Raw genomic sequence first — 53,934 nt, forward strand, 5'->3', positions numbered from 1 at the left:
CTTGCCCCCGCCCGTCGTTGGACGGAATCGTTGAACAAGTGCGAACGTCCGGGCGGGGGCAAGCCCCGCCCCTACTCAGTTCTGGAATAATTTTGAATAAATATCCTCGTGCAGCACCTGCGCCGCATCCAGCAAAAACGCCGAACGGGTAGCTTCGCCGTACTCCTTTCCCGCCTGCACCGCCAGAATATGCTCGAACACCGCGTAAAAATCGTGCTGTAGCTGGTGCCCCTCCAGCGGCCCCAGAAACCCGAGGCGAATGGCAGCGCTGAGTTGGTCGCGGAGGAGCATATGCAGGTACATGGCCTGCAATTCCTTTAATTCGAAGCCAACCCGCTGCAAGGCCAGCGTGAAAACCAGCGTGAAATGCGGCGGAATATTTTGACTTGTAAACCACTGGATAATGGTTTCCAAAGCAGCTTCCGGGTAGAAAGTGGCCAGCAGTTTCAGCCAGTTGCGGCCCTGCACAGCGCTGGCTTTGTAGAGGCTGGGGACGAGCAATTGCGCGTCGTATTCTTCGGCGACGATTTGAAAATTGGAGCTTTTTTCAGTGAGGTGGAATGTGGAAGTGATGAAGGGTAATTCGGCGCTGCCGGCTTGCTGCAAATAGGAATACAGGTAATTCCGCAGCGCAAATGGCGTATTTATGAGGCCGAAGGTGATGCTGCTTTCCAGACCGTAGGAATAGGCGAATGAGCCAGTGGGGATGGCCGAATCGACGAGGTGCAGGAGGCGGGCGAATTGCATGAGATGTAGCGCGGACTTTGTAGTCCGCGAGTGGATTTGTTTAACTCGCGGACTACAAAGTCCGCGCTACATCTTAAAACAAGTTATAAAGCTGCGCCAGCGGCAGCACCTCCGCCGGCTCACACGTCAAATGCACCCCATCCACCATCACGCGGTACGTCTCGGGGTCGACGGAAATATTGGGCAAGTAGTCATTCAACGCCATGTCCTTTTTGCCAATATTTCGGCAGTTCTTCACCGCTACCACCTGCTTGGTGAGGCCATAATCGGCCCGCACTCTTTCAACAGAAGCATCCGACACAAACACCATCGAAGACTTCCCGATGGCCCCGCCCAGCGCGCCGAACATGGGGCGCGAGAATGACGGCTGCGGCGTGGGAATGGAGGCGTTGGCGTCGCCCATCTGGGATTGGGCGATGATGCCGCCTTTGAGTATCATCTCGGGTCGGGCGCCGAAAAAGGCGGGTTTCCAGAGCACAAGGTCGGCCAGCTTGCCGATTTCGACGGAGCCGACTTCGTGCGAGATGCCGTGGGCGCGGGCCGGGTTGATGGTGTACTTGGCCACGTAGCGGCGCACGCGGAAGTTGTCGGCGGCGCCGGTGGCAGCGTCTTCGGGCAGGGGGCCGCGCTGCTGCTTCATTTTGTGGGCCGTTTGCCAGGTGCGGGTGATGACCTCGCCCACCCGGCCCATGGCCTGCGAATCGGAGCTGATGATGCTGAGGGCGCCCAGGTCGTGCAGGATGTCCTCGGCGGCGATGGTTTCGCCCCGGATGCGGCTTTCGGCGAAGGCGACGTCTTCGGGAATGTTGCGGTCGAGGTGGTGGCAGACCATGAGCATGTCGAGGTGCTCGTCGATGGTGTTCACCGTGAAGGGCCGCGTGGGGTTGGTGCTGGAGGGGATGACGTTCGGCTCGCCGCAGATTTTGATGATGTCGGGCGCGTGGCCGCCGCCCGCGCCTTCGGTGTGGTAGGAATGGATGGTGCGGCCCTTAAACGCGGCCGTGCTGGTTTCCACGAAGCCGCTCTCGTTCAGCGTATCGGTGTGGATGCAGACCTGCACGTCGTATTCCTCGGCAATGCTCAGGCACATGTCGATGGCCGCCGGGGTGGTGCCCCAGTCCTCGTGCAGCTTGAAGCCCAGCGCCCCGGCCTCGGCCTGCTCGCGCAGCCCCTCCGGCTTGGAGGCGTTGCCCTTGCCCAGGAAGCCGAAGTTGAGCGGGTAGGCCTCGGTGGCCTTCAGCATGGTTTCGAGGTAGAACGCGCCGGGCGTGCAGGTGGTGGCGTTGGTGCCGGCCGCCGGCCCGGTGCCGCCCCCAATCATGGTCGTCACGCCCGAAGCCAGCGCTTCGGGAATCTGCTGGGGGCTGATGAAATGGATGTGGCAGTCGATGCCGCCGGCGGTGAGCAGCTGGCCTTCGCCGGCAATGACTTCGGTGGTGACGCCCACCACCATGCCGGGCGTCACGCCGGGCATGATGTGCGGGTTGCCGGCCTTGCCGATGCCCACGATGCGCCCGCCCTTGATGCCAATGTCGGCCTTGAAAATGCCGGTGTAATCGACCACCAGCGCGTTGGTGATGACCAAATCCAGCGCATCGGCCGGCCCGATTCCGGCCGCCTGGCCCATGCCGTCGCGCAGCACCTTGCCGCCGCCGAACTTGCATTCCTCGCCGTACACGCAGTAGTCGCGTTCAACTTCAATCAGCAGGCCGGTATCGCCGAGGCGCACCCGGTCGCCGGTGGTGGGGCCGTACATGTCGGCATACGCGCGACGGGAGATGGGGAGGGACATGGTGGTTTTGAATTAATGCTTGGGCAATGGAAATTCTTTTTCAACTACATTAGTCACTCAAAACAAAAAGCCGTTCACCATGAGCATCTTATCCATTATTGGTCTTGTCGCAGTTGTGATATTCGGAAAATTTATTTGGGATACATACATCACTGGAAAAACTGAAAATGATGCAAAAGCAAATGAAAAGCGTAATCCAGAAGAGGCTACCAGAATGGAGCTTAATGTGAAGAGAGGGCAGCACTTGAACTTTGATTATTCACCTAAAAGGAATGCTGACAATCGCAAAAAGTCACTAAATATTTTGGTTGAGTTAATAGGATGCGAAGCATCTGATATAGAAAAAATTTACAAAGCCACGTTGGCTAAAGAGATAATCGATATCCATGCAAATCCAATATCTTTTTTGAAGACAAGAATTGAAGACTTAAGAAAGCTTAAAACAAGAGATGCGTTGAGCATGAATTTTGACCCGGATGATACTCCTGCCGCATTCATGTGCGAATGGGCAGTTGAGATGCTTGAGTCAACAATTCGTCAGAAGGAGAAAATTGAATTAGAAATTTTTGTTGATGACGAAAGAGAGAGAATACGGCAAGAAATGCGTCGTATATCCATAGCGACTATCGCTGAGAATCTAGATTGCGAGGAAAAATATGCAGAACTCTGCTTTAAACAGCAGATTAAAAATGATGCGACAGTTGGCATGATTGAGAATGGAATTGATATTCTTGATTTCTTGAATCACGCAAAGAGCACATTTGAAGAAACGAAAGAAAGTCAAGCTATTGAATTAGGAATCAGTGAGGATGTTACGCCCGCAGGCATTGCTTGCCTTTGGTTAAATGATTTAATTATAGAACGACAAAATAGAACTCCATATGATGACTATGTTGAAAACATGGGTGTGTAACCGTCTTGCATCATAGTTTCTCCAGCGCCTGCTGCTTCTTTCCAGCCTCATCCAGCTTCCCATCAATGAGCCCATTGCCGCCGTACACGATGCGCTCGCCGGCCAGGGCCACCAGGCGCACGCGCTTGCGCTCGCCGGGCTCGAAGCGCACCGCCGTGCCGGCCGGGATGTTGAGGCGGAAACCGTAGGCGGCGGCGCGGTCGAAGTGCAGCGCCGCGTTGGTTTCGAAGAAGGGATAGTGTGAGCCGACCTGCACGGGCCGGTCGCCCATGTTCACAACGTCCACGTCCACCGTGGCGCGGCTTTCGTTGAGGACGATGTCGGCCGGGTGCAGCTGGTATTCGCCGGGCTGGGGGTGGCTGGCGTTGGCGGGCGCGGCGCCGGGGGCCGGGGTGCGGCTCAGGCCGGAGCCGTAGAGGGCCAGGGCGGCATCGCCGGTTTCGCGGCAGATGGGGTGGTGCACGGTCACGAGCTTGGTGCCGTCGGGGAAGGTGCCTTCGATTTGGACTTCGTGGAGCATGTCGGCCACGCCGGGCAGCACGTCGGCCAGGCCCAGCAACTGCTTGCCCTTGTCCATGAGCACGGCCACCCGCTCGCCGTCGCGGATGAACTCGAGCAGCTGCGTGGCGATGAGGGCCAGGGCTTCGGGGTAGTTCAGGAGCAGGCCGCGGGCGTAGCGCTTCTGCGCCACGAAACCGGCCTGGTGGAGAACGAGCTTGTCGAGGTCTTTGGGGGAGAGGTGCATCTGGGAGAACTGTGTAGAGACGCAATATTTTGCGTCTCGTCGTTGCTGATGTTGTTATGACTGTGCGGCTTTGTGTGGTTTGGCGCGGTTCCGGTCGTTCAACGACGAGACGCAAAATATTGCGTCTCTACATCGTTCTGGCGGCTTACCATCGCACGTTCCCATAAATCATCCACCCACCGTATCCAATGCACAGCAGCGACGACAAGGTAACGGTACTAAACTTCAACGTCCGACTGATTTTCATGCGCTTGGTGAACGGCACGCTGCACAGCCCGGCCACGATGAACATGCCCAGAATGGAGCCGATACCGAACACCGCGAAATAGCCCATGCTCAGCCACGGGTCGCGGATTTCGCTCATCACCAGCAGTACCAGCGCGCCGCTGCCGGCCAGGCCGTGCAGCAGGCCCACGGCGTAGGCCGCCCGCGAGGGCGACGCGCCGGGCCGCACCTTGGCGGGCGGGCGGCGCTGGTCGAGCAGGCGGCTGATGCCCATTATGATGAGCATCAGGCCCACGGCCGCTTCGAAATAACCGGAAGTGAGAAAGGTGACGCGGCCCAGCAGAATAATAGCGCCCACGACCACCAGCGTGGTGGTGTGGCCCAGGCCCCAATAGATGCCGTCGCGCAGGGCTTCGGCAAGTGTGTCACGGCGGGAAATGAGGTTGCCCACGGCCAGCAGATGGTCGGGTTCGAAAGCATGGCCCATTCCGGCCACGGAAGCGAATAAAATGGGCAACAGGCCTTGCATTTGGCAGGGTATTATGGGATAAAAAGCGCTGAAAACGTTTGTTGTCTTCTGATTTCCGGGCATTTTGGAATTTACCGAAAAAGTAACCTAAACTTCTTGGATTAGCTGCTGAATCTGGAAAAAGCTCCCGTAACTTTCAATTTCGGGCCGCCTGACGGAGGCGTGGAAACGTTCATTTAGCGGCTGTGCAACGTGCTAACAACTGGTTTTGGCATTGTATAAACACCGTATACAAAATACTATCCATCAATAGTTTACCATCAAAACCAACGAGCTGAAAATAGTAAATCAGCAGATAACGCCACTTTGGCTCCCGGCAAGGGTCCGTTACTTGTAAATGACTGTGTGCAGTTGGCTGATTTTACGTCTGCCCGAGCTGACATTCCCGCCGAGCGGCGGCACCCTTTTTTCCTGAATTTCTAGAATCCCGATGCAATCCACTGACACTCCTCAGGGCCTGTACCGCCCCGAATTTGAGCACGATGCCTGCGGGACTGGTTTCATCACCTACCTCAACGGCCGCAAAACCCACCAGGCCGTCATCGACGCGCTAACCATGCTCGAAAACATGGAGCACCGCGGGGCCTGCGGCTGCGATACCGACTCCGGCGACGGGGCCGGCCTGCTCATTCAAATTCCGCACTGGTTTCTGCTGGAAGAATGCACCGCCCTCAGCATCCGCCTGCCAGAGCCGGGCAGCTACGGCGTGGGCACGGCCTTTTTGCCGAAGGACGATAAGCTGCGCGCCGCCTGCCACGACGTGATAAACGGAGCGGCGGCGCGGCTGGGCTTTCCGCTGCTGGGCTACCGGCCGGTGCCGGTGAACCCGGCCGGCATCGGCCCCACCGCGCTGGCCGCCGAGCCGGTGATGGAACAGGTGTTTTTCGGCCGCCCGGCCGGAATTGTCACCGCGGAGGATTTTGAGCGCAAGCTTTACGTGCTGCGCCGCCTGATTTTCAAGACGGTGCGCGAAACCGTGCCGGCCGCGATGGACGTGTTTTACCTCGCCTCGCTCTCCTGCAAAACCATCGTGTACAAGGGCCAACTGACTACCTACCAGGTGCGCGGCTACTTCCCCGACCTCAGCGACGAGCGGGTGGTGTCGGCCTTTGGGCTGGTGCATTCGCGGTTTTCGACCAACACCTTCCCGAGTTGGAAGCTGGCCCAGCCCTTCCGCTTCCTGGCGCATAATGGCGAAATCAACACGCTGCGCGGGAATCTGAACTGGTTTTACGCGGGCCTGCGCAACTACGTGTCGCCCTATTTCTCGGCCGAGGAAATGGACATGCTGCTGCCGGTAGTCGATGCCGGGCAGTCGGACTCGGCCTGCCTCGATAACGTGGTGGAAATTCTGCTGCACTCGGGCCGCCCGCTGCCGCACGTGATGATGATGCTGGTGCCCGAAGCCTGGGACGGCAACACCCAGATGGACCCGCTCAAAAAGGCCTTCTACGAGTTTCACGCCACGTTTATGGAGCCCTGGGACGGTCCGGCCGCCCTCATTTTCACCGACGGCCAGCAGATTGGGGCCATGCTCGACCGCAACGGCCTGCGCCCCCTGCGCTACCTCGAAACCACCGACGGCCGCGTGCTCGTCGCCTCCGAGGCCGGCGTGCTCCATATCGACCCCGCCACCGTGGTGCAGAAAGGCCGCCTGCAGCCCGGCAAGATGCTGCTGGTGGATACCGTGGCCGGCCGCATCGTCACCGACGAGGAATTGAAGGCCCAGGCCGCCGGCCGCCAGCCCTACGGCGCGTGGCTGAACGAGTACCAGATTCGCCTCGAAGAGCTGCCCGAGCCGCGCCAGATGTTCACAGATTTGGCGGCGGATGCGGTGTTCAAGTACCACCAGGTGTTCGGCTACACCCGCGAGGACATCGACGTGCTCATCACGCCCATGGCCGTGGAGGGCAAGGAGCCCATCGGCTCGATGGGCGTGGACGTGCCCCTGGCGGTGCTGTCGGACCAGCCCCAGCACCTGAGCAGCTACTTCAAGCAGTTTTTCGCGCAGGTCACTAACCCGCCCATCGACCCCATTCGGGAGCGGCTGGTGATGAGCCTGGCCACCTTCCTGGGCAACAACGGCAACATCCTCGATGAGGACAAGCACCACTGCCACTGCGTGGCCCTGCGCCAGCCCATCCTCAGCAACCACGAGCTGGAAAAGCTCCGCAGCATCGACACCGGCATGTTCAATGCCAAGACGCTGCAAACCTATTTCAAGGCCGACGGGCTGCCCGGCGCGCTGGAGCGCGGCCTCGCCCGCCTCTGCCGCTACGCCGAGGACGCGGTGAACGACGGCTTCGAAGTGCTGATTCTGTCGGACCGCGCCGTGGATTCGGAGCACGCGCCGATACCCTCGCTGCTGGCCGTGTCGGCCGTGCATCACCACCTCATCAAGCTCGGTTTCCGGGGCTCGGTGGGGCTGGTGGTAGAGGCCGGCGATGTGTGGGAGGTGCACCATTTCGCCTGCCTGCTCTCGTTCGGAGCCACGGCCATCAACCCCTACCTGGCGCTCTCCACGGTGCGGACCATGCGCGAAGCCGGGCATTTGAACACCTCCCTCGACCAGTCGCAGCTCACTTACAACTACATCAAGGCCGTGTGCGACGGGCTGCTGAAGATTTTCTCGAAGATGGGAATTTCGACCTTGCAGTCATATCACGGCGCGCAGGTGTTCGAGATTCTGGGTTTGAATCAAGCGGTAGTCGATTCTTATTTCTGCGGCGCGGTCACTCGAATTGGCGGACTGGGACTGGATGAAATTGCCCGCGAAACGCTCTACAAGCACTTCCAGGGCTTCAAAACCACCACGCCCGAGGAGCAGACCCTGCTGCCTGACGGCGGCCTCTACCACTGGCGGCGGCGCGGCGAGGCGCACATGTTCAACCCCGAAACCGTGCACCTGCTGCAACTGGCGACGCGGACGAATAACTACGCGACTTATCAGCGTTACGCGAAGCTGATTAACGAGCAGCCGGAGCGCATGTTTACGCTGCGCGGGCTGCTGGATTTTGCGCATCACCGCGAGGCTATTTCGATTGAGGAAGTGGAGCCGGCGGAAGTCATCATGAAGCGTTTCGCCACGGGTGCCATGTCGTTTGGCTCGATTTCGCACGAGGCGCACAGCACCCTGGCCATTGCCATGAACCGCATCGGCGGCAAGAGCAACACCGGCGAGGGCGGCGAGGACCCGATGCGCTACGAAGTGATGGAAAACGGCGACTCCATGCGCTCGGCCATCAAGCAGGTAGCCTCGGCGCGCTTCGGCGTTACGGCGCACTACCTCACCAACGCCGACGAGCTGCAAATCAAGATGGCCCAGGGGGCTAAGCCCGGCGAGGGCGGCCAGCTTCCCGGCCACAAGGTGGACGAGTGGATTGCGAAAGTGCGCCACGCCACCCCCGGCGTCGGCCTGATTTCGCCCCCGCCTCACCACGACATCTACTCCATCGAAGACCTGGCCCAACTCATCTTCGACTTGAAAAACGCCAACCGCGCCGCCCGCATCAACGTGAAGCTGGTGAGCAAAGCAGGCGTGGGCACCATCGCCGCCGGCGTGGCCAAGGCCCACGCCGATGTCATCCTCATCGCCGGCTACGATGGCGGTACGGGGGCCTCGCCCATCAGCTCCATCAAGCACGCTGGCCTGCCCTGGGAGCTGGGCTTGGCCGAAGCCCACCAAACGCTGGTGCAGAACCAGCTCCGCAGCCGCGTGGTGCTGCAGGCCGACGGCCAGCTGAAAACCGGCCGTGACCTGGCCGTGGCCGCCCTGCTCGGGGCCGAAGAATGGGGCGTGGCCACCGCCGCGCTGGTAGCCGGGGGCTGCGTGATGATGCGCAAATGCCACCTCAACACCTGCCCCGTGGGCGTGGCCACCCAAGACCCGGAGTTGCGCAAGCTCTTCACCGGCCAGCCCGAACACATCGTCAACCTGTTCCGTTTCCTGGCCGAGGAGCTGCGCGAAATCATGGCCGAGTTGGGTTTCCGAACGATAAATGAGATGGTGGGCCGGCCCGAATTCCTGAAAGTGCGCGAAGGCATCACCCACTGGAAAGCCCGCCACCTCGACCTCTCCGGTATGCTACACCCGGCCGCCAACATCTCCGGTGGCACCTTGTACCAGAGCGAAGCGCAGGACCACGGCCTCGGTAACATTCTGGATTGGCAGCTGCTGGAACACGCCCAGCCGGCCCTGAATGAGCAGACGCCGGTGTACGGTGAGTTTGAGGTGCACAACACCGACCGCACCATCGGCACGCTGCTCTCGAATGAGATTGCCAAGCGCTACCACGCCGCCGGCCTGCCGCCCAACACCATCAACTACCGCTTCCACGGCTCGGCGGGGCAGAGTTTCGGCGCGTTCAGCGTAACGGGTTTATCATTCACGCTGGAGGGCGAGGCCAACGACTACGTGGGCAAAGGGCTGAGCGGAGCGCAGCTGGCCATTTTTCCATCGGCCGAAGCCCGGTTTGTGCCCGAGCAGAACATCATCATCGGCAACGTGGCGCTGTACGGTGCCACCTCCGGCGCGCTGTTCGTGCGCGGACAGGCCGGTGAGCGGTTCGCGGTGCGCAACTCCGGGGCTACGGCCGTGGTGGAAGGCGTGGGCGACCACGGCTGCGAGTACATGACCGGCGGCCGAGCCCTCATCCTAGGCCAGACGGGCCGCAACTTCGCCGCCGGCATGAGCGGCGGCATCGCCTGGATTTACGACCCCAACGGCACATTCCCCACCAACTGCAACCCCGAAATGGTAGAGCTCGACCCGCTCGACGCCGATGACGAGGACCAGATTCAGGCGCTGCTCCGGCAGCACGCGGAGCTAACAGGCAGCCAGGTGGCGGCCTTCCTGCTGGGGAATTGGGGCGAGGAAGTCGGGAAGTTTGTGAAGGTGTTTCCGAGTGAGTATAAGAAGGTGCTGCAGAAGGCGCGGTATGCGGAGGTGGGGTGAACGAAGTAGAGACGCAACATTTTGTGTCTCGTCGTTGTACGACCGGAACCGCTCATAACCGTGCAGTTATAACAACATCAGCAACGACAAGACGCAAAATATTGCGTCTCTACTTCGTTCCAATTATCCGCAACGATTGAGACGCAAATGGGCGTCTCTACATAGTTCTAGAAGATGGCCAACCCCACCGGTTTCAAAGAATTTTCCCGCGAGTTGCCGCCCAAAGCCGCACCGCAGGAGCGCGTGGCCCACAACCGCGAATTCGTGGGCGCTTACGCCGAAAGCCAGCTCACGCAGCAGGCCGCCCGTTGCATGGATTGCGGCATTCCGTTCTGCCATTCGGGCTGCCCGCTGGGCAATATCATCCCCGAATTCAACGACGCCGTGCGGGAGCAGGATTGGGGAAATGCTTACCAGATTCTCTCCGCCACCAATAATTTCCCGGAGTTCACCGGCCGCATCTGTCCCGCGCCGTGCGAGGCGGCCTGTGTGCTCAGCATCCACAGTAGCCCGGTGGCGATTGAGGAAATCGAGAAGCACATCATCGAAATCGCCTTCTCGAAAGGCTACGTGCAGCCCACTTCGCCGGTGCTGAAATCGGGCAAGACGGTGGCCGTGGTGGGTTCCGGCCCAGCCGGACTGGCAGCGGCGGCGCAGCTGGCGCGGGCCGGCCACACCGTCACGGTGTTCGAGCGCGACGACCGGCCCGGCGGCCTGCTCCGCTACGGCATCCCCGATTTCAAGCTCGATAAATGGGTGATTGACCGCCGCATCAAGCTGCTGGAAGACGACGGTATCAGCTTCCGCTGCAACACCGAAATCGGCCGCGATATTTCTGGTGCCGAGCTTACCGCGAGCTTCGATGCCGTGGTGCTGGCCGGCGGGGCCAGCGTGCCGCGCGACCTATACATTCCCGGCCGCGAATTGCCAGGCATCTACTTCGCCATGGACTACCTCACCCAGCACAACCGCCGGGTGAGCGAGCTGGGCATTGAGGACGATGAAATCTGGGTTGAGGGCCAGGACGTGGTGGTTATCGGCAGCGGCGACACGGGCTCCGACTGCGTGGGCACGGCCAACCGCCAGCGGGCACGCTCCGTCACGCAGTTTGCCCTGATGCAGCAGCCCGGCACCGAGCGCCCCGCCCACACGCCCTGGCCACAGGAGCCGCACATTTTCCGCAGCAGCACCTCCCATGAAGAAGGCTGCCAGCGCTACTGGGGCATCAATACCAAAGCGTTTCTGGCCGATGAGTACGGCCAGCTCCGCGCCCTGCGCGTGAGCGACGTGACCTGGGAAACTGACGTCATGGGCCGCCGCATCCGCTTCGAAGAGGTGCCCGATTCTGACCGTGAAATTCCCTGCCAGCGCGTGCTGCTGGCCCTGGGCTTCACCGGCCCCCGCGTAGACGGCCTACTCACCGAGTTGGGCGTGGCCCTCGATGAGCGCGGCAACGTGCACGCCGATGAAAAAGCTTACCTCACCTCCCGCCCCAACGTGTTCGTGGCCGGCGACATGCGCCGCGGCCAGTCGCTGGTCGTCTGGGCCATCTCGGAGGGCCGCGAGGCGGCGCGGGAAGTCGACGTGTTTCTGACGGGCAAGACGGCCCTGCCGAGCAAAAATGCGGTGGGCATGTTTGCATAGCTTGCCGCATTGCGCGTCGCATATTCTAAACACCTGGCGGAATATGTTACGCGCAGCAAACAAAGGATAGCATCGCGAATGCTTCCTCACCCGGCGAATAGGCGGATACTATAAACAGCCCCGGCATTTGGGAATGCCGGGGCTGTTTGCGTTTACGGAAGCCGCCACGCTAGCCGGCGCATATCGGTTCAAGTCGGGTGGGCTTTCTGTCGTCGGCCAGCAATGCGGGGCTGCACTTGCGCCTGCCGGGCCGAGCCAACATAGGTCGCTCCAGCGGGGCATCTGAAAACGAATGGACCACCGGTGAGCCGGACCGCTGGCGTGCGGCTCCACCCTGGCAATTGATAGCCGGCCCGTAGTGGGCCACCGCCGGAATTGATTGCAAAACGCCGTTTCATACTATATTAGAGAAACGGCTAGTCACGACAAAATACAAGTCAATCAAGCGGCTTACACTTACATCACACGTTCACCGCGCCTGCCAAACGCCGCCAAAACACTTTTTACAGGCAATTATCTGCACTCATTCGCTTATCAGCTCCGACACAAGATTATACGCCACACGCACAATAAATTAGAATAATCATAAAACAAAATACTTCCCATCGGAGCCTCTGCCACACCGTTCATGGCAACCTGCTCAAGTGTTTTTTTCCAATCTCCGCTCATTTTTTTTTCAGTTTCTCATCTCTTTTTTCCCACCCACAATTGCTGATGAATTTATTCCATTACCCTCTTGGCGCTTCACGCACTGCCGGCCGGTGGCTGCTGCTCCTGCTGCTATGCCTCGGCAGCCGGGCCGTTTCGGCCCAAACCCTCGTCTGGGAAGAGAACTTCAACGGCACGACCATCGACCCCGATACGTGGACGTTTGACTTCGGCGATGGCTGTGAGCGTAACCTCTGTGGCTGGGGCAACCAGGAGCTGGAGTATTACACCAGCCGGCCCGACAACGCTCGCATCGATAACGGCAACCTACGCATCGAGGCCAAGCGCGAAGCCTTTCAGGGCAAGGACTTTACCTCGGCCCGCCTGAAAACGCTGGGCCGCGTGCACTTCAAATACGGCACCCTGGAAGCCCGCATTAAGGTGACGAACCTGCAAAACGGGCTGTGGCCAGCCTTCTGGATGCTGGGCGCGACCGGCAACTGGCCTGCCAGCGGCGAAATCGACATGATGGAGATGGGCAGCGCAGCTTCCTACCCCAGCAACGTGAACAACTGGGCCGGCGCTGCCCTACACTGGCAGAACAACGGCGCGCACGATTTCGTGAGCCAGCTGCACCAGAGCACTACCCCACTCACCGATGTCTACCATGTATACAAGCTGCAGTGGACGGCCACCGAAATCAAGGTATTCATTGATAACGTGCAGTATTTCAGCCAGAACATCACCGACCCCGACATGGAGGAGTTTCACCGGCCCGAGTTCATCCTGCTGAACCTGGCCGTGGGCGGCGTGTACACGGGCAAGATGAGCCCTGGCGACATCACGGCCCCGCTGCCTTCGGCCATGCTGGTCGACTACCTGCGCCTGTACCAGAACCCCGGCGACGAGCTATATATCGGTAAGAACCATGCCTTTGCCGGCGACTACGGCGTGCTGTCGGAGCGCACCACCATTACCGATAAGCTGGCCTTCGACGGCGTGGATGCCAACCTCTACTACTGGAACAACCTGACCAATATCACCACGCCCGCACCGGTGCCCTTCGAGGGGCAGGACGTGCTGGCGGTGCACGCCAACGCCGGCAACTGGTTCGGCATGGGGGTCGACAACGTGGTGAAAAATCTGGGCAATTTCGCCAACGGCTCGTTGAAGTTTCAGTTCAAGACGACTTATACCGGGCAGTTTAAGGTGGGCGTGAAAAGCGGCCACGGCGAGAGCTGGGTGAATTTCCCGGCCGGCTCGACCCAGTACGGCCTGGTGCGCGACGGCAGCTGGCACGAGGTCACGATTCCGCTCAGCACCTTCAATCAGCCTAGCATGGGCATGCACATCGACCTGGTGTCGATGAACGGGCTGTTTATGTTTGCCGGCGACCCGGCCACCGGCCCGGCCGATTTCTACTTCGACGACGTGCGCTACACCGGCGGCGTGGCGGCCAACCCGCCCCCCACGGTGAGCCTGACCGCCCCGGCCCCGAACGCCATTATCACCCTGCCGGCCAGCATATCTCTCACCGCCACGGCGGCCGATGCCAACGGCACGGTGAGTAAAGTGGAGTTCTTCGAGGGCACCACCAAGCTGGGCGAAGACCTCACCGCACCCTATGTATATACCTGGACGGGGGCACCGGCCGGGGTGTACGTCATCACGGCTAAAGCTACTGACGACGAGGGCGCGACCACCACGTCGAGCCCCGTGACGGTGTACGTGGCGGCGGCCGGCAACACGGCCCCGACCGTCAGCCTGACTGCGCCCGCAGCCAATGCCAATTTCCTCACACCCGCCAGCATCACGCTCAGCGCCGATGCTACCGATACCGGCGGGGGTATTTATAAGGTGGAGTTTTTCCAGGGCACCACGCTGCTGGCCACCGACTTCACCGCGCCCTACAGCTACACCTGGGCCGGCGCGCCAGTGGGCAGCTACAGCATCACGGCCCGCACCACCGATACCGGCGGCCTCACCGCCACTTCGGCGGCCGTGAGCATTACCGTGGCCGACCCCATTGTACCCACGGTGAGCATCACGGCCCCGGCCAGTGGCACCAGCCTGACGGCCCCGGCCAGCGTGACCATTACGGCCGACGCGGCCGACACCAACAGCCCCATTGCCAAGGTGGAGTTCTTCCAGGGCAGCACCAAGCTGGGCGAAGACCTCACCGCCCCTTACTCCTACGCCTGGACCGGCATCGGGCCGGGCGCGTACTCGCTCACGGCCAAAGCCACGGCGGTTGATGGCTACGCCACCACTTCGGCGGCGGTAGCACTGACCGTGCGGGCCATTCCGTGCGTGAACACGGCCGCCAACGGCGAATACCGCTACGAGGTATTTACCAGCGGCCCCGACGTGACCTACACCTTCCATCCGCTGGGCGCCACGGCGGGCGGTAACCTGGCCATCATCTTCATCCGCGAGGGCAGCGTGGGGGCCTTCCCCGGCTATACCATGGTGCGCAACGCGGCCGGCGACTTTACCTTCACCCGTCCCATTGCCACCGGCGTGGTCACCACCTTCTACTTCACTTATGAGGTGGGCGCAGGCGGCCCGCAGCACAACACGCAAAGCACCCCGCATAGCTACACCGTGGGCACGCTGTGCACCGGCGGCGGCCCCAACAACGCCCCGCCTACCGTGAGCCTGACCGCACCCACGGCCACGGCCACCTTTACCTCACCGGCCACCGTGAACCTGGCTGCCACGGCGGCAGATGCCGACGGCACGGTGAGCAAAGTCGAATTCTACCAGGGCAGCACCAAGCTGGGCGAAGACCTCACCGCGCCCTACACATACGCCTGGACGGGCGTGGTGACCGGCACCTACATTCTGACGGCCGTGGCCACCGACAACAGTGGCACCACCGCCACCTCGGCCGCCGTGACCATCATGGTGCGCAGCACCGACGGCTCGTGCGCCACCACCGCCGACTACAGCTTCCGCGCCGAAACCATTGGCCCCGACGTGACTTACACCTTCCACCCCATTGGGGCCACGGCAGGCGGCAACCTGGCCCTGATTTACATCCGGGAAGGCAGCGTAGGGGCTTACCCCGGCTACCCCATGACGCGCAATGCCGCCGGCGACTTTACCTTCACCAAGGCCATTGCCACCGGCGTGGTCACGAGCGTGTACTTCACTTACCAAGTGGGCGCTAATGGGCCGCAGAACAACTCGGCTGCCACCCCGCACACCTACATCGTGGGCACCAGCTGCGGCAGCATCGCCACGGCCACGACGGCCGCCACGGCGCTGGCCACGGGCACCCTGCACCCCAACCCGCTGGGCCAGGGCAGCGCAGTGCTGGCCTTCAGCATGGCGCAAACCAGCGCCTACACGGTTGCGCTGTACGATATGAAAGGCTCCCGGATTAGCACCCTGAGCACCGGCCGTGCCGCCAGCGGCCAGCCCGTATCGGTCGACATTGCGGCCGGCACCCTGGCCAATGGCATCTACCTGGTGAAGGTAACCACGGACAATACCGTACTAACCAAGCGCTTGGTAATAAGCCGCTAGGCTTTTCAGGCAGACCAGTCACGGTTCAGGGCTTGTCTGGAATCGGCGGGTTCTTGCCCAAATTTGAAGAACCCGATGAGCGGGTGGCTACTAAGCCACCCGCTCATTTGCTGTTAGCCACGGCCATTCTTGCAACAGGAATATGGTCCGGCGCACAATATGGGCCATTTCGAGAGGCCGGTCGTGCGATAACCATTATTGCGAGTGGAACGCAACCCGTCAGACTGAATTTCAGCGCGGGTCTAAGCGACTCCGCTGAACAGCCCTACCAACTGCGCCAACGCTCCCGGCGAATGCAGGGCCTCCGTTTGCTCCAACGTCTCGGCGGCGACGGTGGCGGCGCGCTCACGCATGTGTTGTTCGTAGTGGCCGATGGCGGCTTGCAGGTCCGGGAACTGGTTGCTGGTGAGGCACTGGCTTAGTTCGAGGGCGTCGAGCATGGCCATATTCACGCCTTCGCCGGCGTAGGGCGGCATGAGGTGGGCGGCGTCGCCGAGCAGGGTGAGGTTGGGCTGGGCGGGCCAGGTTTGGTCCAGCGGCATGCAGTATTGGGGGCGGGGCACGCAATACGTAGCCTCACTGGCAAATAGCTCCTGCCAGATGGCATCCCAACCGGCAAACTCCTGCCGGAACCAGGCCAGCATTTCGGCCGCGCTTGTGAAGTCGATGCCGCTGTTGCGAGCCCAGGTTTCGGTCGTTTTGCAGCCGGTATAAAAAGCCAGGCTGCCATCGCCCTTTGCACTGATAATGAGGGTTTTTACATCGCCCATTGCAAAGACTTTTCCACCCCGTACCAGCTCGTGCAGGCGGGGCGCGTGCTGCGCCGAGTTGGGCAGGCTACCCTCCACCACCGTCACACCCGAGTAGAAAGGCCGGATGGGTGTCAGCACCGGACGAATTTTCGAATTGGCGCCATCGGCTCCCACAACGAGGTCGGCCACCGCCGTGGTGCCGTCCTGAAAAGTCATTTCCCAACCCGCACCCAGCCGCTGCATGGCTACCAGCTGGCGGTTCCAAACCACCGTATCGGGTTGCAGCGAGTCGAGCAGCAGCTCGCGCAGCGGCCCCCGGTCGATTTCGGGCCGGAAATGGGCGTCGCCAAACGTGGCGGCTTGCGCTTCGGCGTGGTCGTCGAGCACGATGGTGGCGTGCTGGTCGGTGAGGCGCAGGCGGTCGGCTCCCGGCCGGTAATGGGCCCGGAAGGCGTCGAGCAGGCCGGCGGCGCGCAGGGCGGCCAGGCCCGATTCGTGGTGCAGGTCGAGGGTGGCGCCCTGCACCCGGCCGTGGCGGCTGAGGTCGCGCTCGTACACTTTTACTGAGGCGCCGCTTTGCTCGAGCAGGCGGGCCAGGGTGAGGCCGCCGGGGCCACCGCCCACGATTGCAACTTGCTTATTACGAAGTAACATGGCTGAATTATCTGGTTGATTTCAGGCCAAAATTATTTCTTCGGCAAAGCGGATAATTGAATAAATCGGTCGTTTTTGTTCCGCGCTAACTCCTTCGGCGCCACGCCCGTGTATTTCCGGATTTCGCGGATGAAATGCGCCTGGTCAGCAAAGTTTTCCTCCGGAAACAGCCGGCCCTCCCGCAGCTGCGGCAGCGAAGCCCGGAAGCGCAGAATGTTGCCGTAAGCCTTCAGCGAAAGGCCGAACTGGCGGGTGAAGTAGCGGTTGATTTGCCGGCTGCTCCAGCCCGCCGCCGTGGCCAGCGCCTCCACGGTGAGGCCGCCGTCGGAAGCGTAGAGCAGGTCGAATAGCCGGCGGTGGCGCGGGTCGATTTTGGCGGGCAGCAGGGGCGTAATCCGGGCCGCCACCCTGGCGCAGAAGCCATCGAAATCCCTCAGGTCCTCGGCGCTCATGCCCAAGAAATCCGGCGGCAGGTGGCAACCGCCGTCCAGCAAGTCGGCCACCGGCACGGGCAGCAGGCAATCGGCCGCCAGCAGCCGCCAGCTAATGGCAAACATGGTGGTACGCGGCAGAATGGTTTGGGCATCGGGCCGGTTTTGCAGGCCCAGCAGCGTAACGTGGTAGGGCTCGGTGGCCGACAAGGCAAAAAACACATCAATGCGCCCGTCGGGCACGATAACCACCGGCTGCGCGTCATCCGAATGATTGATGAGCATCCAGAAGCTCTCCACAAATTCCGCCAGCGCTGGCGGCGGCGGTACCGCCCGGTACTCAATATCACTGAAGGCCATTGGGGCGCGTTGGGGTTGAAGAGGTTTGCCAGGTACCGACGAATAGCCCGGCCAGATACTTCATTTTCGGCCCGTTGCCGCGGCCTCCTACCCTATCGCCCGCTGCACCCACGGCTTCAGCCCCGGCACGCGGGCCAGGCGCACAGCCGTGTCCACCAGCCACGCCTTGTTGCTGAGAAAGCGCATGAGGCGGTAGCTTTTGGCCAGCTTGCGGCCGATTTTGTGGGCTACCTGGGCATCGTATTCCTGCATAAATCCGGCGCTGAAATCCTGCTTTGCAAAGCACGCCGCCGCCTGCGCCCCAGCCAGGATGCCACTCTGAATAGCCGTGTCGATGCCGTGGCCCTGCAAGGGGTCAATCAGGGAAGCCGCGTCGCCACACAGTATGAACCGCGTACCACTGATGGGCCGCGTGCGTCCGCCACCTAGCGGCAAACCAAACCCCACAATGGGCCCCAACTGCCGCGCCTCCGCAAAGCGGCCGGCCAGTTCGGGGTGCGTGGCCAGCATTTTCGTCATCACTTCCTTGAGGTCGACTTTGTGCTTCGCCACCACTTCAGACAGCATGCCCAGGCCTACATTATAGCGGCCCACGCCCACGGGAAACAGCCAGACGTAGCCCGCCAGGTAGTCGCTGCTGAGGAAAAACTCGGTGGTGCCGCTGCTGGCGCCGGCCACGTTTTCGTAGTAGGCCCGCACGCCGGCGCAGTGGTGGGCGCGGTCGAGCGGTGCGGGCAGCAGCTTGCGGCCCACGGCAGAATTGGCTCCATCGCAGCCTATAACTAGCTGGGCGGTGATTTCGCGACCATCGGTGGTGGTGAGGCGGGCGTGGTCGGGCTCAATCTGCAGGGTTTTGAGGCCGGTGTTTTCGAGAATTTCGGTGGTCGAATTCTTTCGTACTAATTCGAGTAATGCCGCGTCAAACGTTTCGCGGGGGCTGTTGAAGCTGGGCAGCTTCCATTGCAGCGTGAGGCTGGCCCCGCTGGGCGCTACCAAGCGGGAGTCGCGCACATCATCGCGCGGCTGGAGCTGCCAGAGCGCCTCCACAAACGCCGGGTCGAGCTGGCGCAGGGCCTTGAAGGCGTGGCCGGGAATGGCGTCGCCGCACACTTTATCACGGGGAAATTGGGCTTTGTCCAGCAGGGCCACGCGCAGGCCGCTTTGGCGCAAGGCCAGGGCGCAAGCGGTACCGGCCGGACCGGCTCCGACAATGGCCACGTCGTAATCAAATGGGGAAGAAACAGGCACGGGGCCAAAGGTAGCAGCCACGCTTGGGCGGCTCCTGCTGCCCCACCACATTTCCGGCGATTTTGCGTACATTCATTCACACTTCAGCTCCCGGCCTTGACTGCTCTACCGAACATTCTGCTTCCGGCCGATGACGCGGCCCGCCTCCAGGCCCTCAGCCGTTACCAGCTGCTGGACGCGCACCGCGAACAAATCCTCGACGATGTGGTGGCCGCCACCGCCCATCTGTTCCGGGTTTCCAACGCCATGCTGACCATGGTGGAGGGCACCACGGTACTGCTCAAGGCTCCTTACAACCTGCCGGTGCCCCTCGAACGCCTGCCGCGCGAGCAAAGCCTGTGCTCGGCCACCATCCTGCAAAATGAGACGGCTGTATTCGAAGACCTCACCCAAAGAAGTGCGCCGGGCGTCGATATTTCCCTGATTCTGCAGCTGGGACTGCATTTCTACGCCGGCCACAACCTGCGCACGTCCGAGGGCCACAACATCGGCACGCTCTGCCTCTTCGATGGCCCGCCCCGGCACTTCCCGCCCACCGAGCGCCACCTGCTGAGCCAGCTGGCCGCTCTGGTAATGCACCTGTTGGAGCTACGACGCATTATGGGGCCGCATTCCGGCCTCACGGCGCTGCTGTGGGGTCCCATCTACCGCAGCATGAGCGAGCAGCTGGCGGTACTCAATGACCTGGCCCGGCACACGGTACCGCCCGATGGCCCGCTCGCCCCGGCCGTGGCGCAAGAGGCCGGCAGCATCGTGGCCAACCTCGACCAGCTGGTGGCCGGCACCCTGCGCCGCAAGTAGCGCCCGGTTTGCCGCTCCCCGCCGAATTATCCCGGGCTGGTTGGGGTTAGGGCTGAAAACCCCTACATCTTCACGGCACAATCGCGCAACCCTGGCCCCCTGCCAGCGGTACAAGCAGTACCTGACAGCTCGGCGGTACGCACCTGCCTACCGGCCCACCAGAACCATTTGCTTCTTACTGGCCGCGCCCTTTTACCTATTCTATTTTGGTTGATAATTCTATTTCCCTGATACCGGCCAACGACGCAGCCCGCCTCCACGCCCTCGAAGGCTACCATTTGCTGGATGCACGCAGCGAAAAAGTTCTGGATGATGTGGTAGCCGCCACCGCCCGGCTCTTCGGCGTTTCCAACGCCATGCTGTCCATTGTGGAGAAAGATGAGGTGCTGGTGAAAGCACCCTACAACCTGCCGGTAGCCATTGAGCGCGTGCCGCGCGGGCAAAGCATGTGCTCGGCCACCATTTTGCAGGATGACACGGCGGTGTATGAAAACATGAACCTGGCCAGCGCCCCCGGCGTCGATATTTCCCTGCTTCAGCAATTGGGCCTGAGCTTTTACGCCGGCCACAACCTGCGCACGCCCGAGGGCTACAACCTCGGCTCGCTGTGCGTGTACGACGGCCCGCCCCGGCAGTTTTCGCCCGTCGAGCGCGCCCTGCTGGCCACGCTGGCCGGCCTAGTGATGCGCCTACTGGAGCTGCGCCGCATCCTGGGTGCCCACGCCGACAGCACCGCCGTGCTCTGGAACCCCGTGTACCAGGCCATCGGCGGGCAGCTTTCCCGCCTCACCGCCCTGGCCGAGCGCACCACGCCTCCCGGCGGCACCGCCCAGCTCACCGAGCCCGTGGTAGCCGAGGTGAAGGCCATTGCGGGCATTGTCGACCAGTTTGTGACGGCCACGCTCAAACGAGTGTAGGCCAGTGAGCGCGGGGGCGGCGTACTTTTGCGCCGTTTCCGTGTTTCATCATTATGCTTGAAGAAAAGAAGGTAAAAACGCTGGCGCTGCTCGGCGCGACGGGTTCCATTGGCACGCAGGCGCTGGAAGTGGTGCGGCAGCAGTCGGGCCGGTTCCGGGTGGCGGTGCTGAGTGCGCAGCGGCAGTGGGAGTTGCTAGCGCAGCAGGCCCGCGAGTTTCTGCCTGCCGCCGTGGTTATCGGCGATGAAAGCTGCTACCAATCCCTGAAGGCCGCCCTGGCCGACCAGCCCGAAACCGAAGTCCTGGCCGGCACCGCCGCCCTGGCCGAAGTGGTGACGCGACCCGAAATCGACATCGTGCTCACCGCCCTCATGGGCTACGCCGGGCTGCTGCCCACGGTGGCCGCCATCCGGGCCGGCAAGGACATTGCCCTCGCCAACAAGGAAACGCTGGTGGTAGCCGGCGAGCTGATTACCAGCCTCATCAAGCAGCACAACGTGCGCCTGCTGCCCGTCGATTCGGAGCACTCCGCCATCTTCCAGTGCCTGGTGGGCGAGGATGCCAACCCCATCGAGAAAATCATTCTCACGGCCTCGGGTGGCCCGTTCCGGGGCCGCACCGCCCAGCAAATGGAGGCCGTGACCAAGGCCCAGGCCCTGAAACACCCTAACTGGGACATGGGCGCCAAAATCACCATCGATTCGGCTTCGCTCATGAACAAGGGCCTCGAAGTTATCGAAGCCAAGTGGCTATTTGGGCTGACCAATGAGCAGATTGACGTGGTGGTGCATCCCCAAAGCATCGTGCATTCGCTGGTGCAGTTCGAGGACGGCTCGCTGAAAGCCCAGCTCGGCCTGCCCGATATGAAGCTGCCCATTCAGTACGCGCTGGGTTACCCGCAGCGGCTGGCCAACACCTTCCCGCGCTTCTCCTTTCTCGACTACCCCACGCTCACCTTTGAAGCGCCCGACCGGGCCGCGTTTCCCAACCTGGAGCTGGCCTTCGGGGCCATGCGGCGGGGTGGCAACGCGCCCTGCGTCCTCAACGCCGCCAACGAAGTGGCCGTGGCCGCATTTTTGCGGGAGCAGGTCGGCTTCCGTCAAATGTCGGACCTCGTGGCCGAGTGCCTGGCGCGGGTATCGTACCTTGCAGAGCCGATATTGGCCGACCTGGTGGCTACCGACGCGGAAACGCGGCGGATTGCTGCGCAATTAATTATGAATTAGAAATTATGAATTATGAGTTTGCGCTTAGCTGCTCCAGGCAGCTTATGGCTTCTCAATTCGATTCGTATTTCCCAATTCATAATTCATAATTTCTAATTCATAATTCAATTTCCCCCTTGGCTATCCTCACCATGATTGGCCAGCTTGTGCTGGCCCTTTCTATCCTCGTTGGCTTGCACGAATTCGGCCATTTCGCCTTCGCCAAGCTCTTTAAAATCCGGGTCGATAAGTTCTACATCTTCTTCGACTTTCTGTTTCCGATGCCCAACGTGGCCAACTTCGCGCTTCTGAAAAAGAAGATTGGCGAGACGGAATATGGCATTGGCTGGTTTCCGCTGGGCGGCTACGTGCAGATTCACGGCATGATTGACGAGACGCAGGACGCCTCGGCCCTGGCCGGCCCGCCGCAGCCCGACGAATTCCGGGGCAAGCCCGCCTGGCAGCGCCTGCTGGTGATGCTCGGCGGCATCATCATGAACGTGATTCTGGGCATCATCATTTTCGGGGCAATGACGTTTCACTATGGCGACACGTTTCTGCCGGCTTCGGAGGCCCGCTACGGCATCTTGCCCAACGGCCTGGGCCGCGAAATCGGCTTCCGCACCGGCGATAAAATCGTAAAAATCAACGGCCGGCCGTTCGATGAATTTGATGACGTGTACAAGCCCGAGGTCATCATGGGCGACAACTCCTACTACACCGTGGAGCGCAACGGCCAGTTGGCCGACATCAAAATCCCGAAAAACTTCCTCGACAAATTTGGCAAGCAAAGCGCCGACAGCCTGCTGGTGCGCCCCCGCGAAACCTTCGCCGTGGACCGCGTGACGCCGGGCGGCAACGCTGCCAAAGCCGGCCTGCAAGTGGGCGACGTCATCACGAACGTGGCCGGCCAGCCGGTGCAGTTTTTCGACGAGCTCCAGGCCGTGTTGCTGGCCAACAAGGACAAAACCGTGCCCGTAATGGTGCAGCGCGGCGGCCAGCCCCTCACGCTGAATATTACCGTCACCAGCTCGGGCCGCATCGGGTTTGAGCGCAAATCGACTTTGCAGCTCGGCACCCGCAAGTACACGCTGGCCGAGTCCATTCCGCAGGGCGTGAGCAAGGCGTTTGGGGTGATTGGCTTGCAGGCGCGCGCCTTCGGCAAGATTTTCAAGGGCGAAGCTTCGGCTTCGGAAAGCCTGGGCGGGCCGGTTGAAATCGCACAGCAGTTCGGTGGCATCTGGGATTGGCAGCATTTCTGGGGCCTGGCCGGTGGCCTGAGCATGGTGCTGGCTTTCATGAACCTGCTGCCCATTCCGGCCCTCGATGGCGGCCACGTGGTGTTCCTTCTCTACGAAATGATTCTGCGCCGCAAGCCGTCGGATAAGTTTCTGGAAGGTGCCCAGCGCGTGGGCACGGTCCTGATTCTGGCTCTGATGGCGTATGTCATCGTGTTCAAGCAGGTGATGAAGCTGTTCCACTAAACGGAACCGATAGGTTATCCAGAACGTCATGCTGCGCGAAGTCGAAGCATGACGTTCTTTTTTTCACTCAATCAGTTTCTTTCCCATGCGCCTGCTCACCCTTCTCGCCGCTGCGCTGCTGCTGTTTCCGCTGGCCGGGGCCGCGCCGGCGCTCCACGCCTACCACTCCACCATCACGGAGCTGCGCTACAACGCGGCCAAAAAGCAGTTGGAGATTTCGGTCAAAGTCTTCGTTGATGACTTCGAAAAGGCGATTTCGCAGGGCCAGCCCACCCGTGTGAACCTCACCGATGCGGGGCCGCGCCCGCTGGTGCTGGCCACGGCGTACTTCCAGCGCACTTTGCAGGTGAGCGTGACGAGCGGCAAGCCCCTGCTGCTGCAAGTGCTGGGCATGCAAGCCGAAAACGACGGCTGCTGGTTCTATTGCAAAGTCCCCCTGCCGGGCCCGGTCACGGCCGTGAAGCTGCGTCAGGCCATGCTGCTCGACACCTTTGCCGACCAGATGAACATCGTAAACATCGAGGCCAACGGCAAGAAGCAAAGCGCGCTGTTCCGCGCCGGCCACGAGGAGGAAACCATCGGCTGGTGATGTAGCGCGGACTTTTAGTCCGCGAATGGAATCGTTGAATTCGCGGACTAAAAGTCCGCGCTACGCCTCAATCGCGCCGCGCAGGAACTGGCAGAAGGGGACCATCGCTGCAAATACATTCACCACGTGGGCACGAAAGTCGGCGTGGCTTAGCACTTCCGCATCGGTCATCAGGTGAGTAGCGGTGAAGCTTTTGTGCTTCAATAGCTCGATTTCGGGATGGTCGACGGAATAGGCGGCGGGGGATTTTTTGAGCCTATCGCCGCTCATGGAGCCGAAGTAGCGCTGGAAATCGGGCGCGGCCAGAATGGCTTTCAGCTTGTCGGCGTTGTAGTCAATTTCCTGGCGAATGGCGGCCAGCTGCGTTTTATCGGGCATATAAAAACCGCCGCCGATGAGCGTGTTACCATTTGGACCAATCTGCACGTAGTAGCCGGGCGTTTCAATATCCTTGCCGCTGGCGGTGAAGTAGGCCGAAAAATGCGTCTTGTACGGGTCTTTGTTGTTGCTGAACCGCACGTCGCGGTAGATGCGGAAGATGCTTTTGCGGCCGGCGGGGCCGGCGATGCCCGGGTCTAGCTTAGCCAGTTCCTGATACCAGAATTCGGCATCTTCCTCGAATTGCTTGCGGAGCTGGTCGTAGGTGGCTTTGCGCTCCTGAAACCAGGGCCGGTCGTTGTTTTTGGTGAGGGCGGTGAGGAAGGTGAAGAGGGGTTTGAGCTGCATGGGCGGGGGGAAGTTGGCGGTAAACTCCCCTCCTTACCAAGGAGGGGATGTTTCAGCGAAGCTGAAACGGGGGTGGTTGTGGCGTTGAACAGCTTCGCCCAGGTTTCGTTCGGACGTATTCCAGCTACCATTCAACGCCTACAACCACCCCAGCTGCCGCTTCGCGGCAGCGTCCCCTCCTTGGTAAAGAGGGGAGTTTTCGCTCAGTCATCATCGCCTTCCTCTTCTTCTCCATGTTCCGCCTTCGCCTCGCGCAGAAAAGCGGCGCGACGCGGGGCGGGCATGTGACTGTTTTCGCCCCGAATGGCCTGCCAGATATTCTCGTTGAAAGCCAGGTCGGGGGCGGCGTCTTCGCGGCTCATGTCGAACTTGAGGGAGCGGCGGGCGGGGGCGTTGAAGGCGGTATTGCGCACGTCCTGCGGGGTGGTGGCGGGGCGCAGGGCGTAGGGTTTGAAGTTGGGTTTTGGGGTGAAGCAGGCCCAGAGGGGCAGGGCGGCGGCATCGTACTGGCTCATGGGCGGCAGGCCGAGGATGAGCTCCAGCGTGCGCAGCATCCCGGAGGTGGTGTAGGCGGTGTGCACCACGGCGTGGCGGCGGATATACGGCCCCACGAGGTAGGCCGTGGAGCGGTGCGCGTCGATGTGGTCGGGGCCGTTCTGGGCGTCGTCTTCCACTACCATCACCACCGATTCTTTCCAGACGGGGCTTTTGGAGAGGTGCTCGATGAGGCGGCCGAGGGCGAGGTCATTGTCGGCGGCGTAGCTCAGAGGGCTGAATTCACCCTTGCGCGCGCCGAAAGTGTGGTCGTTGGGCAGGCGGATGATGCTGAGGTCGGGCAGCTGGTTGGCGGCCACCAACTGGTCGAAATCCTGCTCCCATACTTTCTCCCGGTCTACGTCGCGCACATGCAGGTCGAAGCCGGCATAGGCTTCGCAAAAGTGGCCTGCGATGGCCGGCAGGCTGGCTTTGCCCTTGTACACAAACTCGCCGTAGTTGCGGAAGCTGCGGCCGGCGCGGCGGCAGTAGTCCCACAGGAAGCCGTCTTTGGGCTCGGCTACTTCGCCGCGGTTGCCCTCGAAATCGTACTCGCCTCCCCGGCCGCTGTAGTTGCCGGGCCAGCTTTTTTCCACGAAATCAGTCGCGTAGGCGGCGGTACTCCAGTTGTGGCCGTCGGCGCTCACCTCGGCATCCACATAGAAATTATCGAGCAGCACAAACTCCCGCGTCAGGGCGTGGTGGTTGGGCGTCACCTTTTCGGGGAAGAGGCAGAGGCTGGCGTCACCGTTGCCAGCCGGTAAATCGCCCAGCACTTGGTCGTAGGTGCGGTTTTCCTTGATGATGTAGAACACGTGCTTGATGGGCGAAGCCTCCCCCACGCGCTGCGGCACGGGGCTGCCGGCGGGTACATCGGGCGCGGTTTCGCGGGTTTTGGTGAAGGGCGTGTTGGCGTAAACCTGGGCTGAGAAGGCGGCCAGGGCTTTTTCATCGGGCACAGGCAGGCGCGAGAGCGAGCCGAGCAGCAGCCCGCCGATGTAGCCTTTGCCTTTTTCGCCATCGTCGCGCACCGGGTTGGGGCCGTCGGGGTTGGGTTTCGAGGTGCTGCCTTTGCCGTTGGCAATCAGGAGCTGATTGCCAACCACGCGCACCGCCGTGGGGTACCAGCCCGTGGGGATGAAGCCCAGCGGCCGGCTGGCGCGGGGCTCGCGCACGTCGAACACAGCCAGGCAGTTGTTGTCGGCGTTGGCAATAAATAGCTGGGAGTCATCGGCGCTCAGGGTCAGGCCATCGGGCGTACTGCCGGCGGGCGAGGCAGGAAACAGGGCGGTATTCAGCGTTTCGATGACGAGGCCAACTCGGGTATCGATGACGGAAACCGAGTTGCTGTTGGCATTGGCCACGAACAAGCGGCGGCCGTCGCGGGTCAGGGCGAGGTCGTTGGGGTGGCTTTCGACGGGAATCGAAGCCAGTAATTGCTGCTTTTCGGTATCGTAAACCGCCACCGCGTGGCCGCCCCAGAGGGTGATGTAGAGCCTGGTGCCGTCGGGGCTGAGCAGGGTGCCGTAGGCTTCGGCGGGCAGCTTGAGGGTGCGCAGGATGCGGCGCGTTTTCAGGTCGAAGGTGTACAGAGAATTGTCCTCCCGGGTCACGGCGTAGAGCACGTTGTGGCGGCCATCGACGGCGAGGCCGGCTACGCCGATTTTCTGTTTCGGCCATTTCTGGCCCAGCACAAAGGCACTATCGGGCTGTAGTTTCTGGCCTTCGATGCGGAAGCAGTGAATGCGGTTGTGCTGCCCGCCAGAGGCGTAGAGCGTGCGGCCATCGGGCGCGAAGGCGAGGCCGGCCCAGGCGGCGGGCACCACTTTGGTATCGAGCACCTGGCCGGTGGCGGCATCCAGAAGCTGCACTGAGTTTTCGCCCCAACCGGCGTTGGTTACGGCGGCCAGGCGGCCGTCGGGGCTGATTTGCAGGCTCAGGGGGAGGTCGCCGAGGGGCGTGGTGGTGCCGGCGGGGCTGAGTTTCCAGCCGTTGGAAAGCTGGGTCTGGCTGGTGCCGGCAATGGGGCCGGGCAGCACGCCGGGGGCTTCGGGTGCAGCTTTGGTACTGGGGTTGCCGGAGCAACCGAGCAGCGCCAAAAGCGGCAGTATGGGGATAAAACGGCGGTATTTGGTTGAAATATGCATAAGCGGGCAGCCGGGCGGAGAAACCACCGCACCAGCCACCACGAAGGTAGCGGACGGGCCGCGCCGTACCCATTACGCGGGCGTTACCGATGCTGCAGTCGAACTTTTATGGTTAGGCTAAAATAGAAACTCCTGAATGCCGTTGTAGCCGCATCCCTCTTCATTCCGGTTTGTTTCTATGCTGCGTCGACTTTCGTGCTGCGTGCTGTTGGTATTGCCCGTTTTTCAGCTGCTGGCCCAGTCCTGTACCCCGCCTGCGGAGGGCTTGCCGGGCGCGAATTCGGCAGATTTCTGGCGGCAGCAACGGCAGTTCCCGCGCGTGCGGGCGGCCGAAGCGGCTACCGGCCCGGCCGTGGCCCACCTGCTGCGCACGCACTACCTCGACCCGCGCCGGCTGGAAATCATGTTCCGCCTCGTGAAAACCCGCATGGAGTTGGAAGTGTGGGCCCGCAACCAGGGCGGCGGGCCCTTTGAGCTGCTCCACGCCTACCCGCTGGCGGCTACCTCGGGCGCGCTCGGCCCCAAGCGCCGGGCCGGCGACTACCAGGTGCCGGAGGGCTTCTACGAAATCGACCGCTTTAATCCCAAGAGCAATTACCACCTCTCGCTGGGCCTCAACTACCCCAACGCCGCCGATTTGGCTTTGGGCGAGCCCAACCCCGGCGGCGACATTTTCATCCACGGCGGCGAGGCCAGCATCGGCTGCCTGCCCATCACCGATGCCGGCATTGAGGAAGTGTACTTGCTGGCCGTGACGGCCCGGGCGGCCGGGCAGGCAGTGATTCCGGTGCACATTTTCCCGTTTCCACTCACAGAGGTTGAGCTGGCGAAACACGCCGCGAGCCCGCACCTGGCCTTCTGGCGCGGGCTGCTGCCGGGCTACGCTTATTTTGAAAAGCACCACGAGCCGGCAGAGCCGATGCAGCTGGCGGTAGCCGGTAAGTAGCGGCCGGCCGGGCGTAAGTTTGACCGGCCGCACCATTCAGCGGCGCTTTTTGCATGAATCCTTCCGTTACTCACAGGGCCGGGCGGGCGGCGCGGCGCTGGTTTACCCTGCCGCCGGGGCTGGTGCTGGTGCTCGCCCTAGTGGCCGCGGCCAACCTCACCAAGCTCAGCAGCGTGCACTTCGGCCCCGACCGGCCGGTGGATTTCCGCCCGGCCTACGTGGGCCAGTGGGCCCTGCGCCACGGCCTCGACCCTTACCAGGACCGCGACATTCGGGAAAGCTGGCGGCGCATTGTGGCCGACGAAAACCTGGTTTCGCACAGCACGCCCGGTCTGCCCGACCAAGCGTTTATCTACCCGCCCTGGGCAGCGGCCTGGCTGGGCATACTGCTTGGTGCCCTGCCCTACAGCCTGGCTTGGCCGCTGTGGTACGGCGTGGTGCTCCTGGCCCTGCTAGCGGCCTGCTACGCCACTCAGCGCGCCCTGGCGCGCCTCAACGCCCCGCCGCTCACCACCGCCGACCTGCTCCTCACGGCTCTGGCCCTGAAAGCTACCGTGGTGGCCCTCATCAACGGGCAGAATACTTTTATGGCCTTGGCGCTGGCCACCGGGGCTTGGTGGGCCGCTGGTGCGGGACGCCGCACGCTGGCCGGGGTGCTGCTAGGGCTGGCCGCATTCAAAATCACCGTGGCGCTGCCTTTCATTGGGTTATTTCTGTTGGAGAAGCGCTGGCGCAGCATCGTGTTGGGCGGGGCCGTGGGCGCGGTAATGCTGGCGTTGTTTTGGTTTTGGGCGGCTGACCCGGCATCTAGCCTGGCCAGCTACCGCCACCTGCTCGATTTCGTGCAGGCCGACGTGGTGCGCCCCACGCAGCCCGGCTACCCGCTGGGCCGGGGCATGATTCTGCAATTTGAACTGCGCAACCTGCTGGAGTTTCTGCGGCCCGGCGGGCACCGTTGGGCCGGACTGGCGGGGCTGGGGCTGGCGGGACTGGTGCTGGTCCGGCTCTGGGGCCTGCGGCGGGCTGGCCACTCGCTGGATGGGCTCTACGCGCTGCTGCTGCTGCATTTGCTGGGCCTGCTTTTCACCTACCATGTAGTATATGATGCCCTGCTGCTGCTGCCGCTGCTGGCCTATGGACGGGCCTTTCCGGGGCGGGTGCAGGCGGGACTGCTAGCGCTGACGGTGCCGTTTTTTCTGCCCATTAATGGCCTATTGGACCGGCTGGGGCAGCCTATGGCGTTGCATCTACTCTACTTCACGCTGCCGCTGGCCACGCTGGGCCTACTGCTGTACCTGCTGGTGCTGGGGCCGCGCCCGCTGGGGCCGGTACGCGCATAATCGGGCACCGCTCATCGGCCCGGGCAGTTAGGTAGACCAATTGGCCCGATTTTTTCGTTAACCCCGCGAACTACTTATCAAACAAATGCGCTCAAAACGCCTTTTTCTCGCCCTGCTGCCGCTGCTGCTCACCCTCACGGCCCGCGCCCAGCGCCCCACCGACATCTGGTATTTCGGCCAGCAGGCCGGCCTCACCTTTGCCGATGGCAACACGCCCAAACCGCTGAACGACGGCAAGATGAGCACCTACGAGGGCTGCGCCGTGGCCACCACCGCCAAGGGCGAACTGCTCTTCTACACCAATGGCGAAACCGTGTGGAACCGCAAGCACCAGCCCATGCCCAACGGCCACAAGCTGATGGGCAGCGGCAGCAGCACCCAGTCGGCCCTCATCGTGCCCGACCCCGGCTCGGGCAACATCTTCTACATCTTCACGGTAGCGCCGCAGGGCACGCCCAACGGCCTGCGCTACTCGATAGTGGACATGACCCGTGCCGACGGCTTCGGCGACCTGCCCCGGGTGAATCTGCTGCTAATCCAGCCGGTAGCCGAAAAGCTGGCCGCCGTGCGCCACGCCAACGGCCGCGATACCTGGGTAGTGGCCCACCGCTGGAATTCCAACGCCTTCGTGAGCTACCTCGTCACGGCCGATGGCGTATCGGCCAAGCCGCTGATGAGCAACGTGGGCAGCATGAACGCCGGCCCCGGCCGCAACGCCATCGGCGCGCTCAAGTTTTCGCCCGATGGCAAGCATCTGGCCGCCGCACTGTGGAAGGAAACCAACAAATTCGAGATTTACGATTTCGACCGCAATACGGGCAAGGTCAGCAACCCGCGCGGTTTTGGGCCTTATGCCGAGGCGTATGGGGTTGAGTTTTCGCCCGATGGCAAGTTCTTATATGGCACCTGCAACGGCCTGGGCGGCGGCGAAACCCAGATTTGGCAGTTTGATTTGGCGAAGAAAGCCAGCCCGCCGGTGCTGGTGGGCAAGTCGGCCAACCGCAAAATCGGCGCGCTCCAGCTCGGGCCGGATGGCCGCATCTACGTGGCCCGCGAGGACAACCCCAACCTCGGCGTTATCGAGCAGCCCAACGTGGCCGGCAAGGACTGCAAGTACGTGGACGAAGGCCTGAAACTCGGCGGCCGCCGCAGCAAGCTGGGTTTGCCGGCGTTTGTAGTGGTGCCGAATTAGAGATTTTGTCATTGCGAGGAGGCACGACGAAGCAATCCGTCCTGTACAATATGATAAGCCCTAATAATGTGAAAAGCCCCGGCACTGTGCAGTGCCGGGGCTTTCTGGTATAAGAAAGAGTCTGGTTTTGACAGGACGGATTGCGTCGTCGTGCCTCCTCGCAATGACAGGCGGCCTACTCCGAACCGCCAATCTTGAAGCGCAGTAAGCCGAAGGCCACCGAGCTATACGGCGAGTCTTCGCTGAGCAGGCCCACCACGTCGCGGGTGCTGATGCCGGCTTCCCAGAGGGGCGACACGAAGGTGAGACCCAGTGGCAGGCTCTTGCCATAGCCCGCGCCGGTGGTGAAGCCGCTGCTCAGTTTCAGCCAGTTTAGGGGCTTGTAATCGACGCCGAGGCCCATGAAGGTGGTGGTGAGGTTGCCGGCCACTTTGTTGAGGGGCGCAGTTACGTCGAGGCCGGCTTCGAAGAACTTGTTGATGCGGATGCCGCCACCCAGGCGCAGCTTGGCGGGCAGGGCGGCCGTGCGCTCTTTGGCCGTGGTGTAGGTGAACAGGTTTTGCTTGTCGGTATCGAACTGCGAGCTGATTTCCTTGAGCACGTTGTAGGTCTGCACGCCGGTAGAGGCGGTTTGCTGGAGCTTCTGGTCGGAGGCTTCGAGCACGTTGCCGGTCCAGGTCATCGAGCCCATATCAGTCACCGAAGCGCCGAAGCGGAAGATTTTGCCGATTTCAGCCGATACGCCGGCGTCGAAGCCGTTGCCGTGGCCCACGGGTTTCAGGCCCGAGCCCGACTCGTAGTTGAAGTTAGAAGCATTGGTGGCCAGCGCGCCGTAGTTCACATCGAACACTGGCGAAAGCGACGTGTAGGCCGTCAAACTCCCGCCGCTCACCCGGATATCGGCGATGCCGATGCCCTGAATGTAGCGGTAGCCCGCGCCTAATGACAGTTTCAGACCGTCATTATGGTACACCTGAATGCCGTAGGCCACATTAAACTCGTTGGTCACGGCCGCCTGGATGCTGGTGCCATCCAGCACGGTGGAGATGAGGGGCGCGTTGGCGGCCGTGGGCGTGGGCGTGCCGCTGGTGTTGGGCGTGGGGTAATACTTTTTCACCACATCGGCGTTCTGGCCGTTGATGATGATATCGGCGGCGTTGCGGTTGAGGGCGAGGTGGCCGCCCACGCGCTGCCGGCTGCTGAAGGCCAAGCCGCCCAGGCCGTTGGGCAGCGTCACGGCAAAGCCGAAGAGGTTGGTGTCGACGTTAAAGTTCAGCACGTTGTCGCCGCTGAGCTGGGTGACCAGCGTGGCTTTTTCGGCGGCCCCGATGCTCTGCTTGCCGTCGTAGAGGATGTGCTTGAAGGTGGTTTTGCTCAGCGACTGCGAGCCGATGCCCGCCCCCACTTCGCCGATGGTGAAGGCCACGCGGAAGTTGGTGTTGCGGCCTAGGTTGGCGGGGTTGATGCCGATGGCCTGGTAGTCGGTGGCGAAGGTGTTGATGACGCCGCCCCGGCCCGTGGCCGAGAAGTTGCTGAGCTCGTTTTGGGCGAAGGCGGTGGCGGGCAGGGCCAGCCCGGCGGCCAGCGATAAGAGGCGGTAAGGGACTTTCATGCAGAAATGCGCTAAGGGGTGGTTAGTTTGCAGCGGGATATGCCCCCGCCAAAAACCATCCGCAAGCTAACGCCAACCGCCCAAACATTGCCTCCCAAACGCCTTTCTGCCGCCGAGTACGCCGCTGGCATCCGGGCCGGCTCCCGCACGGTGCTGGGCCGGGCCATCACCCTCGTCGAAAGCACGCTGCCCAGCGACCACGCCCTGGCGCAGGAGGTGTTGCAGGCCGTGCTGCCGGATACCGGACGCAGCCTGCGGGTGGGCATCACGGGCGTGCCGGGCGTGGGCAAAAGCACGTTTATCGAGGCATTGGGGCGGTATCTGGTCGAAACCAAAGGCCTGAAACTGGCCGTGCTGGCCGTGGACCCCAGCAGCCAGCGCGGCGGCGGCAGCATTCTGGGCGACAAGACGCGGATGCCCTGGCTCTCGGCCCAGCCGGCGGCGTTCATCCGTCCCTCCCCCGCCGGCAGCAGCCTGGGCGGGGTGGCGCGGGCCACGCGCGAGGCCTTGCTACTATGCGAAGCGGCGGGCCACGACGTGATTATCGTGGAGACGGTGGGCGTGGGGCAGTCGGAAACGACGGTGCATGGGCTGGTCGATTTCTTCCTGCTGCTGATGCTGGCCGGGGCCGGCGACGAATTGCAGGGCGTGAAGCGCGGCATTATGGAAATGGCCGATGCGCTGTGCATCACCAAGGCCGACCACGGCAACGAGCAGGCCGCCCGCCGCGCCCGCCTCGATTACCAGAGTGCGCTGCACCTGTTTCCGACGCCGCCCTCGGGACAGGTGGTGCCGGTGCTGCTCACCTCGGCGGTGGATGGCACGGGCATCGGGGCGGTGTGGGAGGTCATCGAAAACTATGCCGCCGCTACCCGGGCCAGTGGCTATTTCGGGCAGCGGCGACAGCAGCAGCAGTTGCAATGGCTGCACCAAAGCATTGTGCAGGCGCTGGAATCGCGGTTTTATAATGACCCGAAGGTGCGGGCGCGGCTGCCAGCGGTGCAGGCGGCGGTGGCCGCCGGCGGGCTCACGCCCTTCGCGGCGGCCGAGGAGTTGCTGGGGCTGTAGCTGTTGCCGGCCGGCTTAGAGGGCAGCCAGGCCGTTTTCGACGCGGTGCGTGGTGGTTTCGCGCACGGCGATGGTGGCCGCGCCGGGGGCTTTGTTGTCGACCTGGATGGTGTAGCGGTAGCGGTCGGGGCCGACGCGGAGGGTGAGGGCGTAGCGGCCGCTGGGCAGGGTGTTGAACTTGAGCAGGGTGCCGTAGGCGGGCAGGCGGTGGGTTTCGTTGAGGATGAGGGTGGCGGTGCTGAGGTTTTCGACCTGCATAGCGATGGGCCGCGTGGAGGAATTGTAGATGCGGACGCGCAGGCTGGCGGCATCGGGCTGGGTGACCTGCACGGGCTGGGGCTGCTGGGCCTGGGCGGCGAAGCTGGTCACGGTGGCCAGGACGAAAATGGCGGGGCGGAGGTGGGCGGAGAGGTTCATAATCAACAAGCGAAAAAAGGTGGGTGATGGAAGTGGTTTGTCCCTGGCGAGTGTCCGGTTTTGAGCGGTTGTGGGCCGGGGGTAATTGGGTAGATTCCATCGCCGTGCCATATTTTTAAATGATTATCAACCAGCATTATATCTACAACAATCACTGATTAAGGGTGTAAAAACCTGTTCACAGCCGGGCAAGTGTCCACTTCTGAACGGCAGTTGTTGAATCGCCACATGATGTCGTTTTACTAAGCCAATTTATCAGCATCAGTCGGGGCTCTTTTTAGCCTATCTGACAGGAGGCTAACTTTGATTCTCCGTAGCTTTCGAGCCTTTCCTACTGCTTTTCTACCGCTCAATGAAGTGTTTCCTGCTGCTGCTTTTTCTAATTTCATTCAGCAGCATACGAGCCCGCCAGCTAGAACCCGTGGTTCGGCTACAAGTGCGGGTGATGCCCGACGCGCACGCCTTCACCTGCCGCTACACCCTGACCGTACCGGCCGGCGACACCGCCACCACCTTGGCCCTCAATCTGGACCGCCGCTTTCGCATTGCACGCGTGCAGGCCCCGCGGGCCCAACAGCAGCGCGTGGCGCGGGTGTATTACCCCTTCTTCGGCGATACGCTGCAATGCGTGCAGGTGCGCTACGCGGCCCGTAGCCACCAGGCCCGGCGCATCACGCTCACGTATTCCGGGGTGCTTACCGAGAAGTTTTTCACGGCGCAGGTGCTGGAGTTTAGCGGGCACAGCGGCTGGCTGCCGTTTCGGCCCTTACGCGAATATGAGCCGGTGCGCTACACGCTGGATGTGCGCACCCCGCCCGGCTATCAGGTGCTGAGCACCACGGCCCCACGCCGACAGCGCCCGGGGCACTGGGCATTTCGGGGGCGCACCAGCGCCATTGAGATTACGGCGCTGGTGGGGCAGCACTTTGCGCGGGCGCAGGCGGCGGCGCGGCCGTTGGTGGGCGTGGTCAAGGCGGGCCCGGCACTAGGACGGCCCGATTCGGTGCTGCTGCACCAGGCGGCGGGCATTATCGGCTTCTACAACCGCACCATTGGGCAGCAGGATTCAATCAGGGCGTTCCGGGTGTTGCTGCCGGGTACCAACCGCGATGCCTTTGGGTTGCTGGCCAATGCCACGGTTATTACCTATTCAGAATTTAACACGGCCGACCGGGGCGATTTACTGATTCTAGCCCATGAAATCAGCCACAAGTGGTGGGGCTACGGCTCGGTGCACGACGAAAACGACTGGCTGAACGAGGCCTTTGCTACGTATTCGAGCCTTCTCTATCTGCAGGCCAGCGGCGACACCGCCGGCTACCGCCTGGAGCTGGCCAAGCGCGCCAAAACCGCCGTTGGCACCCCGCCCCTGCTGGGGTTCGACCGCACCAAATACGACTACCCGATGTACCGCCGCGTCATCTACGACAAGGGCACGGTGCTGCTGGCGGCTCTGCACGCCCGCCTCGGCACTGGGCCATTCGTGGCCGTGCTGGCGGCCACAGCGGCCCGACAGGTCAGCACAACAGCCGCATTTCTAGACGTGGTGGCCCAAACCGTCGGGTCGGATACGCGGGCATGGCTGCTGGCGAAGCTGCAACGGTAGCCTCTTATCCCCGCCGGGGGCGCAGGGCCAGGTAATCCAAGTAATACAGCACTTTTATCGACACCGAGTTATTGTGCGGGGTGTTGATGGTGTTGCTCAGGTTATCGAAGTAGAGCGGGGTGGCGGCATTGGCCTCGAAGAAGGAGGCACCGGCGTTTTTCCAGACGATGCTGACCTGGGAGCCGGGCGCGAACCACCAGGAATAAACGGCGTCGATGTTGAAGGCGTTGAAGGTATTGTCGCGGTTGCGGGTGTAGGCGGGTTCGGGGGTTTCGAGGCCGTCGGGGTGCAGGCGGGAGAAGTCGCGGTAGTGCACGTTGCTCACGTAGTGCCGCAGGCGGATGTTGAACGACATGCGGTTGGTGAAGGTGTAGGTGCCCGTGGCGGTGTTGGTGAAGGTGGTGACGTGGCGGCGGCCGAGGAGCACGTCGCCATCGGAGCCGCCGAAGCGGGTGAGGAAGTCGTTGTCGTAGGGCAGGCTGCTGTCGAGGCCGCCGGCGTAGCCAATCTGGTTGCGGGCAATGGCGTAGCCGATGGAATAGACGAAGCTGAGCTGGTTGCTGACGCGGTAGCGCGGCCCGAGCGTGAGGGAGTAGCTGCTGCGGCCGGTGCGGTCGCCGTCGGCGGCAAAATGCCGGGTGCTGTAGTTGATATCCCAGGCGAATTTCTTGCGGTAGTCGGAGGAGAAAAAGCCGTTCAGGCCGAAGGTAGCGGGCTTGCGCACGTAGTATTTGCCGAGCGGCGCGCGACGCGGGTCGAAGTAGTCGCGGGTGAGCGGATTGGCATCGAGGTTGATGCCGGTGGTGAGGAAGTTTTTGGTGAAGGTGGTGTTGCCGCCCAGGTACAGGCCCATGTCCTGGTAGAGGTTGGGCTGCTCTAAGCGCGAATACGAGGCACTGGCGTAGGTACTGAGCTTATTGACCTTCCAAAAGGGCTTGTAGATGTTGTAGTTGGCGTAGAGCGACTGCGAGATGTTGTTGTTGGCGAAGAGCAGGCCGAGGTCGTTGGGGTTGTAGCTGTGCGACTCGATGCCGTGGTCGAGGCCCCAGGTGAAATTGCCCGAGATTTTGTTGAAGGCCAGGTAGTATTTGTAGCCGTTCTGGTCGTCGATTTCGTCGGTGGTGCCGAAGGCATTGCCGCGGCGGCGGGAGTACATCACGCGGCCGTCGAGGGCGTAGGTATTGGCCTTGGTGGCGAAGCGGAAGAGGCCGCCGGTCACGTTGGCGTCGTAGGTGCTGCCGGCCCGGGTCACGTTGGTGTTGATGAGGCTCACATAGGAGTTGTTTTTGAGGCTCTGGTCGAGCACTACGATGTTGTAGTTGCTAAGCGGCTGGGTGAGGATGTCGCGCCGCTGGCCGGTGGTGCTGTCCTGCACGGTGGCGTACACGTCGTTGCTCACGGCGTTGAAGATGCCCACGCCGAGGCCCTTGCTGGTGCGGCCCGAGACTTTGGTGGCGTTCAGCAGGCGCGTGATGCCGGGGTTCTGCACGATGAACTCGCCGCCTTGGCGCTTGCCATCCCGGCCGGTGGTGCCGGTGCGCAGCTGCCCGCCCACGTTGCCGAAGCCCAGCGGCTGCGCCCCCACCCGCCGCGAATAGAACAGGCCGCCCTTGTTGAACAGCTCGGTGCCTTCGGTGAAAAAGCCCCGGTTTTCGTTGTACTGTACCTCGAAAGGCGAGAGGTTGAGCACCTGGTTGTCGCTTTGCACCTGGCCGAAATCGGGCACCAGCGTGGCATCCAGCGTGAAGCTTTCGTTGATGCCCCACTTCACGTCGGCCCCGCCGTTGAAGGTGGTGGTGGTGTTTTGCTTGCCCTGTTCGTTGTAGGGGTAGTGGTTCACGTAGGCCGAGACGTAGGGCGTGAGGGAGAGGCGCAGCGGCGGCTTGAGGTCGCGCAGGCCGGTGAGCTCGCCCCACTGGTTCACGAAGCCGTCCACCTGCGGCTTCACCTCATTCCAGAAAAACTTCTGGCGGGAGCTGCGCCGCTGCCGGCCAAAATTCAGCCCCCACACCTGCTCCGTGGCCTTGCTGAAACGGATGGCAGAGTAGGGAATGCGGATTTCGGCTATCCAGTCGTTGCCGCGCAGGGCGGTGCGCGAGTCCCACACGGCGTTCCAGGAGCCGTCCTCGCCGTTGGTGGGCGACTGCCGGGCATCGAGCTGCACCCCGCCCGAGCTCACGATGAATTCGTAGCCGTTGAGATGGTCTTTGTAGGTATCGAAAAATACCCCAAACCAGTCCGAATTACCGATATTATCCCGGTTGCTCAGCTCCCGCAGAATGGAATCCTGCGACACATCGTGCATAATGGCGCCCACGTAAATCGCGGCATCGTCGTAGAGCACGCGTACTTCGGTGGGGTGGGTTTCGATGGGGCCGGGTGTGGGCTCCAGCTCGTAGAAATTGGTGGCGATGGGGGCCGACTGCCACACGGCCTCATCCAGCAGGCCATCGAGCTTGGGCGGGGTACTGATGCGCGTGGCCTGGAGCTGGCGCTTTGGCGCGGGCCGGGCAGCATCGGTAGCAGCGGGTGCAGCCGCCGGCGCTTGCTGGGCCCGGGCCACCCCGATAAAAAGACTAAACCAACAAAGCAGTAAAAAACAACGCATAATATTCGTCCGAAACAGAATAGCTTTCGGAGGGGCCAAGAGATGCTGGATGAGGTGGAAGAGTTGCTTGCAGCGAGGCAATTTTTCAGGTGAGTTGAAAATAATCGGGCACAAAAAAGCCGGTTTCCCGCTAGAAAACCGGCTTTTTTGTGCTCGCTTCGCCCCTATTCCTGGGTCGAAATCGTCATGTTAAATTTCTTATCCTCAGCGTGGCCAGTGAGCTTGCGGTACTTGGCCGCCAGCTCGTCCGACTGCTTTTTGCCGTTCACCGTCAGCCCCGAGTTGTTGAGCTGGAACTGCAGGTTTTTCTCGGTGACGCCGAGGATTCCGTCCTTGCGCAGCTCATTCCGCAGCTCCTCCGTGTCGACGCGGGGCGGGGCCGGGGGCGCGGGCGGGGCCGGCATATCCATCATCGGCGGGGCCGGCGGCGCGGCCAACGGGGCCAGGGGGGCACGCGGCGGCCGGGGCGGGCGCGGCCCGGGGCCCATGTTGAAGCTGGAGTCATTGCGGCCGTTGCGGCGGATGACCATCACGTCGTTGCCACTTAGCGAGCGGCCGTTGGCTTCGGCGTATAGCTTCAGGTACTTGTCGCGCACTTTGGCCGACTGGTCCTTGCCGTTCACCGCCATGCTGGTGGGCGAAAGGCGCAGCTGGAAATTATCCTTGTCCTTGATGAGGCCATCTTTCTGCAACTGGTCGATGAGGCCTTCGTTGAGCTTGCGGTCACGTTCGGCGCGGTCGCGGTCACGGTCGGCGCGGGCCCGGTCGCGGTCGGCCTGGGCACGGTCCCGGTCGGCCTGGCGGCGGTCATGTTCGGCCTGGGTGCGGTCATAATCGGCGCGGTCACGGTCCCGTTCGGCCATTGCCCGGTCCCGGTCGGTTTGGTTGCGGTTCTGCTCCATGTCACTCAGCTCCTCCTGCGACTCCCGGATGCGCTCCTTGATTTCCTGCCGGCGCTCCTGCATTTCCTGCCGGTTCTCCTGCATGAGCTGGTTGTGCTCCAGCATCAGCTTTTGATGCACGCGCATTTCGGGGTCCTGGTCGCCGTTCATGCGCAGCTGCCGGCCCGAGGAGGCGTTGCTCTCGGCCTGCTTTATTTGAACGCGCACTTTCTCCAACTCTTTGTTGATTTCCTTGCGCTGGGTGGCGCTCAGGCCCTTGGTGGCAGCGGCGGTGCGCAGGCCGCGCTCGGCTCCGCGCAGAGCGTCGATGGCGGCGCGGCTGGTTTCGGGGTCCTGACCGTCTTTAAGGGTTTTGAATCGGTACACCCGGTTTATCGACCCATCGGGAACCACGCGAAACGCCCTATCCATCGGCCCGCTCATGTCCGGGAAATTGAACTGGAAATTCCGGTTGAAGTTGCGGTTGAATTCCTTCTCCGCCTCTACTTTTCGCTTCATGTTGCGCTCCATGTGCCGCTCCATGTCGCCGCCATCGGTGCGGAACGCAAAGGCCCGCATATCAGCAGAGGGAGCCATCTGGATGATTTCAACCTGCTGTCCTTTATCGCCCTTGCTCTTTTTGGGCTTGCCAATGGCCGACTCCACGCGCTGGCCGTTCACCACGAGGTCCGTAAGGCGGCCCTTTTTGTCCTTGGTCACCACCACCGTGCCGGGATTGCCGGCGAAGGGCATCGGCCCCATTTCCTGACCATTAATGATGACGCGGCGCTGCTGGCGCGGGGGGCGGCCGTCGTCGTTCTGCGAGGCCTCGTCGGCTCGGTCAGCTTCATCCTTGATAACCGTGATTTCGCGGCGCACCTCGGTGGGCTGGCCGGGCGAAGTTGCGGTTGTCGTGTTGGTTGTGGTCGTGGTGGTGGCGTGCTTGTTGGTATCGGCCACGCCGGCGGCTTTGGCGGGCGGTATGGGGCCGGTTTGCCAGTAGAAGGCGGTGGGTTTGGCGGTGTGGCTGTTATCGGCCAGCGGGCCGGCCAGGGCCACGCTGCCGCCCAGCAGGCCCAGCCCGCCCAGCACCAGCGCGCCGGCCATCAGGCCTTCGGCCATGGTGGGAGCGGCGGGGCGGCGCTGCACCAGGCGGCGCACCCGCATCAGCAGGGCCCCGGGCCGGTTCATAGCGGCCAGGGCGAGGCGTGGGGCGGTGGGTACCACGGCGCTCTGGCTCCACTCGGCCAGGGCAGTGAGGGCGCGGGCCAGCCTGAGCGGGTCGCCACCCACGAGGGCCGTGGCGGTGTCGTCGCAGCAGTTTTCGCGCTCGGTGCGCACGCAGTTGGCCATAAACCACACGGCTGGGTGGTAGAAAAACAGCACTTCGGCCACGGTTTGCAGCAAGTTCACGAGGTAGTCGCGGCGCAATACATGGGCCAGCTCATGTGCCAGAATGGCCTCCAAGCAAGCCGGCGACAAGCCCGCCACCGTGCCCAGCGGCAGCAGAATCACGGGCCGCAAGTGGCCCACTACCAGCGGCACCTGCACCAGCGCCGACTCCAGCAGCGCCACTGGCCGCTTCACGCCGCTGCGGACGGCCAGCGCGGCCAGCCGCTCCTGCCACACGGCACTCAGGGGGCGCACCCGGTAGTTCCGCAGCCGCTGCACATACAGCAGGCCGCCCAGCATGCGCAGGCTCATGGCCAGCAGGCCCAGCAGCCACGCCACTACCAGCAGCGGCAGGTTCTTATCGAAATACCGCAGGCCCGTAGCCAACCAACTGGGCGTGGCCGGCTGAACAACCGGACTTCCGGCAGTAGCCGCTGCCTGACGCGAATACGTGGTATTTGCAGCAACTGTCACCGTTTTGTCCGTTCCTTTTGGAGCTACTGAAGCGCCCGCCGCTGGAGTTTCAACCTGCTTCAATGGCGCTACTTGTTGGGTTTTCACCGTGCCGGGGCTCAGCAAAATGCCCTGCGCCGGGCTCGAATTAAAATACAGCCCGAACGTGATGCCGGCCAGCGCCACCACCACACCCAGCGCCCCGGCCGAGGCCGCGTAGCGCACTTCGGCCCGCTGGCGGCGCAGCAGCAGCAGCGCCCCGGCCAGCACGGCCGCTACCAACGCACCCTGCCACAGCGAATGCAGCAAGGTCCAGCCCAGAGCCCGCGTGAGGGCGGGCGAAACGAATTGCTCAAGCGTGGTCATCGTCGTCGGAATTAGGGGTGGAATTCTGGATTTCAATGTCATTCAGTAGGCGGCGGATTTGCGCCAATTCGTCGGCCGAGGTCTGGCGGCTGCCCAGGGCCTGCATCACCAGCTTCAGGGCCGAGCCGCCGAAAGTGGCGTCCACGAACTTGTCGAGGAGCAGGCCCTGGGTTTCCTGCTCTCGCACCGCAGCGCGGTACACGTGGCTGCGGTCGGCATCGTCGCGCCGCACCAGCGCCTTTTCCAGCATCAGCTGCAGAATTTTGAGCGTGGTGGTGTAGCCCACCTCCGCCTGACGGCGCTGGCTCAGGTGGTCGTTGATGGCCCGCACGGTAGCGGGGCCGTGCTGCCAGAGCACGTGCAGGATTTCCAGCTCGGAATCCGTAGGTTTGGGGGGCGGTGCTTTGCTCATGTCGAAAGATACGAGGTTACTACGAATTATTTCGTAGGATGAGACAAAGATTATACGAACACCTTCGTAGTTGCAAGAAATGTCTACGAAAAATTTCGTACAACTGCACTAGATGGGACTAATCCACTGTATGACAGTGAATTAATTTTTATCCAAAGTCTGATTTTGACCGGTATCGTTCAATGGGATACGCAAAGGGTTGCGTCTCTACATCGTTCGAACATTCCTATTGCTTCTCCCGTCGCTTCACCAGCGTGACGCGGGCACGCTGGCAGATACCGCCCAGTGGCGGGTTGAACTTGCTGACGCTGATTTTCACCTTGCGCACGCCGGGCAGCTCGGCCGTGATGCGGTCGAGCACGCGGTGGGCCACATGCTCCAGCAGGCGGGCGGGGGCACGCATTTCCTCGGCCACGAGGCGGTATAGCACTTCGTAGTTCACCGTCTGCTGCAGCTTATCCGACTCGCCAGCGGCCAGCAAATCGGTTTTGATGTAGAGGTCGACGCCGTATTTGTTGCCGATTTTCTGCTCTTCATCATAGTAGCCGTGGAAGGCGAAAAACTCCAGCCCTTCGAGTGCGATTTGGCCCATGTGGTGAGGTGTGAGGTGATGAATTAGAGAGAAACGAGAGCCCAGGCCGCTTATGCCAGTGCCGCCGCAAAGGTCGGCGCATAAAAAAAGAAAGCCTATCCGAGGACAGGCTTTCTTCAAATGACATTTACAAAATCCGAGCAATCCGACTAATCCGTGGTCTAGATTTCATCGAAAAACGACTTTTCCGCTACCGAAGCTTCTGCAGGGGCTGTTGTGGCAGCGGCCGCCATGCCCGGCTGGCCGGGATGAATGGCCGGTTCGGGCTGCGCGATTTCGGGGTGGTTGGGCGTCACGGGCTGAATGTCGGGCGAGGGCGGCTGGATATAGGGCGGGTTGGGCTCGGGTACCTGCGAGGGCGCAGGCGGGTCGATGTGCGGGGCGGGCGAGATGCCGGGGTTTTCGGCCGGAGCGGCAGGGCGCTCAATGTCGGGGTGCGGCGATTGGGCGGGCGCGCCGGGGTCAGGCTGCTGGCCGGGCTTGGGGTTGTAGCCGGTGGTTTGGGCGGTGCGCTCCAGGGTTTCTTCGGCACGGCCCAACGAGGTGGGCGCGAAGGCAGCAGGCGTGGCGGCGGTAACAGCCGCAGCCGATGAAACAGCGGAAGAAGAAGTGACTTGCATGGCGGAAGGGGTTTCGGGCGTGGGTTCGGCGGCGGCTTCCTTGGGCCGCTCTACCTGTACGCGGGCCGCCCGCGAAAGGATGGCCGCCGTGCCGCCCTTGGGCCGGTTGCGGGCTTTTTCCACTTTATCCAGCGCATCGGATGCCAGGTGATGCAGGTCGCGCACGAGGCCGTCGAGCTGCTGTTCCAGGCGCTGGCACTCCTGACCCAGGCCGCCCACTTCACGCTGCATGTCGGCTACGGTTTTTTCGGCTTGCTGGTAGGCGCCATCCACCACTTCGCGGGCGCGCTGGCGGGCTTCGCTCAGGATGCTTTCGGCCTGGAACTGAGCTTCGCGGATGCGCAGGTCGGCATCGCGCTGGGCCTGCTCGGTGATGTTGTTACCGGTGTCCTCGGCCGTTTTGAGGGTGCGGTAGAGGCTGCTTTCCACTTCGCGCATCTTCTGCACGTCGTGCTGGGCATGTTCAAGTTTGAGGCGCAGCTCGCGGTTTTCGTCGCCCAGCCGCTCCCACTGCTGCGAAATAGTGGTCAGGAAGGCCTGCACCTCGTCTTTATCAACCCCTCGAAAGGATTTTTCAAACGTTTTCTGGCGGATATCGAGAGCGGTGAGTTTCATTTTTTCAGTTGTCAGTTATTCGTGGCAGGCAGTCCAAATCAGAGGCAGGAATCAGGCATCTTTATCCCTGAAAACTGACAAAGAACCGTCCACAGCTACGCGCCCAATTCCCAAACGGCCAGGCTGCGGTCGTCGCTACACGAAACTAGCCGGTTTTGGTTGCCCGGCCAAACCAGCCGGTTCACCGACGTGCCGTGGCCGGCGGCGCGGGCGCGGTCGAGCACGCGCAGCAGCGTGAGCGTGGCCGCGTCCCAGAGCTTGATGCTTTTATCGAGGCTGCACGAGGCCAGGTAGCGGCCATCGGGGCTAAAGGCCAAGTGATTGATGGTGTACATGTGGGCCGGCACGGTGTCAGTCAGCGCGTAGCCATTGGCCACGTCCCAGCGCCGAATCTGGGCATCGCGGCCGGCCGTGAGCAGGTGCGCGCCATCGGGTGAAAAGGCCACGGAGAAAACCGAATTGGTGCTCTCGCCGAGGGTAAATTTGGTTTCCAATGAATCCAGGTCGAGCACGCGGGTCAGGTGGTCGGAACTGCCGATAACCAGTTCGCCGCGCTCCTCGTGCAGCACCAAAGTGCGCAGGCTTTTGTCGGTGATGCGCAGCAGCTTTTCGAGGCGGAAATCGGGCAGGCGCAGCACGGCCAGCGTGCCATCGGCCAGGCCCGCGTAGAGCCGCTGGCGGCTGGGCGAAAACACGATTTCGAAGATGGCCACCGGCGGCAGGGCCGTGGCGTGGGCCAGCTGCTTTTGGCTTAAATCGATAGCCTGAATTCCCTGGAAATTGTGCCCCAGCACCAGCAAATCCAGCTCCGGCAGGTGGCGCAGAGCGTACACCGAATTTTCGACGCGGGCCAGCAGCTCGCCGTCGTGCTCCGGTTCGGCGGCATCCCAGCCCACCACCATGCCATCGGCGCTGCCGGAGAAAACGCGGCTGGCGGGGCCACCCGTGAGGGCGTACACGGCATCGCGGTGGCCGGCAAGGGTGGCTATTCGGGTAACGAGCGGGCGGAAGATTTCGGACATAAGTGTGCTGCAAAGGTAGCTTTGTTTAGAAGTGGAGCTGCTTGAAAATGACTCCATCTGTCATCCTGAGCGTAGCGAAGGAGCTTATCACGGCTGCTCCGATTGAATTATAACAGGAGCAGCCGTGATAAGCTCCTTCGCTGCGCTCAGGATGACAGACGCTTCCCACTCCCCGCCTCTCGCCCCACTCCTATGCCCCTGCACTCCATCCAGCGCCTCTCCCCTACCGCCGTGCTGGGCCTCTGGCACCTCACCGAAACGCCCGAAGACCTGTGGACGGACCTGCCCCACGCGGCGGCCTATCAGCCGCTACTGCCCGCCACGGCCGATGCGAAGCGTCAGACGCAATGGCTGGCGGGCCGCCGGCTGGCCCATGCGCTGTTCGGAGAATTGCCCACGCCCCTGCCGCCCGAAACGCTGGTGCAAAACGATGCCACCGGCCGCCCCTGGCTACTCGGCGCGCCCGCCGACACGGTGGTGTCATTGTCGCACTCCGGTGAGTGGGCGGCGGCGGTGCTGGCACAAGGTGGCCGCGCTGGGGTCGATATCGAACTCATCCGCGACAAAGCCCAGCGGCTGGGCAAAAAATTTCTGGCCGAAAACGAGTGGGCGCACGCCCGCGCCGCCACCGCCGATGCGGCCGCCGACGCGCATTATACCCTGCTCTGGAGCGCCAAAGAATCTTTGTACAAGCTAGCTGCCCAGCGCGGCATTATTTTCCGCCAACAGCTGCTGCTTCACGAATTTAGCCCGCAGGCATCCGGCGAAATCCCCGCTACGTTAATGCTGAACGGTGCTGAGACGCGGCACCGCATTTGCTATACCCAACCTGCGCCCGGCTACGTGCTTACGTATTGCCACGAACCCGCCGGGTAGCCGCGAGCCCTTGTGCCGCGCCGTTTTGCCTTACCTTACCGCCATGTCTTTCCGTCGCATTTCTATTCTGACCGCCGTGGCCCTGTTGGCCGTGACCCTCGCCGTGGGCGTGGCCCGCGCCCAGGCCGGCGGCACCGTCACCGATTTCACCCTGAAAACTGCCGCCAACGCCGACGTAGCCCTGAAAAGCTACGCCAAGGACAAAGCCGTGGTGGTGGTATTTCTGAACCCGGCCTGTGCCTTTTCCCGCCTCTATCAGGAGCGGTTGGCCTCGCTCAGCAGCGCTTACCGAAGCCGGGGCGTGCAGTTTTTGTTCATCAATGTGCCCATCAACCTCGATGCGCCCGGCACCGCCGCCCCCGGCGAAGTCGAGCTGCCCACCCTAACCGATGCCAGCCAGCAGGTGGCCGGCCTGCTCGGCGTGACCAAAACCGCCGAGGCTGTGGTGCTGGAGCCGGTTGGCAACGGCTTCGCTATTCGCTACCGAGGCGCGATTGACGATAACCCGCAGGTGGCGGGCAGTGTGCAGCAGCCCTATTTGAAACAGGTGCTTGATAACGTGCTGGCTGGTCGCCCTGCCGGCGTGGCCGATAAGCGTGCCGCCGGCTGCTTGATTAAGAGGTAATAGCGCCCTGTCAAAACCAGAAACGTCTTTATACCAGAAAGCCCCGATAATACGCAGTATCGGGGCTTTCTGGTATAAAATGTAGGGGCGGGGCTTACCCCCGCCCGGCCGGCCGCATTGCCTCAACAATTCCGTTCAACGGCGGGCGGGGTCAAGCCCCGCCCCTACATCGTTCGTCCCCCCCTCACTGCGCCGAAAACCGAAAAGCCGCCGGCGTGAGTCCGGTTTTACTTTTGAAAAGCCGCGTGAAATACTGCGGGTACTCAAACCCAAGCTGAAACGCGGTTTCGTTGATAGTGAGCGAGGTGGTGAGTAGCAGGCGCTTGGCTTTTTCGATTATGGCTTGGTGGAGGTGCTGCTGGGTGGTCTGGCCGGTGAGGGTGCGCAGCATGTCGCTGAGGTAGGCGGGCGACACGTTTAGTGCATCGGCGAAATGCTGCACGGTGGGCAGCGGCAGTTCGGTATCGACGGCGAAGTAGTGAGTTAATTGGGCCTCGAAGCGGCTGAGCAGGTCGTGTTCGGGACTGCGGCGGGTGAGAAACTGGCGGTGGTAGAAGCGGTTGGCATAGTTGAGCAGCACGTCGAGCTGCGACACCAGCACGTCCTGGCTGAAGGCATCGATGGGCCGGCCGTATTCAGCCCGAATGTTATCCAGCAGCGTATCCAGGGCCGTTTCTTCCTGAGCCGAGAGGTGCAGCGCCTCGTGCACGGCGTAGGAGAAAAAGCCGTAGCCGGCAATTTTCTGGCCCAGCGGGTACTTGCGCAGCAGGTCGGGGTGAAACACCACCATCCAGCCGCTGATTTGGGAAATATCCAGCGTTCTATCGATGGCAAAGACCTGCCCGGGAGCCTGGAAACCCATCACACCTTCGCCAAAGTCGTAGGACTGGTGCCCGTAGTGGACTTTGCCTTTGAGATTTTTCTTGACCCAGACGGTGTAGAGCTGCTGGAGCACTGGCATCATCTTTTCGGGCGGCGCGTTGCCGCGAGTCTGCTCCAGGTCGATGACGGTGAGCAGCGGGTGGGCCGGCGCGGGTAGCCCGCACAGGCGGGTGTAGTCCGTCACGGTTTCCAGCACGCGGATATCGGGGGCCTGCTGTTTCATTATGATGTTTAATAAATGAGCTACTCCGCAACTTCAAGCGGCAATTGCTGCTCCAGAAACTGCAGAATCTCAACCTGCATTTCCGTCTGAAATTGTGCCCTATCAAACCCAGGCGGGTCTTGCGAGGGCGGAAACGCTGGGCCCGTGCGCTCCGGTGGAAATGGGCTGAAGAAGGAATAATGGCCGGCATTTTTGATGATGCGGTGCTGCACCTGCTGCCGGTCGGCCACGCCGTTGAGCACGATTTGCGCGTGGAAATCGGGCGTCCATTCGTCCTTTTCGCCCATCATCAGCAGGATGGGCACCCGCACCTCACGCAAGGCCTCGGCCGCCCGGTACCAGACGGTGGCTGGGGCCAGCAGCACCAGCGCGCGCACCCGCGCATCGGACGTGGCGGGGATGAGCTGCGATGGTTCAGTCACGGTACCCGGCTGCCCGCCGGCCAGCGCCAGCGCCGTGTAGCCGCCCAGCGAGTGTCCAATCAGGGCCACCCAATCGGGCCGCAGCGCCGCTCCGAATTCCGCGACCAGCGCATCAATGGCCAGGCTGAGATGGCGCGGGCGGGCCACGAGGTTATCGGGCGTGTTGTGCCAGGAGTTGTCGTCGCGGTGGTTGGCGTGGTGCCGGGGCAGGCCCACTACGAAGCCGTGGCGGGCCAGAAAATGCGCCAGCAGCCGGTGCGTGAGCGGCGTGCCGCCGGTGCCGTGCGAAATCAGCACCAGCGGAAATGGGCCGGGTTCGATGGGCGCATCAAAGGCCACTTCGAGGCTGTAGGGGCCGATGGGCTCGGGCTGGCCGGGCGTGCCGGTGGGGTACAGCACGAGCAGCGGAAAAGTCAGGCCCAGGGCAGCATCAGCAATTTCCAGGGTGCGGCAGCCTACGAAGTCGGGCATAGTTTGATAAGGTTGGCGGGGGCAATTGCCACCGGGCAAACTTAGCGGCTATTGTGGCAGCAGAGGCCTCAACTGCATCAATTGTGATGATTCAAATTGTCATGGCTCAAGCAGCTAGCGCAACCCGAACCATGACGTTCTGATGATGATATTTAAGCCTGCACATAGGCCGCACCGGCGGCGCTGCCCACGGGCATGATGGCTTCCAGCTCGGCCAATTCCGCCGCGCTAAGGGCAATGCTGGCGGCGGCTACGTTCTCTTCCAGGTACTTGCGGCGCTTGGTGCCGGGAATGGCCACCACGTCCTGGGCCAGCACCCAGGCCAGCGCCAACTGCGAGGCCGAAACGCCTTTGGCCGTGGCCAGGGCCTTTACTTTCTCTACCAGAGCCAGGTTTTTGGTGAAGTTCTCGCCCTGGTAGCGCGGCAGGTTGCGCCGAATATCGGAAGCATCAAAGTCTTCAAACTTCGTAATCTCGCCCGACAAAAAGCCCCGGCCCAGCGGCGAATAGCCCACGAAGCCGATGCCCATCTCGCGGGTGGCTTGCAGCACGCCGTCGTCTTCCACGCCCCGGTCGAAGAGCGAATATTCGGTTTGCAGGGCCGTGATGGGATGCACCTGGTGCGCCCGGCGCAGGATATCGGCCGAAACCTCGGACAGGCCGATGTAGCGCACTTTGCCTTCTTCCACCAGCCGGCTCATGGCCCCCACCGTGTCCTCGATGGGCGTGTTGGGGTCGAGGCGGTGCAGATAATACAGGTCCACGTAGTCGGTGCCGAGGCTCCGGAGCGAGCGTTCGATGGCCTTGCGCACGTAGTCGGGCCGGCCGTTATAGCCCCAGGTCAGCGCCTCGTTATCATCGATTTCGAAGCCGAATTTGGTCGCGATTAAGCACTTATCACGCTGGCCGGCAATGGCCTTGCCCACCAGACGCTCGTTCAGCAGCGGGCCGTAGAGGTCGGCCGTGTCCAGCAGGTTCACGCCCAGTTCCAGCGCCCGGTGAATGGTGGCAATGCTTTCCGTTTCATCGGCCACGCCATACACGTTCATGCCGGCCAGAGTCGTCATGCCCATGCAGCCCAGGCCTTCCACGGGCACTTCCAAGCCCTGGCTGCCCAGGGCTACTCGTTTGATTTCAGTTGTCATTTTGCGGTTGATTTTGATAGCGTTTGGTTATCTCAAAGGTCCGGCCCACACACCCCGGCGGGCCTACACAAAACCCCATTTCTGCAACACAAAACCCGGCTACTGCCAGCCTCGCACACTGCCGCCGCCAAATACGGCCTGCTTCAACACGGGCCAAATCCGGTCCTGAAACGGGTCGAGAATGCTGGCATCGTCCAACGTTTTCAGCTGCTCAGGGCTAAGCTGAATTTCGAGCGAAGCCAGACTATCGTGCAGCTGCGCCACCTTGCTGGCCCCCACAATCAGCGAACTGATGCCGGGCTGCGCCATTGCCCAGGCCAGCGCCACCTGCGCCAGCGGGCGGCCCAGCTCCGCCGCCACCGGCCGCAGGGCATCTAGCACGCGCCAGTTGTGGTCGGTGAATTTCATATTGCCGAAGGGATTGGGGCCGGTGAGGCGGCCTTCGCCGCTGGCTCCGGTACCGTCGCGCTCGTACTTGCCGGCCAGGAAACCGGCCGCCAACGGGCTCCACGGCGTGATGCCTAGGCCCATTTCTAGGGCGGCGGGCACGTGCTCGGCTTCGATGCGGCGGGCCACCAGCGAGTATTCCATTTGCAGGGCGATGGGGCCGGGGATGCCGTGCGCGGCGGCCAACGTGGCGGCTTTGGCGGCGTACCAGGCCGGCACGTTGCTGAAGCCGAAGTAGCGGATGCGGCCGGCCCGCACGAGGTCACCTAGCGTTTGCAGGACCTCTTCCACGGGCGTTACGCCGTCAAAGGCGTGCAGCCAGTAGAGGTCGGCGTAGTCGGTTTTGAGGCGGCGTAGCGAGCCTTCCAGCGCGCGGTGAATGTTTTTGCGGCCGTTGCCGCCCACGTTAGGGTTGCCGGCCTGCCCGCCGAAGCTGAATTTGGTGGCCAGTACCACTTGGTCGCGCAGGCGGCGGCCGGCAATGTAGCCACCCAGCATTTCCTCGCTCTTACCACCCGAGTACACGTCGGCCGTATCCACAAAATTGCCGCCGGCCTCGACGTAGGCATTGAAAACGGCCTCGGATACGTCATCGCCCGAGCCCCAGCGCGGGGTGCCAAACGTCATGGTGCCCAACGCCAGCGGGCTTACCACCAAGCCGGAGCGGCCCAGGGTGCGGAAATCGGTGAGCTTCATCAGGAAACGGGGGTTAGGGCCGAAGCGACGGTACTTCGGCTGCTGAACAGGCAGCACTCCACAAAGGTCTTGGGATAGGCCATGCCTGGACCTACACAAACCGCCGTTTCTGCAACACAAAACGCAGGCGTTGTTTACGCCGGAACGGTCATGCTGAGCGTAGCCGAAGCATCTCTACCGCAATACTAAAATTGATTAGTTACACGGTAGAGATGCTTCGGCGGCGCTCAGCATGACCGTTCTAACGGTGCTCCTGCCCCTACTCCAGAATACTCAGCAACACGGCCACCTCGGCCGCCTTAACCGGCTCCTGCAGGCGCTCGAAGCTCATTTGCAAATTCCGCATGGCGCGGCGCACGATGTCGAGGTGCGAGCAAGGCTCGAAGAAAATGGGATTGGGCGTGATGTTGAGCTGGGCCACGTAGTGCTCGATATCGGTGCGCGAGAGCACCAGGCCGCGGTTGTAGCAGTTGATGTAGAACGGCTCGGCCCCCGGCAGCTCGGGCCGGAAAGTCAGAACAAAAAGATTGGGCAGATTCACCCCGAAAACCGGCAGTTGGAGCCGTTGCGCCACCAGCAAATAAATCACGCACAGCGTGAGCGGGTTGCCGCGCTTGGTTTCAATCACGCGCTGGAGCATGGAGTTGGCCGGCGAGTGGAAATGCTGGGTGTTGGCCGCGAACTTATGCGTGCGGAACATCACGTAATTCAGGGTTTGGACCTGGTCGGCGGGGTGCATTTCGGGTCGCAATGCCGTCCAGGCCTCGAAGCGGAGCTGCTCGATGGCACGGTTCAGGGCCTGGTAGTCGGCGTCGGGATACTGGTAGGTGTTCAGCAGCCACATGCCTTCGAGCAGGTCGGTGGCCCCGGCTTCGCGCCACACTTTGAGGCGCTGCTGCAGGCCCTCAAACTGCAGGTGGTGAATCAAATCCTCCAGCCGGTGCTGCTGCTGGCTGTCAAGCGTTTCCTCCCACGACTCCTCCAGAAAGGGAATGATGCTCTCGCCCAGGTTCTGAATTTTATCCTGGATTTGCGGCGCGATTTCCGGGTCGTCGAGCAGCGAGATGAGGGCTTTGATTTCTTTGTTGGTCATTGGATGCGAAACGGCCGCCGCTAGGGTTGCGGGGCCGAATTTAACACGCGGAAGGGCCTTTTGGGTTTCGTAGGGGCTGCGATGGCCGGCCACGGGAGTGATATAGAACGTCATGCAGAGCGTAGCGAAGCATCTTGCCCGCCACCAGTAATCCAATCAAAAAAGTTAGTGACTGCGGGCAAGATGCTTCGCTGCGCTCTGCATGACGTTCTTTTCGGTCAGGCAAACCCTACCGAAACAGGTTCGTTTTCGCCACTTCCAGCAGCTCGCTGCCCTTGCCATTCATCAGCGCCTTCAGCGCATACAGCCCAAACCCCTGCGCCTGCTTCAGCTCAATACTGGGCGGCATGCTCAGCTCTTGGCGCTTCACCACGGCATCCACCAGGGCGGGGCCGTCGTGGGCCAGGGCTTGGCGGAGCACGCTTTCCAGGTCGGCGGGGTCGCTCACGCGGAAGCCTTTGAGGCCGGCTGCAGTGGCCAATGCCCCGAAATCGGGGTTGTCCAGCTCGGTGCCGTATTCGAGGATGCCGGCGGCCTTCATTTCCAGCTCCACGAAGCTGAGGGCGGAGTTATTGAAGACGATGATTTTGACGGGGATTTTGTGCTGGCGGATGGTCAGCAGTTCGCTCAGCAGCATAGCCAGGCCGCCGTCGCCGCACATGGCGATGACCTGCCGGCCGGGCTCCACCAGCGCCGCGCCGTAGGCCTGCGAAACCGCGTTGGCCATGCTGCCGTGCACGAACGAGCCGATGAGCCGGCGCTGGCCATTCATGTGCAGATACCGGGCGGCCCAGATGGTAGGCGTGCCCACGTCGCAGGTGAAAATGGCGTTTTCGGCGGCTATTTCGTCCAGCAGGCGGGCTACGTGCTGGGGGTGCAGGCTGGTATCGCCAGCGTCGCCGGTGGCCAGCTCGGCGAGGTGGGCGTCGTCGTCGCGGTGGCGTTTTTGGGCTTCTTCGAGGTGGGCGCGGTCGGTGCGGGGCGTGAGGTGGGGCAGCAGCTGGCGCAGGGTTTCGGCCACGTCGCCGGCCAGCCCAATTTCGACGCGGGTGCGCCGGCCGATGTTTTCGGGGCGGATATCGACCTGCACCACGCGGGCCTTCTCGGGGTAAAACTGGCGGTAGGGAAAGTCGGTGCCCAGCATCAGGATGGTGTCGGCGTCCATCAGGGCATGGTAGGCGGCGGGCATGCCCAGCAGGCCAGTGAGGCCCACGTCGTAGGGGTTACCGGGCTCCACATGCTCCTTGCCGCGCAGGGCGTGCACCACGGGCGCTTGGAGCGCGGCAGCGGCGTGCACCAGCTCATCTAAAGCTCCGGCACAGCCGATGCCGGCCAGAATCGTCACCTTTTCGCCCGCGTTCAGCAGCTCGGCGGCTTGCTTAATATCAGTGTCCGAAGGGCGCAGGGCACTACGGCGGCCGTGGGTGGGCAGCAGGACATCTGGTGCTTCAATTTCGAGATACGCTACATCGCCGGGCAGCACTACCACGGCCACGCCGCGCTGGCCCAGGGCGGCGGCCACGGCGCTCTCAATGGTGCGCACGGCCTGCTCGGGCACCGAAATCAGCTCGCAGTAGTGGCTGCATTCGCGGAACAGCCGCTCGGGGTGGGTTTCCTGGAAGTAGCCGGTGCCGATTTCCACGTTGGGAATCTGGGCCGCGATGGCCAGCACCGGCACGCGGCTGCGGTGGCAGTCATACAGGCCGTTGATGAGATGGGTGTTGCCCGGCCCGCAGGAGCCGGCGCACACGGCGAGGTCGCCGGTGAGGTGGGCCTCGGCTCCGGCGGCGAAGGCCCCGCCCTCCTCGTGCCGCACGGCTATGAATTCGATGTCGTCGCGGGTGCGGATGTTGTCGGTGATGCCGTTGAGGGAGTCGCCTACCACGCCAAACACGCGCTTCACGCCGGCGGCTACGAGGGTATCGACAATGATTTCAGCTACGGATTTCTTGGGCATAATTTTCTGCGTTAGAGTCGCTGGCTTTACGCAAAAACGAAAGGCCCGGCAGTGCGGGCCGGGCCTTTTTTGTCATATAGCGCGGACTTTGTCGTCCGCGCCCCGGAACGGCAATTATTGGGGCAGCGCGGGGACGCGGACGACAAAGTCCGCGCTACGCCGCAGCCAGCGCCGTTTTACGGTGCCGCCGCCACACCACCAGCAGGCCCACCGCCCCCACCAGCCCGCACACGCCCAGCCACAGCAGCATATTATACCCATCTGTGAAAGCCCGGTAGCCGGCCGTGAAGACGAATAGCACCGCCCCCACCCCTTCCCACAATCGGCTCTCAAACAGCGCCGAAGTAGCCTCAGGCACGGCCGGCAGGTTCACCACCAC

40 protein-coding genes are annotated in these 53,934 nt (G+C 62.3%); 16 read left to right on the plus strand and 24 right to left on the minus strand.

The window, feature by feature from the left end:
- Positions 1–75 precede the first annotated feature (75 nt).
- The gene (locus tag AAFH49_RS13885; protein ID WP_342299033.1) at positions 76–747 is read right to left on the minus strand and encodes an urease accessory protein UreF; all 672 of its coding nucleotides are present in this window, start codon (positions 745–747) and stop codon (positions 76–78) included.
- Between the two features lie 73 nt (positions 748–820).
- The gene (gene ureC / locus AAFH49_RS13890) at positions 821–2,539 is read right to left on the minus strand and encodes an urease subunit alpha (RefSeq protein WP_342299035.1); all 1,719 of its coding nucleotides are present in this window, start codon (positions 2,537–2,539) and stop codon (positions 821–823) included.
- A 79-nt stretch (positions 2,540–2,618) separates the two neighbouring features.
- Between ureC and AAFH49_RS13895 the strand changes: the two genes are divergently transcribed.
- The gene (locus AAFH49_RS13895) at positions 2,619–3,452 is read left to right on the plus strand and encodes a hypothetical protein (RefSeq protein WP_342299036.1); all 834 of its coding nucleotides are present in this window, start codon (positions 2,619–2,621) and stop codon (positions 3,450–3,452) included.
- A 10-nt stretch (positions 3,453–3,462) separates the two neighbouring features.
- Here AAFH49_RS13895 and AAFH49_RS13900 read toward each other — a convergent pair whose 3' ends face one another.
- The gene (locus AAFH49_RS13900; RefSeq protein ID WP_342299037.1) at positions 3,463–4,197 is read right to left on the minus strand and encodes an urease subunit beta; all 735 of its coding nucleotides are present in this window, start codon (positions 4,195–4,197) and stop codon (positions 3,463–3,465) included.
- A 145-nt stretch (positions 4,198–4,342) separates the two neighbouring features.
- Complete coding sequence (locus tag AAFH49_RS13905; protein ID WP_342299038.1) at positions 4,343–4,951, minus strand: urease accessory protein; 609 nt, start codon at positions 4,949–4,951, stop codon at positions 4,343–4,345.
- 430 nt (positions 4,952–5,381) lie between these two features.
- Here AAFH49_RS13905 and gltB point away from each other — a divergent pair, with 430 nt between their 5' ends.
- The 3 genes from gltB (at position 5,382) to AAFH49_RS13920 (ending at position 15,728) form a co-directional block, all read left to right on the plus strand.
- Positions 5,382–9,905, plus strand: a complete 4,524-nt coding sequence (gene gltB, locus AAFH49_RS13910) for a glutamate synthase large subunit (RefSeq protein WP_342299040.1) — start codon at positions 5,382–5,384, stop codon at positions 9,903–9,905.
- Positions 9,906–10,079: 174 nt separating this feature from the next.
- Positions 10,080–11,549 (plus strand): glutamate synthase subunit beta, encoded by a 1,470-nt coding sequence (locus AAFH49_RS13915; protein WP_342299041.1) that lies wholly within the window; start codon positions 10,080–10,082, stop codon positions 11,547–11,549.
- Between the two features lie 714 nt (positions 11,550–12,263).
- Positions 12,264–15,728: an Ig-like domain-containing protein gene (locus AAFH49_RS13920; RefSeq protein WP_342299042.1), complete on the plus strand. Its 3,465-nt coding sequence runs from the start codon at positions 12,264–12,266 to the stop codon at positions 15,726–15,728.
- Positions 15,729–15,970: 242 nt separating this feature from the next.
- Here AAFH49_RS13920 and AAFH49_RS13925 read toward each other — a convergent pair whose 3' ends face one another.
- The 3 genes from AAFH49_RS13925 to AAFH49_RS13935 all read right to left on the minus strand — a co-directional run bounded on the left by AAFH49_RS13925 (position 15,971) and on the right by AAFH49_RS13935 (position 19,173).
- Positions 15,971–17,134 carry an FAD-dependent oxidoreductase gene (locus AAFH49_RS13925; protein WP_342299043.1) on the minus strand — a complete coding sequence of 388 codons (1,164 nt, stop codon included), beginning with the start codon at positions 17,132–17,134 and terminating at the stop codon, positions 15,971–15,973.
- A 32-nt stretch (positions 17,135–17,166) separates the two neighbouring features.
- On the minus strand, positions 17,167–17,925 hold the full coding sequence (locus AAFH49_RS13930) for a helix-turn-helix domain-containing protein (RefSeq protein ID WP_342299044.1): 759 nt from the start codon (positions 17,923–17,925) through the stop codon (positions 17,167–17,169).
- An 87-nt stretch (positions 17,926–18,012) separates the two neighbouring features.
- Positions 18,013–19,173: a geranylgeranyl reductase family protein gene (locus AAFH49_RS13935; protein ID WP_342299046.1), complete on the minus strand. Its 1,161-nt coding sequence runs from the start codon at positions 19,171–19,173 to the stop codon at positions 18,013–18,015.
- A gap of 96 nt (positions 19,174–19,269) precedes the next feature.
- Between AAFH49_RS13935 and AAFH49_RS13940 the strand changes: the two genes are divergently transcribed.
- From AAFH49_RS13940 to AAFH49_RS13960, 5 genes are all read left to right on the plus strand, one after another.
- On the plus strand, positions 19,270–19,974 hold the full coding sequence (locus AAFH49_RS13940; RefSeq protein WP_342299048.1) for a GAF domain-containing protein: 705 nt from the start codon (positions 19,270–19,272) through the stop codon (positions 19,972–19,974).
- Between the two features lie 206 nt (positions 19,975–20,180).
- Positions 20,181–20,891, plus strand: a complete 711-nt coding sequence (locus AAFH49_RS13945; protein WP_342299050.1) for a GAF domain-containing protein — start codon at positions 20,181–20,183, stop codon at positions 20,889–20,891.
- Positions 20,892–20,944: 53 nt separating this feature from the next.
- Positions 20,945–22,117 carry a 1-deoxy-D-xylulose-5-phosphate reductoisomerase gene (locus tag AAFH49_RS13950; protein WP_342299052.1) on the plus strand — a complete coding sequence of 391 codons (1,173 nt, stop codon included), beginning with the start codon at positions 20,945–20,947 and terminating at the stop codon, positions 22,115–22,117.
- A gap of 116 nt (positions 22,118–22,233) precedes the next feature.
- Positions 22,234–23,580: an RIP metalloprotease RseP gene (gene rseP / locus AAFH49_RS13955; RefSeq protein WP_342299053.1), complete on the plus strand. Its 1,347-nt coding sequence runs from the start codon at positions 22,234–22,236 to the stop codon at positions 23,578–23,580.
- Between the two features lie 85 nt (positions 23,581–23,665).
- Entirely contained in the window at positions 23,666–24,169 is a 504-nt protein-coding gene (locus AAFH49_RS13960) for a DUF6702 family protein (RefSeq protein ID WP_342299055.1), read from the plus strand.
- A gap of 60 nt (positions 24,170–24,229) precedes the next feature.
- Here the strand turns inward: AAFH49_RS13960 and AAFH49_RS13965 are convergent, their stop codons facing one another.
- Both AAFH49_RS13965 and AAFH49_RS13970 read right to left on the minus strand, forming a co-directional pair.
- Positions 24,230–24,895: a DUF2461 domain-containing protein gene (locus AAFH49_RS13965; protein WP_342299056.1), complete on the minus strand. Its 666-nt coding sequence runs from the start codon at positions 24,893–24,895 to the stop codon at positions 24,230–24,232.
- Positions 24,896–25,098: 203 nt separating this feature from the next.
- Positions 25,099–27,528: an alkaline phosphatase family protein gene (locus tag AAFH49_RS13970; RefSeq protein WP_342299057.1), complete on the minus strand. Its 2,430-nt coding sequence runs from the start codon at positions 27,526–27,528 to the stop codon at positions 25,099–25,101.
- Positions 27,529–27,754: 226 nt separating this feature from the next.
- On the opposite strand from AAFH49_RS13970, the gene AAFH49_RS13975 reads away from it, so the two are divergent.
- From AAFH49_RS13975 to AAFH49_RS13985, 3 genes are all read left to right on the plus strand, one after another.
- A complete protein-coding gene (locus AAFH49_RS13975; protein WP_342299058.1) occupies positions 27,755–28,522 on the plus strand; it encodes a L,D-transpeptidase family protein in 768 nt (255 codons plus the stop codon).
- Between the two features lie 53 nt (positions 28,523–28,575).
- Positions 28,576–29,862, plus strand: a complete 1,287-nt coding sequence (locus AAFH49_RS13980) for a glycosyltransferase family 87 protein (protein WP_342299060.1) — start codon at positions 28,576–28,578, stop codon at positions 29,860–29,862.
- Between the two features lie 85 nt (positions 29,863–29,947).
- Positions 29,948–31,054, plus strand: a complete 1,107-nt coding sequence (locus AAFH49_RS13985; protein ID WP_342299062.1) for a WD40 repeat domain-containing protein — start codon at positions 29,948–29,950, stop codon at positions 31,052–31,054.
- A gap of 175 nt (positions 31,055–31,229) precedes the next feature.
- On the opposite strand, the gene AAFH49_RS13990 is transcribed toward AAFH49_RS13985, so the two are convergent.
- Positions 31,230–32,666 carry a DUF5723 family protein gene (locus AAFH49_RS13990; protein WP_342299065.1) on the minus strand — a complete coding sequence of 479 codons (1,437 nt, stop codon included), beginning with the start codon at positions 32,664–32,666 and terminating at the stop codon, positions 31,230–31,232.
- Between the two features lie 87 nt (positions 32,667–32,753).
- Here AAFH49_RS13990 and meaB point away from each other — a divergent pair, with 87 nt between their 5' ends.
- On the plus strand, positions 32,754–33,734 hold the full coding sequence (meaB, locus tag AAFH49_RS13995) for a methylmalonyl Co-A mutase-associated GTPase MeaB (protein ID WP_342299067.1): 981 nt from the start codon (positions 32,754–32,756) through the stop codon (positions 33,732–33,734).
- A gap of 15 nt (positions 33,735–33,749) precedes the next feature.
- On the opposite strand, the gene AAFH49_RS14000 is transcribed toward meaB, so the two are convergent.
- Positions 33,750–34,151, minus strand: a complete 402-nt coding sequence (locus AAFH49_RS14000) for a hypothetical protein (RefSeq protein ID WP_342299069.1) — start codon at positions 34,149–34,151, stop codon at positions 33,750–33,752.
- Positions 34,152–34,572: 421 nt separating this feature from the next.
- On the opposite strand from AAFH49_RS14000, the gene AAFH49_RS14005 reads away from it, so the two are divergent.
- Positions 34,573–35,757 carry a gluzincin family metallopeptidase gene (locus AAFH49_RS14005; RefSeq protein ID WP_342299071.1) on the plus strand — a complete coding sequence of 395 codons (1,185 nt, stop codon included), beginning with the start codon at positions 34,573–34,575 and terminating at the stop codon, positions 35,755–35,757.
- 4 nt (positions 35,758–35,761) lie between these two features.
- Here the strand turns inward: AAFH49_RS14005 and AAFH49_RS14010 are convergent, their stop codons facing one another.
- The 6 genes from AAFH49_RS14010 to AAFH49_RS14035 form a co-directional block, all read right to left on the minus strand.
- On the minus strand, positions 35,762–38,365 hold the full coding sequence (locus AAFH49_RS14010; protein WP_342299073.1) for a DUF5916 domain-containing protein: 2,604 nt from the start codon (positions 38,363–38,365) through the stop codon (positions 35,762–35,764).
- Between the two features lie 164 nt (positions 38,366–38,529).
- A complete protein-coding gene (locus tag AAFH49_RS14015) occupies positions 38,530–41,457 on the minus strand; it encodes a M56 family metallopeptidase (RefSeq protein WP_342299075.1) in 2,928 nt (975 codons plus the stop codon).
- Complete coding sequence (locus tag AAFH49_RS14020; RefSeq protein WP_241937221.1) at positions 41,444–41,869, minus strand: BlaI/MecI/CopY family transcriptional regulator; 426 nt, start codon at positions 41,867–41,869, stop codon at positions 41,444–41,446. The genes AAFH49_RS14015 and AAFH49_RS14020 overlap by 14 nt, the downstream gene beginning before the upstream one ends.
- A 226-nt stretch (positions 41,870–42,095) precedes the next feature.
- Positions 42,096–42,461 (minus strand): dihydroneopterin aldolase, encoded by a 366-nt coding sequence (gene folB / locus AAFH49_RS14025; RefSeq protein ID WP_342299077.1) that lies wholly within the window; start codon positions 42,459–42,461, stop codon positions 42,096–42,098.
- Positions 42,462–42,622: 161 nt separating this feature from the next.
- Entirely contained in the window at positions 42,623–43,696 is a 1,074-nt protein-coding gene (locus tag AAFH49_RS14030) for a DivIVA domain-containing protein (RefSeq protein WP_342299079.1), read from the minus strand.
- A 95-nt stretch (positions 43,697–43,791) separates the two neighbouring features.
- Entirely contained in the window at positions 43,792–44,718 is a 927-nt protein-coding gene (locus AAFH49_RS14035; protein WP_342299080.1) for a WD40 repeat domain-containing protein, read from the minus strand.
- A 192-nt stretch (positions 44,719–44,910) separates the two neighbouring features.
- Between AAFH49_RS14035 and AAFH49_RS14040 the strand changes: the two genes are divergently transcribed.
- Complete coding sequence (locus AAFH49_RS14040) at positions 44,911–45,594, plus strand: 4'-phosphopantetheinyl transferase superfamily protein (RefSeq protein ID WP_342299082.1); 684 nt, start codon at positions 44,911–44,913, stop codon at positions 45,592–45,594.
- A 43-nt stretch (positions 45,595–45,637) separates the two neighbouring features.
- Positions 45,638–46,219 carry a redoxin domain-containing protein gene (locus AAFH49_RS14045; protein WP_342299085.1) on the plus strand — a complete coding sequence of 194 codons (582 nt, stop codon included), beginning with the start codon at positions 45,638–45,640 and terminating at the stop codon, positions 46,217–46,219.
- Between the two features lie 184 nt (positions 46,220–46,403).
- Here AAFH49_RS14045 and AAFH49_RS14050 read toward each other — a convergent pair whose 3' ends face one another.
- The 7 genes from AAFH49_RS14050 to AAFH49_RS14080 all read right to left on the minus strand — a co-directional run.
- Entirely contained in the window at positions 46,404–47,324 is a 921-nt protein-coding gene (locus AAFH49_RS14050) for a helix-turn-helix domain-containing protein (RefSeq protein ID WP_342299086.1), read from the minus strand.
- 20 nt (positions 47,325–47,344) lie between these two features.
- Positions 47,345–48,217, minus strand: coding sequence for an alpha/beta hydrolase family protein (locus AAFH49_RS14055; protein ID WP_342299088.1), 873 nt, complete (start codon positions 48,215–48,217; stop codon positions 47,345–47,347).
- Positions 48,218–48,369: 152 nt separating this feature from the next.
- The gene (locus AAFH49_RS14060) at positions 48,370–49,362 is read right to left on the minus strand and encodes an aldo/keto reductase (RefSeq protein ID WP_342299091.1); all 993 of its coding nucleotides are present in this window, start codon (positions 49,360–49,362) and stop codon (positions 48,370–48,372) included.
- A 99-nt stretch (positions 49,363–49,461) separates the two neighbouring features.
- Positions 49,462–50,505 carry an aldo/keto reductase gene (locus tag AAFH49_RS14065; protein WP_342299093.1) on the minus strand — a complete coding sequence of 348 codons (1,044 nt, stop codon included), beginning with the start codon at positions 50,503–50,505 and terminating at the stop codon, positions 49,462–49,464.
- 259 nt (positions 50,506–50,764) lie between these two features.
- Positions 50,765–51,598, minus strand: a complete 834-nt coding sequence (locus AAFH49_RS14070; RefSeq protein WP_342299095.1) for a transglutaminase-like domain-containing protein — start codon at positions 51,596–51,598, stop codon at positions 50,765–50,767.
- A 229-nt stretch (positions 51,599–51,827) separates the two neighbouring features.
- A complete protein-coding gene (gene poxB, locus AAFH49_RS14075; RefSeq protein ID WP_342299096.1) occupies positions 51,828–53,555 on the minus strand; it encodes a ubiquinone-dependent pyruvate dehydrogenase in 1,728 nt (575 codons plus the stop codon).
- 154 nt (positions 53,556–53,709) lie between these two features.
- The coding region (locus AAFH49_RS14080; protein ID WP_342299097.1) for an LPXTG cell wall anchor domain-containing protein at positions 53,710–53,934 on the minus strand (225 nt) is incomplete at its 5' end.

It is taken from the genome of Hymenobacter segetis (assembly GCF_038448715.1).
In the GTDB taxonomy this organism is placed as follows: Bacteria; Bacteroidota; Bacteroidia; order Cytophagales; family Hymenobacteraceae; genus Hymenobacter; species Hymenobacter segetis.

Coding starts and splice junctions, on each gene's coding strand:
- AAFH49_RS13885 (WP_342299033.1), bottom strand. CDS start 747: ATGCAATTCGCCCGCCTCCTGCACCTCGTCGATTCGGCCATCCCCACT.
- ureC (WP_342299035.1), bottom strand. CDS start 2,539: ATGTCCCTCCCCATCTCCCGTCGCGCGTATGCCGACATGTACGGCCCC.
- AAFH49_RS13895 (WP_342299036.1), top strand. CDS start 2,619: ATGAGCATCTTATCCATTATTGGTCTTGTCGCAGTTGTGATATTCGGA.
- AAFH49_RS13900 (WP_342299037.1), bottom strand. CDS start 4,197: ATGCACCTCTCCCCCAAAGACCTCGACAAGCTCGTTCTCCACCAGGCC.
- AAFH49_RS13905 (WP_342299038.1), bottom strand. CDS start 4,951: ATGCAAGGCCTGTTGCCCATTTTATTCGCTTCCGTGGCCGGAATGGGC.
- gltB (WP_342299040.1), top strand. CDS start 5,382: ATGCAATCCACTGACACTCCTCAGGGCCTGTACCGCCCCGAATTTGAG.
- AAFH49_RS13915 (WP_342299041.1), top strand. CDS start 10,080: ATGGCCAACCCCACCGGTTTCAAAGAATTTTCCCGCGAGTTGCCGCCC.
- AAFH49_RS13920 (WP_342299042.1), top strand. CDS start 12,264: ATGAATTTATTCCATTACCCTCTTGGCGCTTCACGCACTGCCGGCCGG.
- AAFH49_RS13925 (WP_342299043.1), bottom strand. CDS start 17,134: ATGTTACTTCGTAATAAGCAAGTTGCAATCGTGGGCGGTGGCCCCGGC.
- AAFH49_RS13930 (WP_342299044.1), bottom strand. CDS start 17,925: ATGGCCTTCAGTGATATTGAGTACCGGGCGGTACCGCCGCCGCCAGCG.
- AAFH49_RS13950 (WP_342299052.1), top strand. CDS start 20,945: ATGCTTGAAGAAAAGAAGGTAAAAACGCTGGCGCTGCTCGGCGCGACG.
- AAFH49_RS13960 (WP_342299055.1), top strand. CDS start 23,666: ATGCGCCTGCTCACCCTTCTCGCCGCTGCGCTGCTGCTGTTTCCGCTG.
- AAFH49_RS13965 (WP_342299056.1), bottom strand. CDS start 24,895: ATGCAGCTCAAACCCCTCTTCACCTTCCTCACCGCCCTCACCAAAAAC.
- AAFH49_RS13975 (WP_342299058.1), top strand. CDS start 27,755: ATGCTGCGTCGACTTTCGTGCTGCGTGCTGTTGGTATTGCCCGTTTTT.
- AAFH49_RS13980 (WP_342299060.1), top strand. CDS start 28,576: ATGAATCCTTCCGTTACTCACAGGGCCGGGCGGGCGGCGCGGCGCTGG.
- AAFH49_RS13985 (WP_342299062.1), top strand. CDS start 29,948: ATGCGCTCAAAACGCCTTTTTCTCGCCCTGCTGCCGCTGCTGCTCACC.
- AAFH49_RS13990 (WP_342299065.1), bottom strand. CDS start 32,666: ATGAAAGTCCCTTACCGCCTCTTATCGCTGGCCGCCGGGCTGGCCCTG.
- AAFH49_RS14000 (WP_342299069.1), bottom strand. CDS start 34,151: ATGAACCTCTCCGCCCACCTCCGCCCCGCCATTTTCGTCCTGGCCACC.
- AAFH49_RS14010 (WP_342299073.1), bottom strand. CDS start 38,365: ATGCGTTGTTTTTTACTGCTTTGTTGGTTTAGTCTTTTTATCGGGGTG.
- AAFH49_RS14015 (WP_342299075.1), bottom strand. CDS start 41,457: ATGACCACGCTTGAGCAATTCGTTTCGCCCGCCCTCACGCGGGCTCTG.
- AAFH49_RS14020 (WP_241937221.1), bottom strand. CDS start 41,869: ATGAGCAAAGCACCGCCCCCCAAACCTACGGATTCCGAGCTGGAAATC.
- folB (WP_342299077.1), bottom strand. CDS start 42,461: ATGGGCCAAATCGCACTCGAAGGGCTGGAGTTTTTCGCCTTCCACGGC.
- AAFH49_RS14030 (WP_342299079.1), bottom strand. CDS start 43,696: ATGAAACTCACCGCTCTCGATATCCGCCAGAAAACGTTTGAAAAATCC.
- AAFH49_RS14035 (WP_342299080.1), bottom strand. CDS start 44,718: ATGTCCGAAATCTTCCGCCCGCTCGTTACCCGAATAGCCACCCTTGCC.
- AAFH49_RS14040 (WP_342299082.1), top strand. CDS start 44,911: ATGCCCCTGCACTCCATCCAGCGCCTCTCCCCTACCGCCGTGCTGGGC.
- AAFH49_RS14045 (WP_342299085.1), top strand. CDS start 45,638: ATGTCTTTCCGTCGCATTTCTATTCTGACCGCCGTGGCCCTGTTGGCC.
- AAFH49_RS14050 (WP_342299086.1), bottom strand. CDS start 47,324: ATGAAACAGCAGGCCCCCGATATCCGCGTGCTGGAAACCGTGACGGAC.
- AAFH49_RS14055 (WP_342299088.1), bottom strand. CDS start 48,217: ATGCCCGACTTCGTAGGCTGCCGCACCCTGGAAATTGCTGATGCTGCC.
- AAFH49_RS14060 (WP_342299091.1), bottom strand. CDS start 49,362: ATGACAACTGAAATCAAACGAGTAGCCCTGGGCAGCCAGGGCTTGGAA.
- AAFH49_RS14065 (WP_342299093.1), bottom strand. CDS start 50,505: ATGAAGCTCACCGATTTCCGCACCCTGGGCCGCTCCGGCTTGGTGGTA.
- AAFH49_RS14070 (WP_342299095.1), bottom strand. CDS start 51,598: ATGACCAACAAAGAAATCAAAGCCCTCATCTCGCTGCTCGACGACCCG.
- poxB (WP_342299096.1), bottom strand. CDS start 53,555: ATGCCCAAGAAATCCGTAGCTGAAATCATTGTCGATACCCTCGTAGCC.